The organism is Paenibacillus solisilvae, from assembly GCF_042656405.1.
Lineage (GTDB): Bacteria > Bacillota > Bacilli > Paenibacillales > Paenibacillaceae > Paenibacillus_Z > Paenibacillus_Z solisilvae.
Map to the genome: position 1 here is coordinate 24,829 of NZ_JBHSOW010000045.1, position 50,413 is coordinate 75,241.

The 50,413-nt window shown below is 47.9% G+C and carries 47 protein-coding genes; 42 read left to right on the forward strand and 5 right to left on the reverse strand.

The window, feature by feature from the left end; all coding sequences use genetic code 11:
• The 10 genes from ACFPYJ_RS13425 to yajC form a co-directional block, all read left to right on the forward strand.
• Positions 1-371 (forward strand): hypothetical protein (locus ACFPYJ_RS13425; RefSeq protein WP_379188658.1); only part of this gene is annotated, 371 nt, incomplete at its 5' end.
• A 181-nt stretch (positions 372-552) separates the two neighbouring features.
• A complete protein-coding gene (locus ACFPYJ_RS13430) occupies positions 553-1,215 on the forward strand; it encodes a BofC C-terminal domain-containing protein (RefSeq protein WP_379188659.1) in 663 nt (220 codons plus the stop codon).
• A gap of 169 nt (positions 1,216-1,384) precedes the next feature.
• On the forward strand, positions 1,385-1,888 hold the full coding sequence (gene ruvC / locus ACFPYJ_RS13435; RefSeq protein WP_379188660.1) for a crossover junction endodeoxyribonuclease RuvC: 504 nt from the start codon (positions 1,385-1,387) through the stop codon (positions 1,886-1,888).
• Positions 1,885-2,517, forward strand: a complete 633-nt coding sequence (gene ruvA / locus ACFPYJ_RS13440) for a Holliday junction branch migration protein RuvA (RefSeq protein WP_379188661.1) — start codon at positions 1,885-1,887, stop codon at positions 2,515-2,517. Before ruvC ends, ruvA begins: the two co-directional genes overlap by 4 nt.
• A gap of 20 nt (positions 2,518-2,537) precedes the next feature.
• A complete protein-coding gene (gene ruvB, locus ACFPYJ_RS13445; RefSeq protein ID WP_379188662.1) occupies positions 2,538-3,578 on the forward strand; it encodes a Holliday junction branch migration DNA helicase RuvB in 1,041 nt (346 codons plus the stop codon).
• A 5-nt stretch (positions 3,579-3,583) separates the two neighbouring features.
• The gene (locus ACFPYJ_RS13450; RefSeq protein WP_379188663.1) at positions 3,584-4,033 is read left to right on the forward strand and encodes a thiol-disulfide oxidoreductase DCC family protein; all 450 of its coding nucleotides are present in this window, start codon (positions 3,584-3,586) and stop codon (positions 4,031-4,033) included.
• A gap of 22 nt (positions 4,034-4,055) precedes the next feature.
• Positions 4,056-6,170, forward strand: a complete 2,115-nt coding sequence (locus tag ACFPYJ_RS13455; RefSeq protein WP_379188664.1) for a SpoIID/LytB domain-containing protein — start codon at positions 4,056-4,058, stop codon at positions 6,168-6,170.
• A gap of 8 nt (positions 6,171-6,178) precedes the next feature.
• Entirely contained in the window at positions 6,179-7,225 is a 1,047-nt protein-coding gene (gene queA, locus ACFPYJ_RS13460) for a tRNA preQ1(34) S-adenosylmethionine ribosyltransferase-isomerase QueA (protein ID WP_379188665.1), read from the forward strand.
• Between the two features lie 44 nt (positions 7,226-7,269).
• The gene (gene tgt / locus ACFPYJ_RS13465; protein WP_379188666.1) at positions 7,270-8,403 is read left to right on the forward strand and encodes a tRNA guanosine(34) transglycosylase Tgt; all 1,134 of its coding nucleotides are present in this window, start codon (positions 7,270-7,272) and stop codon (positions 8,401-8,403) included.
• A gap of 18 nt (positions 8,404-8,421) precedes the next feature.
• Complete coding sequence (yajC, locus tag ACFPYJ_RS13470; RefSeq protein ID WP_379188667.1) at positions 8,422-8,748, forward strand: preprotein translocase subunit YajC; 327 nt, start codon at positions 8,422-8,424, stop codon at positions 8,746-8,748.
• 138 nt (positions 8,749-8,886) lie between these two features.
• On the opposite strand, the gene ACFPYJ_RS13475 is transcribed toward yajC, so the two are convergent.
• Both ACFPYJ_RS13475 and ACFPYJ_RS13480 read right to left on the reverse strand, forming a co-directional pair.
• Positions 8,887-9,750, reverse strand: coding sequence for a phosphatase PAP2 family protein (locus ACFPYJ_RS13475; RefSeq protein WP_379188668.1), 864 nt, complete (start codon positions 9,748-9,750; stop codon positions 8,887-8,889).
• A 157-nt stretch (positions 9,751-9,907) separates the two neighbouring features.
• Complete coding sequence (locus ACFPYJ_RS13480) at positions 9,908-10,324, reverse strand: TIGR04086 family membrane protein (RefSeq protein WP_379188669.1); 417 nt, start codon at positions 10,322-10,324, stop codon at positions 9,908-9,910.
• A gap of 145 nt (positions 10,325-10,469) precedes the next feature.
• Here ACFPYJ_RS13480 and ACFPYJ_RS13485 point away from each other — a divergent pair, with 145 nt between their 5' ends.
• Together ACFPYJ_RS13485 and ACFPYJ_RS13490 are read left to right on the forward strand one after the other, a co-directional pair.
• Positions 10,470-11,795: an ArsB/NhaD family transporter gene (locus ACFPYJ_RS13485; protein WP_379188670.1), complete on the forward strand. Its 1,326-nt coding sequence runs from the start codon at positions 10,470-10,472 to the stop codon at positions 11,793-11,795.
• A gap of 139 nt (positions 11,796-11,934) precedes the next feature.
• Entirely contained in the window at positions 11,935-12,636 is a 702-nt protein-coding gene (locus tag ACFPYJ_RS13490; RefSeq protein WP_417629234.1) for a YetF domain-containing protein, read from the forward strand.
• 66 nt (positions 12,637-12,702) lie between these two features.
• On the opposite strand, the gene spoVB is transcribed toward ACFPYJ_RS13490, so the two are convergent.
• The gene (spoVB, locus tag ACFPYJ_RS13495) at positions 12,703-14,283 is read right to left on the reverse strand and encodes a stage V sporulation protein B (RefSeq protein ID WP_379188672.1); all 1,581 of its coding nucleotides are present in this window, start codon (positions 14,281-14,283) and stop codon (positions 12,703-12,705) included.
• Between the two features lie 172 nt (positions 14,284-14,455).
• Here spoVB and ACFPYJ_RS13500 point away from each other — a divergent pair, with 172 nt between their 5' ends.
• From ACFPYJ_RS13500 to ACFPYJ_RS13540, 9 genes are all read left to right on the forward strand, one after another.
• Positions 14,456-14,743: a post-transcriptional regulator gene (locus tag ACFPYJ_RS13500; RefSeq protein WP_379188673.1), complete on the forward strand. Its 288-nt coding sequence runs from the start codon at positions 14,456-14,458 to the stop codon at positions 14,741-14,743.
• A gap of 88 nt (positions 14,744-14,831) precedes the next feature.
• The gene (gene secD / locus ACFPYJ_RS13505; protein ID WP_379188674.1) at positions 14,832-16,109 is read left to right on the forward strand and encodes a protein translocase subunit SecD; all 1,278 of its coding nucleotides are present in this window, start codon (positions 14,832-14,834) and stop codon (positions 16,107-16,109) included.
• The gene (secF, locus tag ACFPYJ_RS13510; protein WP_379188675.1) at positions 16,099-17,031 is read left to right on the forward strand and encodes a protein translocase subunit SecF; all 933 of its coding nucleotides are present in this window, start codon (positions 16,099-16,101) and stop codon (positions 17,029-17,031) included. The genes secD and secF overlap by 11 nt, the downstream gene beginning before the upstream one ends.
• A 113-nt stretch (positions 17,032-17,144) precedes the next feature.
• Positions 17,145-18,056, forward strand: coding sequence for a cation diffusion facilitator family transporter (locus ACFPYJ_RS13515; protein WP_379188676.1), 912 nt, complete (start codon positions 17,145-17,147; stop codon positions 18,054-18,056).
• Between the two features lie 80 nt (positions 18,057-18,136).
• The gene (recJ, locus tag ACFPYJ_RS13520) at positions 18,137-20,635 is read left to right on the forward strand and encodes a single-stranded-DNA-specific exonuclease RecJ (RefSeq protein WP_379188677.1); all 2,499 of its coding nucleotides are present in this window, start codon (positions 18,137-18,139) and stop codon (positions 20,633-20,635) included.
• Positions 20,632-21,144: an adenine phosphoribosyltransferase gene (locus ACFPYJ_RS13525; RefSeq protein WP_379188678.1), complete on the forward strand. Its 513-nt coding sequence runs from the start codon at positions 20,632-20,634 to the stop codon at positions 21,142-21,144. Before recJ ends, ACFPYJ_RS13525 begins: the two co-directional genes overlap by 4 nt.
• A 324-nt stretch (positions 21,145-21,468) precedes the next feature.
• Positions 21,469-23,652 carry a RelA/SpoT family protein gene (locus ACFPYJ_RS13530; protein ID WP_379188705.1) on the forward strand — a complete coding sequence of 728 codons (2,184 nt, stop codon included), beginning with the start codon at positions 21,469-21,471 and terminating at the stop codon, positions 23,650-23,652.
• A 28-nt stretch (positions 23,653-23,680) separates the two neighbouring features.
• A complete protein-coding gene (dtd, locus tag ACFPYJ_RS13535) occupies positions 23,681-24,124 on the forward strand; it encodes a D-aminoacyl-tRNA deacylase (protein ID WP_379188679.1) in 444 nt (147 codons plus the stop codon).
• A 190-nt stretch (positions 24,125-24,314) separates the two neighbouring features.
• On the forward strand, positions 24,315-24,494 hold the full coding sequence (locus ACFPYJ_RS13540) for a hypothetical protein (protein ID WP_379188680.1): 180 nt from the start codon (positions 24,315-24,317) through the stop codon (positions 24,492-24,494).
• A 380-nt stretch (positions 24,495-24,874) separates the two neighbouring features.
• Here the strand turns inward: ACFPYJ_RS13540 and ACFPYJ_RS13545 are convergent, their stop codons facing one another.
• Positions 24,875-25,150, reverse strand: a complete 276-nt coding sequence (locus ACFPYJ_RS13545; protein WP_379188681.1) for a hypothetical protein — start codon at positions 25,148-25,150, stop codon at positions 24,875-24,877.
• A 504-nt stretch (positions 25,151-25,654) separates the two neighbouring features.
• Here ACFPYJ_RS13545 and hisS point away from each other — a divergent pair.
• From hisS to ACFPYJ_RS13580, 7 genes are all read left to right on the forward strand, one after another.
• Complete coding sequence (gene hisS, locus ACFPYJ_RS13550) at positions 25,655-26,908, forward strand: histidine--tRNA ligase (protein WP_379188682.1); 1,254 nt, start codon at positions 25,655-25,657, stop codon at positions 26,906-26,908.
• A 36-nt stretch (positions 26,909-26,944) separates the two neighbouring features.
• Positions 26,945-28,759: an aspartate--tRNA ligase gene (gene aspS / locus ACFPYJ_RS13555; protein WP_379188683.1), complete on the forward strand. Its 1,815-nt coding sequence runs from the start codon at positions 26,945-26,947 to the stop codon at positions 28,757-28,759.
• Between the two features lie 102 nt (positions 28,760-28,861).
• Positions 28,862-29,614, forward strand: a complete 753-nt coding sequence (locus ACFPYJ_RS13560) for a tRNA threonylcarbamoyladenosine dehydratase (RefSeq protein ID WP_379188684.1) — start codon at positions 28,862-28,864, stop codon at positions 29,612-29,614.
• Complete coding sequence (locus tag ACFPYJ_RS13565) at positions 29,614-30,276, forward strand: YdeI/OmpD-associated family protein (RefSeq protein WP_379188685.1); 663 nt, start codon at positions 29,614-29,616, stop codon at positions 30,274-30,276. The genes ACFPYJ_RS13560 and ACFPYJ_RS13565 overlap by 1 nt, the downstream gene beginning before the upstream one ends.
• Positions 30,277-30,503: 227 nt before the next feature.
• Positions 30,504-31,853, forward strand: coding sequence for an Nramp family divalent metal transporter (locus ACFPYJ_RS13570; protein ID WP_379188686.1), 1,350 nt, complete (start codon positions 30,504-30,506; stop codon positions 31,851-31,853).
• A gap of 123 nt (positions 31,854-31,976) precedes the next feature.
• Positions 31,977-33,287, forward strand: coding sequence for a replication-associated recombination protein A (locus tag ACFPYJ_RS13575; RefSeq protein ID WP_379188687.1), 1,311 nt, complete (start codon positions 31,977-31,979; stop codon positions 33,285-33,287).
• A gap of 269 nt (positions 33,288-33,556) precedes the next feature.
• Positions 33,557-34,876 carry a hemolysin family protein gene (locus ACFPYJ_RS13580; protein ID WP_379188706.1) on the forward strand — a complete coding sequence of 440 codons (1,320 nt, stop codon included), beginning with the start codon at positions 33,557-33,559 and terminating at the stop codon, positions 34,874-34,876.
• Between the two features lie 86 nt (positions 34,877-34,962).
• On the opposite strand, the gene mnmA is transcribed toward ACFPYJ_RS13580, so the two are convergent.
• Positions 34,963-36,063: a tRNA 2-thiouridine(34) synthase MnmA gene (gene mnmA / locus ACFPYJ_RS13585; RefSeq protein ID WP_379188688.1), complete on the reverse strand. Its 1,101-nt coding sequence runs from the start codon at positions 36,061-36,063 to the stop codon at positions 34,963-34,965.
• Between the two features lie 253 nt (positions 36,064-36,316).
• Here mnmA and cymR point away from each other — a divergent pair, with 253 nt between their 5' ends.
• The 14 genes from cymR to ACFPYJ_RS13655 all read left to right on the forward strand — a co-directional run bounded on the left by cymR (position 36,317) and on the right by ACFPYJ_RS13655 (position 50,326).
• Positions 36,317-36,736, forward strand: coding sequence for a cysteine metabolism transcriptional regulator CymR (cymR, locus tag ACFPYJ_RS13590; RefSeq protein WP_379188689.1), 420 nt, complete (start codon positions 36,317-36,319; stop codon positions 36,734-36,736).
• 47 nt (positions 36,737-36,783) lie between these two features.
• Positions 36,784-37,938 carry a cysteine desulfurase family protein gene (locus tag ACFPYJ_RS13595; RefSeq protein ID WP_379188690.1) on the forward strand — a complete coding sequence of 385 codons (1,155 nt, stop codon included), beginning with the start codon at positions 36,784-36,786 and terminating at the stop codon, positions 37,936-37,938.
• A 15-nt stretch (positions 37,939-37,953) separates the two neighbouring features.
• Positions 37,954-38,502, forward strand: a complete 549-nt coding sequence (locus ACFPYJ_RS13600) for a PRC-barrel domain-containing protein (RefSeq protein WP_379188691.1) — start codon at positions 37,954-37,956, stop codon at positions 38,500-38,502.
• Positions 38,502-38,696, forward strand: a complete 195-nt coding sequence (locus tag ACFPYJ_RS13605; RefSeq protein WP_379188692.1) for a hypothetical protein — start codon at positions 38,502-38,504, stop codon at positions 38,694-38,696. Before ACFPYJ_RS13600 ends, ACFPYJ_RS13605 begins: the two co-directional genes overlap by 1 nt.
• Positions 38,697-38,866: 170 nt before the next feature.
• Positions 38,867-39,937 carry an AI-2E family transporter gene (locus ACFPYJ_RS13610; RefSeq protein ID WP_379188693.1) on the forward strand — a complete coding sequence of 357 codons (1,071 nt, stop codon included), beginning with the start codon at positions 38,867-38,869 and terminating at the stop codon, positions 39,935-39,937.
• Between the two features lie 377 nt (positions 39,938-40,314).
• Positions 40,315-42,951: an alanine--tRNA ligase gene (alaS, locus tag ACFPYJ_RS13615; RefSeq protein WP_379188694.1), complete on the forward strand. Its 2,637-nt coding sequence runs from the start codon at positions 40,315-40,317 to the stop codon at positions 42,949-42,951.
• A 49-nt stretch (positions 42,952-43,000) separates the two neighbouring features.
• Positions 43,001-43,264: an IreB family regulatory phosphoprotein gene (locus ACFPYJ_RS13620; protein ID WP_379188695.1), complete on the forward strand. Its 264-nt coding sequence runs from the start codon at positions 43,001-43,003 to the stop codon at positions 43,262-43,264.
• Between the two features lie 29 nt (positions 43,265-43,293).
• Positions 43,294-43,710 carry a Holliday junction resolvase RuvX gene (gene ruvX / locus ACFPYJ_RS13625; protein WP_379188696.1) on the forward strand — a complete coding sequence of 139 codons (417 nt, stop codon included), beginning with the start codon at positions 43,294-43,296 and terminating at the stop codon, positions 43,708-43,710.
• 8 nt (positions 43,711-43,718) lie between these two features.
• Positions 43,719-44,033 (forward strand): DUF1292 domain-containing protein, encoded by a 315-nt coding sequence (locus ACFPYJ_RS13630; RefSeq protein ID WP_379188697.1) that lies wholly within the window; start codon positions 43,719-43,721, stop codon positions 44,031-44,033.
• A 35-nt stretch (positions 44,034-44,068) separates the two neighbouring features.
• Positions 44,069-44,368 (forward strand): DUF1292 domain-containing protein, encoded by a 300-nt coding sequence (locus ACFPYJ_RS13635; protein WP_379188698.1) that lies wholly within the window; start codon positions 44,069-44,071, stop codon positions 44,366-44,368.
• Between the two features lie 119 nt (positions 44,369-44,487).
• On the forward strand, positions 44,488-45,606 hold the full coding sequence (gene mltG, locus ACFPYJ_RS13640; RefSeq protein WP_379188699.1) for an endolytic transglycosylase MltG: 1,119 nt from the start codon (positions 44,488-44,490) through the stop codon (positions 45,604-45,606).
• A 13-nt stretch (positions 45,607-45,619) separates the two neighbouring features.
• Positions 45,620-46,585, forward strand: coding sequence for a peptidase U32 family protein (locus ACFPYJ_RS13645; RefSeq protein WP_379188700.1), 966 nt, complete (start codon positions 45,620-45,622; stop codon positions 46,583-46,585).
• A 48-nt stretch (positions 46,586-46,633) separates the two neighbouring features.
• Entirely contained in the window at positions 46,634-47,890 is a 1,257-nt protein-coding gene (locus ACFPYJ_RS13650) for a peptidase U32 family protein (RefSeq protein WP_379188701.1), read from the forward strand.
• A 288-nt stretch (positions 47,891-48,178) separates the two neighbouring features.
• On the forward strand, positions 48,179-50,326 hold the full coding sequence (locus ACFPYJ_RS13655; protein ID WP_379188702.1) for a methyl-accepting chemotaxis protein: 2,148 nt from the start codon (positions 48,179-48,181) through the stop codon (positions 50,324-50,326).
• Positions 50,327-50,413: the final 87 nt, after the last annotated feature.

Genomic DNA, 50,413 nt, shown 5'->3' on the forward strand with positions numbered 1-50,413 from the left:
ATGAGCAGCCGACAGCAGTATCACCTGCATCGATGGGTCCGCAAGGATATGGCTACGGCTATGAGCAGCCGACAGCGGTATCGCCTGCATCGATGGGTCCTATGGGAATGCCTTACCCTGGTTATACTTATGCTGGCTATGGCCAAATGGCGCCTGTTCAAGCAGCTGGGAAAAAACCTTGTGACTGCGGCTGTAAGGATAAACGTGATGAACATGAACCGTATGAAGCCGATCCTGACGATGAAAAGGTTGAACTGCTTAACAATATTAAGTCGGTCGCAACACGCAAGCCGGTAAAAAAAGCGGCCGTTCGCACATCACGCCCGTCAAAGCCGAAACGCCGCGGCAGCTCGCCTTGGCTGAATAATTAATCCTCACTCATCTGGATAGGATAAAGCTGACTACCCCGAAGCTTCAGCATGATCGGCATATGGCCGGTCCATGCTGGATTCGGGGTGTTTGCCATGCAAAAAACAAGGGAATTGGGCAGCATGCATATTTCCCCACCCGAGGAGGCAGGATAACAAAAAAGGAAAAAAGGGGATTTCCTATATGATGGAATTCAGCCTGTGGAAGCAGCTAAAGAAGAAGCTCCGCCGCAGTCGCCGACCGGTTTGGCAGCTTGGGTGCTGGTTTGGAGCAGCCATAGCTTTATTTGCATTATTTGCGCCTGCCAGGGCTATGGCTCAATCCGGTGAACGGAATATGGTTCTATTGGATGAAGAGCCATCGGTTCAAGCTCAGAGTGTCATTCGTACTTTAGAGGAGCATGAAGGTTTATTAACAGTAAAGCTGCACCGTATTTATATTTGCGGCGAGGAACAGACCGTTCTGGGTCAAATGGCAGCAGCAGACGTGCTTCATCTGCTCCAGCAGCATCCGGAATGGATGGCTGTCCAAGAGAAATCCGGAGCAATTGTGATGCAGCAGCAAATCGATGATATGTCAGAATCCTGCAAACGAAATGCGTTCATCGGTTTGGATAAGCACGGCAATCTATCCTTATTTGACGGAGCTCCAAAGAAGGAAAAGGTGCTTAAAACTTTCTTTCAGTTAGATGTTCGTTATATGGAGAGCAATCTGCCGAAGGAACAAGTGGAGGATTTGATGAATGGCATTCGCATTACGGACAAGGATGCTTATAACAGTGTGCTGTCCACATTCAGCGATTACGCCATGGAGAAAAGCGAGAAAGTAATGAAACGAACCTATTAAACACAAGTTTGACAAAAGGGCAGCCGTTAATGGCTGCCCTTTTCAATATGTCTGCATGGACTGCCATGCAGCAGCTTGAACAAAACGCGTGTTCTCATACCGTGCATCATTTGCTATAATGAGAGGAAGCCAATTTTGACCAAGGTATTGGCGTGAGGAGAGAAGAGGCTTGCGAGTACTAGGGATTGATCCGGGGATAGCAATTGTAGGATTCGGTTTCATTGACAAAATCGGGAGCAAACTCGTTCCCGTCCAATATGGCTGCATTCAAACGGAGGCCCATACGCCTCAGGAAGACCGCTTGATGCAGGTGTATGAATCGGCATGCGCGTTAATGGATAAATACCAGCCAGAAACGGTTGCGGTCGAGAAGCTGTTCTTTAATAAAAATGTAACGACAGCTTTTTCTGTAGGTCAGGCACGCGGCGTCATTATATTGGCTGCTGCTCAGCGAGGGCTGAAAGTATCCGAATATACGCCGCTTCAAGTGAAGCAGGCTGTCGTAGGCTATGGCAAAGCGGAGAAGCGGCAGGTTCAGGAGATGGTCCGCATGCTGCTCAAGCTGAGTGCGATTCCGAAGCCTGATGACGTAGCCGATGCGCTGGCTGTGGCGATTTGCCATGCCCATTCCTATGTTCTGACTCAGAAAGTGAACGGGGTGAACGGTCGATGATCGATTTTGTGAGGGGCCGGATTGCCCATTGGGATACGGAATATGTAGTCGTCGATGTAAGAGATGTCGGATATCGGTTATTTACTCCGAATCCTTATTCTTTCGCCAAGAGCGATGAGGTCGTAACGATTTATACCCATCATCATGTTCGGGAAGATGCGGCGCTGTTATTCGGCTTCGCAACCCGCGAGGAACAAGCCATGTTCAGGAAGCTGCTTGAAGTATCAGGGATTGGCCCAAGAGTTGCGCTCGGAATCTTGGCCGGGGGCAAGCCGGAGACGATTGCTGCGGCAATCCAGCAGGAGAACCTTGTATTCTTAACGAAGCTGCCGGGTATCGGGAAGAAGACAGCCCAGAGAATGGTCTTGGACTTGAAGGATAAGCTGGATGCGATACCAGGCGGCTTCAGCTTCGCTGCTGCCGGGCTGGAACTTGAAGGGGTTTTCGGGGCGGAATCGGATGGTCAAGGCTCTGAGATCTGGCGTGAAGCGCGTGAGGCTCTTGCTGCGCTTGGCTATACGGCAGCCGAGCTCGATCGTGCCTGGCAGGGACTAAAAGAAACAACGGTGCCAAACGAGACTGTTGATGCGCTGATGAAGCGGGCATTGCAGCAGTTGTTTAAAGGTTGAGTGGAGAGGGGCAAGTTCGAATGGACGACCGGATAATTTCCGCCAACCTGATGATGGAAGATCAAGCGGTGGAGCTTAGTTTGCGTCCGCGTTTTTTGTCCGAATATATCGGCCAGACGCAAGTGAAAGAGAATTTGAAGGTATTTATCGAAGCGGCCAAACTGCGTAAGGAAGCACTTGATCATGTGCTGCTCTATGGACCGCCGGGACTCGGGAAAACGACATTATCTAATATTATTGCCAATGAGCTTGGTGTAAGTCTCAGAACGACCAGCGGTCCTGCTATCGAGAGGCCTGGTGACTTGGCCGCGCTGCTTACGAATTTGCAGGAAGGCGATGTTCTGTTTATAGACGAGATTCACCGTCTTCACCGGACGGTGGAGGAAGTACTGTACCCTGCAATGGAAGACTTTGCGCTTGATATTATGATTGGCAAAGGACCCAGTGCGAGATCGGTAAGACTGGAGCTGCCGCCGTTTACGTTAATTGGTGCGACCACACGTGCAGGCTTGCTGTCTGCACCGCTGCGCGACCGATTTGGCGTGGTAAGCCGACTTGAATTTTATAATGTGGATGAACTGGCGTATATTGTCATGCGAAATTCTGAGATTCTCGGCGTGACCGTTATTGGCGAGGCTGCGGGTGAAATTGCTACGCGTTCCCGGGGAACGCCGCGTATTGCGAATCGTTTGCTGAAGAGAGTTCGTGATTTTGCCCAGGTGCGCGGCGATGGCATTGTTACACATGAGCTGGCCAGATATGCACTGGAGCTGATCCAGGTGGATCCGCTCGGTCTTGATCAAATTGATCATAAGATGCTGCGTGCAATGATTTCGATTTACCGCGGCGGACCGGTAGGGCTCGATACCATTGCTGCAACGATTGGCGAGGAAAGTCAGACCATTGAAGATGTATATGAACCTTATTTGATGCAGATTGGGTTTCTGCAGCGGACGCCGCGAGGGCGGATGGTAACCCCTCTTGCATACCGGCATTTAGGCCTACCTGTGCCGCAAGATCCAGGAAGCATGGACAGCGTATTGGATGAAGGAGGCGTATAGCCGCCATGGGCAGACGAAGCGGTACAAGCGCAAACCAGCAAGTGCGAGAGAAGCTGTATGTCATCTATGATGGCACCTGCAATCTGTGTCTAACCACTGTGCGGCGTTTGAAAGAACTGCGCTCTAATGCCGTATTACGGTTTGTATCTGTTCAATCTCTGGAGGATTCGTATGAAGAGATTCCTAACATAGAATCGATTCCTACTGAACGGCTGATGTCCAAAATGCATGTTGTGGAACAAAATGGTGCGATTTATGCTGGAGCAGACGGCGTCGTTCGAATATTGCATACGGTAAGAGGTTTTACGTGGCTGGGTTTGATGTATCGGATTCCTGGTATGAGGGGGATTGCGGATTTGTTGTACCGGTTTATTGCTGCCCGAAGATATGATTGGTTTGGTAAAACAGATGAAAGCTGTGAGAATGGGGCTTGCAACCTGCCGAGGCGTCATTAAGCATTAGGGGGATGAGCAGCGAATGAAAGTCGGAACACCAAAGATGATGCGGACCATTGCATTACCGCTGTCATTGTTATTGATTTTATCGATTTGGACATCATGGCCGTCGCGCGCGGCAGTACCAAAGCTGGATACGATAAGAGTCGGCATTTTCCTTGAGGTTCCGGGTAAATACAAGCTTAATACGTCAACTGCGACATTTAGCTCAGCTTCAGCCATACAGGTCGGACTGCGATTACCTTCTGCCGTACTTCCAGTGGGACAGTCAAAGGCAGGTGAGACAATTCGGTTCACATTAGATGATTACAAGCCGATTGTCGCGAAAACCGGCAACTTTCAGACCGCTCTCAGTGTTGTTAAACGGCTAAAAGCGCTTGGAGGTACGGGGATGCTAACCTCTTTGAATCAGAGCAGCGGACTTGTCTATCAGGTCATTGAAGGATCCTATGCAACCTCCGCCGAAGCGCGTACGGCAGCAGATCGTTGGGGGAAAGATGCGACAATCGCATCACTGACCGGCAAAGCGAAGATCGAACTGATGGGTCCATTACATATGCAGGCAGGAACTTTCGCCTCAAAGGCAGAGGCGTTTCAGGCGGCACAAGCCTATGGCAAAGCAGGTATTGATGCATTTCCGGCGATGAAGCAAACGGGGAAAGCTAATCCCGCCTACACCGTGCTAGTAGGCGCTTCTCCGGACGCTGGAGCTCTTGTATCTGTAAAGGAGCAGGCCGGCAAAGCCGTTCCTGAATTTGATTTGCAACCATTAGACGCTTCATCCGTATATATGGCGTTGCGCGATGATTATTCCGTAACAGAGTCAGCTCAGTCACCTGCTGCTTTGTATGCCGTACCTATGAATGGAGTGAAGATCTGGATCTCCTCAACGGCATCAACGGGAATTAAACTCGCAGAGCGTTATAACCGCACCTATCGGGGGCAATTCGAGATCAGCGGCTTTAGTAATCGGTTAGCTGTTATTAACGAGCTTCCATTTGAACAATATTTATACGCAGTCGTTGGTGCGGAGATGCCGGCGTCCTGGCATGCTGAAGCGCTCAAATCACAAGCAGTTGCAGCCCGTACTTATGCACTTTATCAGGGATTTGGATTCCAAGTTGCTCATGTAGTGGACACTACGCTGAGCCAAGCTTATGGTGGAATAGGCTCGGAGAAGCCGGCAACGATTAACGCTGTAGATGCAACAAAGGGTGAAGCAGCTACTTACAATGGTAAAGTCATTGAAACGGTTTTCTCCTCAAGTGCGGGAGGTGCAACTGCGGATGCAACTGAGATTTGGGGCAATAGCGTTCCTTATCTGAAGACGGTTACGAGTCCCGATGAATCTTCGGAAAAAGGGCTGTACCATTGGTATCGTGCCGTACTCACCAGCGGTGATGTTGGCTATATTCGTGAGGATTTGCTTGAAGAGACCGGTCAACAAACGGAAATAGGACAAGCCATCATGCGGGTGAAGAGCGACGGCGTGAAAGTTCGTCCTATCCCGCTGGTACAAGAAAATGTCCCGGCTGTAGGCCAAGTTAATAAGGGCTCACTTGTTGTAATCCTGGAGAAGGTAACGCAGTCCAATGAAATGTCGTGGGTTCGCGGTCCTTACACAGCAGATGCTTTATTGGCGCTTACGGTTGGTAAAGTGCGTACAGCGGTAAAAGGACCTATTCGGACATTGGAAGTGAGTCAGACTGGACCATCCGGCCGTCCTGTTGCCCTTTCTGTAAACGGTCAGAAGTTCGACGTGAAAAACCCTGACGGCTTACGGGCTGCGCTGGGCGGATTGCCAAGTACACGCTTTGAAATTGATGAAACCGCGCGAATGACGATTTTAGGATCGGATGATCGGGTTCAGGAGCGTCCTTCATCCAACAGTACGCTTGTGGTGTTGGGCGGAGACGGACAGCCGAAGGATCTAATCGATCCGAATCTGTTTATTCTCAGCGGCGATGGAACGGTGCGTGCCGCAACGAAGGATCCGACGTTTCGATTTGTCGGTAACGGAAACGGCCATGGTGTGGGGTTATCTCAATACGGTGCACGCGGTCTGGCAGAATTAGGGTATGACTACAAATATATTTTGCAATACTACTATAAAGACATAAAGATCGTTAAGGAATGAAATAGCTGATGAATGTTGATGATTTTGATTTTGAATTACCGGAAGCGTTAATCGCTCAGACTCCCTTGGCCGATCGAACAGCCTCGAGGCTGCTCACGCTCAGCCGTCAGACAGGTGCTGTCGAGCATCACCGATTTACGGAGCTTGCTTCTATGCTGCATAAGGGCGATACCTTAGTCCTAAATGATACAAGAGTTCTGCCGGCCAGACTTGTAGGCGTTAAAGCCGATACGGGGGCAAGGGCAGAGCTCCTGCTGCTGAAGCAGCTGAACGGTGACCGCTGGGAGACGCTGGCCAAACCGGGAAAACGTCTTAAGGTCGGCGCGGAGATCGCGTTTGGCGATGATGGTGAGGGCAGACCGCTCTTGACTGCAACAGTTGTCAGTGAAGGTGAAATGGGCGGCCGCGAAGTGGAATTTCACTACACGGGAATATTCCAAGAGCTGCTTGACCGGCTTGGGGATATGCCGCTTCCCCCTTACATTAAGGAGCGGCTGGATGATCGTGAGCGCTATCAAACGGTCTATGCCAAGCATGAGGGATCGGCAGCAGCTCCTACAGCGGGGCTTCATTTCACCCAAGATTTCTTGGAGCAATTACGCCGTAAAGGCGTCGATATTGCTTATGTGACACTTCATGTAGGTCTGGGTACATTCCGGCCGATGTCAGTCGAGCGGATCGAAGAGCACACGATGCACTCGGAGTATTACGAAATGAATGAGCAGACGGCTGCATTGCTTCAAGCAACACGGGAGCGGGGCGGACGAATTGTTGCCGTAGGAACTACTTCAGCAAGAACATTAGAGACGGCCGCTTCCCGGTTGTTGAATGGGCAAGTTCAGGCTTGCAGCGGCTGGACGGATATTTTTATCTATCCGGGCTATGAATTTAAGCTCGTCGACGCCTTGTTGACGAATTTTCATCTGCCCAAATCAACGCTTGTCATGCTGGTCAGCGCGCTGACCGGGCGAACAGCCGTAATGAATGCGTATCAAGAAGCAATCGAGAAGGAATACCGGTTCTTCAGCTTTGGCGATGCAATGTTTATTTACTAGGAGGCAAATGGATTCATTTGCTATAGAGATAGGAAGCGTGTAAAGTGGCGATTACTTACGAGCATATTAAGACCTGTAAACAATCAGGAGCACGGCTGGGACGTGTTCATACTCCGCATGGCGTTATTGAAACACCTGCATTCATGCCGGTTGGTACGCAAGCAACCGTGAAGACCATGAGCCCGGAAGAGCTTAAAGCGATGGATGCTCATATTATTCTTAGCAATACGTATCATTTGTTTATCCGTCCCGGACATGAAATTGTTCGTCAAGCCGGCGGACTGCACAAGTTTATGAATTGGGACCGCCCGATTCTGACAGACAGCGGCGGATTCCAGGTATTTAGCTTAAGCAACATGCGCAAGATCTCGGAGGAGGGCGTTGAATTCCGTAATCACTTGAATGGGGACAAACTGTTCTTGTCACCGGAAAAGGCGATGGAAATTCAAAATGCCCTCGGCTCTGATATTATGATGGCGTTTGATGAATGTGCTCCTTATCCGGCCGACTATGATTATGTGAAGAAATCTCTTGAGCGGACAACGCGTTGGGCTGAGCGGTGCCTTGCTTCACACACCCGTTCTCATGATCAAGCCTTGTTCGCAATCGTCCAAGGCGGGATGTATGAGGATCTTAGGCGCCAGAGTGCGCTTGAGTTGACTTCCATGGATTTCCCGGGGTATGCTATTGGAGGATTGAGCGTCGGAGAACCGAAGGATATGATGTATAAGGTCCTCGAATGTACGGTTCCGCTGCTTCCTGCCCATAAACCCCGCTATTTAATGGGTGTCGGTTCACCGGACGCTCTAATAGACGGATCTATCCGCGGCATTGATATGTTTGATTGTGTTTTACCGACCCGTATCGCTCGCAATGGTACAACGATGACAAGTGCGGGGCGCTTAAATATTAAGAATGCCAAATTTGCTGAAGACTTTGGTCCTCTTGATCCTGCTTGCAGCTGCTATACATGCAGCAACTACACAAGAGCCTACATTCGCCATCTCATTAAGGCGGATGAAACATTTGGTCTACGGTTAACAACCATCCACAATTTGCATTTCTTATTGCAGCTCATGAGAGATGTACGCCAAGCGATTATGGAAGACCGGCTGCTCGATTTCCGGGAAGCTTTCTTTACAAAGTACGGACTGTTTGAGAATGATAAAGGATTTTAAGGAAAGGGGTGAATATACATGTCAGGAGCAGCATCGATACTTCCATTTATTCTCATGTTCGCGGTATTCTATTTCCTTTTGATCCGTCCGCAGCAGCGTAAATCGAAACAGCGCAACGCTATGTTGGGCCAGCTGAAGAAGGGCGACAAGATCGTCACAATCGGCGGTATGCACGGAACCATTATGGAAATTTCGGATGACATCGTTGTCCTTCGTGTCAACGACGCAACGAAGATTACATTTGACCGCAGTGCGATCAATAATGTAACAACGAGCGCAGCAGTAACTGCGTCAACACCTTCCCTTGAGAAAAAAGAAGAGAAGGCAGGAGACATTAAAGCGTAATTCACTTAACAACGAACAACCGGAACAGAAGGGGCAGCCCCTATGTTCCGGTTTTTTTGTATGTCCAAAAAAAATACCATCTCCGCATCCGATGTTTCTTGGATGAAGAGAAGGCATTTAGAAGGATAATGAATATTTTTATTTCGCATCTTCGCGGGCATAACTGATATTTGCTCGGCTGATTGAACGCTGGCTTCGGCGAAGCGAGAATTGTGAGGCGCATAAACGCATCGCAATCGTGGATGCCGCTGCACCTAGGATAACGCCACCGCACATATCAATAAGCCAGTGGATACCGAGATAGAAGATGGAGAAGATGACGATTGCGGCGCTAATACAGCAGAACCATGCCCATCTTTTGTTGCCTGATCGTACAGCAAGGATAGAGAGGGCGACCGATATCGCGGTATGCAAGCTTGGGAAGCAGTTATCTATTCCCGATAGTGCTCGATACTGAGTCTCAAAGCTTGGGAACACATGATCAGTGACCATTAAAAATTGGACAGTCGGATCGTAAGCCCAAACCTCATTAACCGGCATAAAGAGATAAAAGGGAATAGCTGCCAGATAGATGATCATAATCGCATAACAGACGGCGTAGAACATCTTTCTATCTTCCCTTTGTCTGGTGTAAATGCCAATGGATGCAATAAGCAAGGCTTGAAAAACGACCACATACATGAATCCGAGAAAGGTGGTAAGATACTTGTTATGAAACGCATGCTGAAGGTTTTTGACAAAATCGCCTTCAATGGATTGGAAGAAAGCCGCGTAATCATAAGTCATGGTCATATTATTCTCGATCTGAAGCTCCAGCTTGTTACAGAAAAGGATAAGCATCAATGCAACGAAGTGAAGCATATATTTGCGGTTCATAACCATTTCTCTTAAGAATAAGCCGCCGGTTCGAAACGGGTTCGTCTTTGTTCCGTACCAAATCAGAAGTGTGACTGTGATCGCGGAATAAATAGCGACTGTCCTCATGCTGTCAAACAAAGTCATTGTATTGTCTTTCCCCCTAGAATGTTGCATAGCAAAATGGCCTCACTTCTTAATAAAGAAGCACATTTTTTATCCGAAAGAATCGGGCTCGATCTAGTATAGCATACTTTAGAGGGGGGATTACAATTCCAATCCTGATCACAAACGGCATTCACTTTCAGGAACGTTTTGCATTAACCCCTATCATACCTCCGAATGCGCCGCACAGAAAGCTCTCGCCAATCATAGCCATAGTTCTTCCGCTTATCCCGATGTTCGAGGCTAGGAAGCTGATGAGAAGAACAAGCAAACCATACAGCACTCCAAGCATGCCGCCATAATACCAGCCGCGGGAGCCGGACCTTTTACCAGCGATAAATCCTCCGGCAAGGGCGGATAAGCCATGGACTAACAAGCTGTATAAGGGAAGTTGATTTTCCTGCATACTGCCAAAACGGAGCAGAGCAGAGAGTAGAAGCGCTCCGACTGCAAGCCAAATAGCTGCGTAAAGGATCCCGGAGAACATAGGCGATGTGATTTGTACTTTCGAAGATGTATTTTTGCTGGTGGAGTGAGCAGAATTAATCGGCTTCATAAGGATCACCCTTTCTTTCATAGTGGACGGGTTCTGTTATTACAACATATGGTCAAGCTGCAGCAAATAGTACAAGATAGACGTTCTCGGACAGGTTCTTGTATAATGTGGGATAAATCATCAGCTGAAAGGTAGTGAGTGAGTCATGAAGCACGAGTTAACCAGCGATCCCGCTTTTTGGCAGGTTGCAGCGGCGGTAATAATCTTTCTCCTTACCTATTCCATCATCATTACAGAAAAAATAAACAGGGCGGTTATTGCGCTCTCCGGCGCAGTTGTCATGCTCCTGCTTGGCATTGTGGATATGCATGTTGCGTTTACCGATTATTTGGAATGGGGAACCATCTTTTTGTTTATTGGGATGATGATCCTAGTGGGAATAATCAACAAAACGGGGATATTTCAGTACGCAGCGGTTAAAGCAGCACAGAAGGCGGGTGGCGATCCGGTTAAGCTACTCGTTATGCTTACGCTGCTAACCGCAGTGGGGTCCGCATTTCTGGATAATGTAACGACGGTATTATTGGTGGTTCCCATTACATTCTCGATAACGAATATTTTGAAGGTATCGCCCATGCCCTATCTGATTTCTGAAATCTTAGCTTCGAATATCGGCGGCATAGCGACACTTATTGGGGATCCGCCCAATATTATGATCGGATCAGCTAATCCCCACCTAGACTTCAATGCTTTTCTGATCCACCTTGCGCCTGCATCTATTGTCATTATGCTTATAACGATGGCATTGCTGGTATGGATATATCGTCGTAAGCTGTCGGTCTCGGAGGCATCAAAGAACGAAGTAAAGACTTTATCGGCTGAAACCTATATTCGTGATCCTAAGCGGATGCGCAAGTCGGTCTTTGTGCTGCTGCTGACGATCTTGGGATTCTTGCTGCATTCCCTTCTGCATGTTGAAGCAGCCGTAATCGCTCTTGCCGGCGCGACCCTGCTGATGCTGATCGGGGTAGGCAAACATGAGGCCGAGGAAGTGTTCGAATACATAGAGTGGGAGACGATTTTCTTCTTTGTTGGCCTGTTCGTACTTGTGGGCGGCTTAATTGAAATGGGCGTAATCAACAAATTAGCTACAATGACACTTCAGATTACATCAGGTCATATGGCGTACACCTCTATGCTTATTCTGTGGGTATCGGGAATGGCATCTGCAACGATTGACAACATCCCCTTCGTTGCAACTATGATCCCGCTTATCCAAAATCTTGGAGCAGAGATGAATTTTGACAGCCCTGAAGCATTAAATCCTCTATGGTGGTCATTAGCATTGGGTGCGGGTTTAGGAGGAAATGGAACGCTTATCGGTTCCTCGGCAAACGTGATTGCAGCAGGTCTAGCCGTGCGGGAAGGCAAGAATTTAAGTTATATGGAGTTTCTCAAGATCGGGGCTCCACTCACTCTAATATCGCTTATTATTTCCACCGTTTACGTGTATTTGTTCCTGCTGCCATAATTTCGATGGTTCTGCTCCTGTATGAGCGGACTGCCTAAAGGTGACAATACCTGCATGATCGGTTAGGAGGGCGGTTCCATTGGAATTGTGGAGTCTGTTGATCCGTACGGTATTGATCTATTTTATCGTGTTCTTGGTCATGCGATTTATGGGAAAGCGGGAAATTGGCAAGCTCTCAGTGTTCGATATGGTCATTTCCGTAATGATTGCAGAAATCGCGGTTATTGTGATCGAAGATACGAAACGGCCGCTGATGGCCGGCTTGCTGCCGATGGTGCTTCTAATGGTGATTCAGATCGGTCTTGCGTATGCCTCTTTGAAGAGCCGCAAGCTGCGGTTATTGTTCGACGGTAAGCCAACGGTAATTATTGAACGTGGAAAGCTAAACAGTGAGGCCATGAGAAAGCAGCGCTACAATCTGGATGACCTGATGGTACAGCTGCGGGAGAATCAAATGCCAACCGTGGCCGATGTAGAATTTGCCATTTTGGAGACGAGCGGTAAATTGTCGATCATTCCTAAAGATAAATCAGACAAAAATGATTTATCTACTGATCGGGTGGACCTGCCTCCCTCAGATCATATCGGAAACCAGCAGTCATCCCGGACTTCTGAGCCGGTAAGGCCTTTTCCAAAGAACTACAGGTTTGAGTCTTTGCCGGTGCCGCTTATCATGGATGGTAAAGTGACTGAAAATCTGGAGCTGCTGGGTAAAGATCGGTTCTGGCTGAACAACCAGCTGAAGCAAAACGGCATTCACGATATGAAGCAAGTATTCCTCTGCACAATTGATCATAAGGGGAAGCTCTTTATCGACTCGCGGCGGAGTCCCAGGCGATAGGCATTGAATGATAAACGGGAGGAGAGCACAGCATGTGCCCTTCTCCCGTTTCTCATTTAAGCCTGCTCAGCGGAACCATCTTCCAATGATCGGTATGCGGGCAATATCGTAACGATCAATAATTCGCATGTAAACCATGAGGATCAGATAAACGATAACGCCGGCTAAGCAGGCGGTAATTGTATTTTGCCACAGCGCCGGAAGTGCCTGTCGGTTCATTACCCACAAGGAGGCTGCTCCCATAATGACCATGGCAGCTCCTACTTTAACAAAATCGAGCATCTGCATCCGAAATCCAACGAAACGGACAATGCTTATCCAATGCAGCAAAGTAACTAATACGATATTAACATTGATTGCGATTAAAGCACCATAAATACCCAGTGAGGGATCGGACGCCAATTTCACGATGAGGATTAATTTGACCGCAGCTCCGATGAACGTATTCATGAGTGCAGTTCCGGGCTTGTCTAATGCCTGCAGCGCAGCCTGAAGCGGTGCTTGCAGGTAGATGAATAATCCGATGGGAGCCATCCACTTCAGCATGGGGGCAATCTCAACATGGTTGTATAAAATACGGCAGATCGGTTCAGCGAATAAAGTCATGACGACAATGAAGGGGGCGCCGGTTACAAGCGCAAGCCTCATGGACTGATGCAGTCTTTTATGGATGGTCACGCGGTCTCCCTTGGCCGCAGCCTCTGACAGAGAAGGGACGAGGGAGACAGCCAGCGAGTAGGTCAGTGCAGTTGGCAGCAGCAGAATAGGAATGATCATGCCTTGAAGAGCGCCGTATTGAGCGGTAGCTATCCCAGTTGCGATTCCCGCAACTGCTAGAGCACGGGCGGTTAGGATGGATTCGAGCAGGTAAGACAAGGAACCGATCATCCGGCTCGCTGTAACGGGAAGAGACAGATTGATTAGTTTGCGCATGACAGGCTCTCGATCATCTGACTGCTCATTGGGTCCGATTGCTGCTTTATCCAGCATAGAAGCGAGCGAGTTCGATTGTCGGCGTCGCTCCTTGACATACTGCCAGAGCAAGACAGCGAAACCTGCAATTTCACCAACTACGACGCCCATCATCGCGCCTGCAGCAGCCCAAGCAAGGCCGAAAGGAAGCATCCACTGGGCACACAGCAGAGCAAAGATAATCCGGAATATCGTCTCTATGGTTTGCGATAGCGCGGTGGGGATCATATTATGCTTCCCTTGAAAGTAACCGCGATAGACAGACGAAACACCAATGATAAGAAGAAGCGGGCTCATAACGAGGAATGTCTGGTATACCCGTTTTTCGGTCATCAGATGCTCAATAATCCAAGGGGTGAACAGCAGAAGTATGGCGGTCATAACTGCAGCGATTCCAACCGTCAGACCCATCGCAGTCCGGAAAATATGCTTAACCCGCATTGGATCGCCTTTGGATTCCGCTTCGGCAATCCACTTTGCGACCGCAAGCGGAATACCTCCGGTGATAACGGTCAGCATCACAATTAGAAATGGATAGACGAGCTGGTAAATGCCTACGCCTTCTGGGCCGATAATACGAGGCAACGCGATGCGCGGCACGAAGGCGAGTATGCGGTTGATGATCCCCGCGGTAAGCAGAATTAGCGCTCCTTTAATAAACGTTTGCTTCGTCACGATCGCTCCCTCTTTCCAAGAAAACATGTCCTATCTTCATACTTATGCGCGGCATGTCCATTTCCATGCAGTCATTTTTTTTGAAGAGTTCAATGCGGCGGGCAGGAATCAAGAGGTGGTTTATCGAATGTATTAAGGAGACAGAGGCTGCTTAGAGAAGGAGGATATGCCGATGACGATCGAAGATCATCCCGAAACAGAAGCAGGTAATGAAGAGCTGATGACCGAGAACGAATGGGTATCGACCATTGAGTCGTTATGCAATAGCAAGGCTGAAGAATTCAGAATGATCGGCTATGAGCATGTTCAGGGCAACGATATCTGGCAGTGCGTCAATGATAAATATGTGAAAAAAGGCCAACCTGCGATGCATCAAGTGGTGAACGACATTTTATCGTTAAAGGTCGTTAATTTCATGAATTTTATGACACTCAGCGCCTACAAAGGAACCCATTTCTAAGCAGGGTTTCTTTTTTTTTGACTCGTTTTTCTGTCATCGCTATAATAGGAATATTGAGAAGCGAACTTAAGGGGGAACTAAGAGTATTATGAATCGTCTGTTAGCATTCGTGCTCATCGTCGTCATTTCCATTGGCGTCGTCGCGGCAACAAGTCCAAGCCTTGTAAATCAGGTCAAGCTAGGCCTCGATCTCAAAGGTGGATTTGAAATTTTGTATGAAGCACAGCCTATTGAAAAGGGCGGGAAAATAACCAAGGAATCATTAATTGAAACTGCCAAAAGTTTGGAGGCTCGTGCCAATGGAACCGGCGTAGCTGAGCCGGACGTAACGACGGAAGGAACTAATCGTATTCGCGTCAAAATCGCTGGTATTAAAGATGAGGCCATGGTACGGGATATCCTTAAGAAACCGGCTGAACTGACTTTCCGCTCCACGCGCGGATGTCCGGCAAGCACGGATCCAACGAAAACGAACTATTGTAAGGTGGAGCTTTACGGTAATGATTTCAAGGAAAACGGTGCAGAAGTCCATCAAACCAACCTTAATGCTTATGAAATCGCAATCAAGATGAAGAGTGCAAGCAAGTTCGCAGAAATTACCCGCGAGATTGCCAAGATTCCTCAAACCAATCAGCTCGCCATCTATTTAGATGACACCCTGCTTTCAGCACCAAATGTATCGAGCGAAATTAACAGCACGGATGCTGTTATTACAGGCGATTATACGCGTGATGAAGCTACTGATATCAAAAACACGATCAACTTGGGTGCTCTTCCGCTTAAGCTGACGGAGAAATATACACAAAGTGTCGGAGCTACACTTGGTAAGCTCTCCCTGCAGGAAACGCTGTTTGCCGGCGGAATCGGAACGGTGCTTATTCTCATCTTCATGATGTTGTTCTACCGTATGCCGGGCACAATTGCCAGCTTCTCAATTATTGTTTATATCTGGCTCTTATTGCTTGGATTTAATCTGATCAACGCAACGCTCACCTTGCCGGGGATCGCGGCGTTCATCCTTGGAGTCGGGATGGCGGTTGACGCCAATATTATTATGGCTGAGCGGATTAAAGAAGAACTGCGCAGCGGCAAGAGCCTGCTGTCCTCCCAGAAAGCGGGATCGAAGAATTCATTCCGCACGATAATCGATGCGCATGTTACGACGCTTATCGCCGGTCTGGTTTTGTTCTTCATCGGAGTCGGCTCGGTCAAAGGATTTGCTGTCATCTTGATTCTCAGCATTATCATTAGTATTTTAACGAATGTTTTCTTCTCGCGTTTGCTCCTTTCCTTACTCATTCGAAGCAACGTAGTGAAAAAGAAATCCTACTTCGGAGTGAAGGAGAGTGAGATCCGTGCGCTTTAGTACAGCTTATACAGAAGACAGCAATAAGTTTAACTTTGTAAAGAAGGCTCGTTACTTCTTTATTTTCTCCATCATCATCACGGTGCTCGGCGTAATAACGCTTGGAATTTTCGGTCTGAATTACGGCGTTGATTTCCGCGCTGGATCAAGCGTGGATATTGCCGTAAAGAAAGATCTCAGCGGCCAGAAGGACGAAATTGAGAAGTTTCTAGCCGATAATGATTTCGGTAAGCCTGGGCTGACTGTCGGCTCTTCACGTGTAACCTTGCGTTTCGACGATGAACTTTCGCCGGATCAGGAGAAGGCATTGAAACAGAAGTTTGCGGATAAGTTCGACAAAAACGCTTCTGCAGAAGTCAACACGGTCGATGTCGAGATCGCAAAAGAATTACAGTGGAATGCGCTCAAGGCTATCCTGGTAGCGAGTATCGGTATCGTGATCTATGTCAGCATTCGATTTGAATGGCGGTTTGCGGTATCAGCGATCGTCGCCTTGCTGCATGATGCGTTCATCGTCATCAGTTTGTTCTCGATCTTCCGCTTGGAAGTCAATCTGCCTTTTATCGTTGCGGTTCTGACCATTATCGGTTATTCCATCAATGATACGATCGTTATCTTCGACCGCGTGCGTGAGAACCTGCGGTTTGCCAAAATCAAAACTCCAGCTGATACCGCACGGGTCGTTAACGAGAGTATCTGGCAGACGCTTACCCGTTCAGTCAATACCGTTATGACTGTTGTTGTAGCTGCAATCTGTCTGTTAATTTTCGGAAGCGAATCAATTAAGCTGTTCTCGCTGGCGATTCTGTTTGGTCTAATCAGCGGAGCTTATTCGTCCATCTTCATCGCAAGCCCGCTGTGGCTCGTACTGAAAAATAAACAAAAACCAAAAACTCCAGTCAAGTCTTCTGCTGCGTCGTAGTATAGTAATTTAGCAGAGGCAGCATGAAGGTCGTACTTACATTTTTGCTCCGCAAAACTAAAGATCATGCTTACGAAGTCAGTTTTGCTCCGCAAAACTTTTAGGAGGCGTCCATGACAGCGAACCAACGTTACGCGAAAGCGGAGTCCGCAGCGTGGACCGGACTCATCGGCAACGCCTGTATCGCTGCTTTAAAGGGTGGTATTGGTCTTCAATCAGGCAGTAAAACGCTGCTTACTGATGCTTGTCGTTCTGCCTCGGATGCTGCCGCATCGTTCATTTCTTTAACTGGTGTCCGCAGATGCCGGAAGCTTGGCGCGCCAGATGCGCCTGTTCCGGCAATGCGGGGAAAGACAGAGGCTGCCACGGGTGTGATGGCCGCTCTTTTTCTCATGATAGTAGGATTGGAAATCGGCATTTCAGCTATTAAATCCATAGCAGACGGTGTTGATGAAGCTCCAAGCTGGACGGCATCTGTTGTCGTCGTACTTGCCTTTGCGGCAAAAGAATTGTTGTTTCCGGTAAAAGAACGCCGGACGGACTTATATGCTTCACTAGCTGCTATCGTAGGTACAGGTGGAGCCGCTTTGGGTGATGTGGTGGATCTGCCGCTGCTCTACTATTTTGATCCTGCCGCTTCCCTTATCATTGTGGTCATCGTTTTTACTACGGGCTACCGCGTTGCCTCAGATGCTGTTAAGAGGAGCAGATCCTTTGAAGTTGAACCGGCGGATATGAGTGAAATCATGATTGTCGTGCAGCGAATGGAAGGTGTAATAGCTGTTCAGGAACTTCGTGCACGTGAGCATGGACATTATGTGGTCGCCGATGTTGTGATCAGCGTCAATCCCCGTATAACGGTTCTGGAAGGTAACGAGATCGCAAAGCGGGTCAAATATTTTTTGATGAAAAGGTTTAGCCACATGACCGAGGTAACCGTTCATGTAGAACCGTATGATCCGGGTTTCCCCTACAAAACGAATCATGATCCAAATCAGGAGCAGATGCCGACGCTGCTGCAATAGCAGCAGCGTCTTTTTTTATGCTATCCTTAGTAGCCGCGGTATTTCTTCTTAAAACTTTGAACCTATAGGAGGTGCCCGTCTTGATACGTTCCAAAACACGTTGGACGGTAGCTTCGCTTGATTCGGACGGTGAGGCAAGGGCTGAGGCACTGGCAAGCTCACTTGGGCTGCCGCCGCTTGTCGCCAAGCTGCTCGTCCAGCGCGGATTCGATGAACTGGGATCTGCCAGTCAGTTTCTTTATGGCGGCTTGGAATGCCTGCATGATCCCTTTCAGCTTAAAGGAATGGCTGAAGCGGTTGAACGGATAAAGCTTGCTCAGTCTCGCAATGAAAGAGTCCGGATCTATGGGGATTATGATTGCGATGGCGTTTCCTCCACGACGCTCATGACTTACTTATTCCAGCGTCTTGAACTAAACTTCGATTCTTATATCCCGCACCGAATGCTGGAAGGATACGGATTAAACAATCAAGCGATTGACCGTGCAGCCCAATTAGGCGTTACGTTAATTGTTACTGTCGATACAGGGATTAGTGCTGCCTTGGAAATTGCGTATGCAGCAAGCCTTGGCATCGACGTGATTGTAACCGATCATCACGAGCCGCCGCATGAATTACCGGCTGCACTCGCTATCATAAATCCAAAGCAGGAAGACTGCGCCTATCCCTTTAAAGGCTTAGCCGGCGTAGGGGTTGCTTTCAAGCTGGCACAAGCGTTGCTCGGCTCACCGCCGTTGGAATGGACGGATGTCGCAGCACTCGGAACGATTGCCGATCTCATGCCGTTAACGGATGAGAACCGCATCCTAGTTAAGCTGGGTTTAGAGCAGCTTAGAACAACTGAAAAACCGGGCTTCCAGGCACTTGCCGAGGTCGCTGGCATACAGCTTTCCACGGTTAATGCAACTGATATTGCTTTCGGTATGGCGCCGCGAATCAATGCGGCAGGGCGCCTTGAGCATGCGGAGGGTGCTGTTAGATTGCTCGCTGCAGCTAATCATGAAAGTGCCGCTGCTGCAGCTCTGACACTAGACCGATTGAACAAAGAGAGGCAGCTCATCGTAGAGAACATTCTGCAAGAAGCCCAATTACAGTGGTCGGAGAAATGCGAGGCTGCTAAGCGGAGCGGACGGCCTGCTCCACCCGTAATAGTGCTTGCTGCTGAAGGCTGGAATCCCGGTGTGGTGGGGATTGTTGCTTCAAAGTTTGTTGAGAAAGAATATAAGCCTACGCTGATTCTCGGAATCGATGCGGACAGCGGAATGTGCAAAGGCTCAGCCAGGTCGATCGCAGGATTTGATCTTCATGCGGCTTTGACCGAGTGCGATGAGTTTCTTGATCATTACGGCGGTCATCAGGCGGCGGCAGGAATGAGCCTGCATAGGGATCAACTCGCAGTCTTTGAGGAGCGGCTGGGTCATCTTGCGGATGATTGGCTGGAAGCTGATGATTGGATACCCAAAACAATCGTAGATCTAGCCTGCCGAATGGATGAAGCCACCCTTCATGTTAGGGAACAATTAGCCCAGCTCGAGCCATTTGGGGTTGGGAACGCTTCTCCTAAGCTGCTGCTGCAGGGCGCAGCAGTTGCCGACAGGAGGACGATGGGCAAGGAGAATAAACATCTGAAGCTCTCGCTTAGCGGCGAAGGAAAACTGCTCGATGCTGTTGGCTTTGGTTTCGGATCGCTTGCGGATCGCTTGTCAGGAGGGGCCCCTGTAGAGCTGGTTGGAGAGCTGGCCATTAATGAGTGGAATGGACAGCGGAAAGCGCAATTCCTTATGCAGGACATCCGAGTAGCCCAGGTGCAGCTCTTTGATCATCGTTTTGGGGTAGATGGCGACCTGTTCGCTTCTCTTCGTAAGCTTATCGAGGAGGCCGGTATGATGGATGGGGCTTTGCTTGTCCCGACACCTGCATGGCAGGAGGCGGCCGCCGAGCTCGGGAAACTTCCGCTTCCAAAGCAGCTGCGGATCTATACGTATGAACAGTTTGCACGCGAGAATATCGTATGCTGTCCAAACCTGGTTCTGTTTGGAAAACCGCCTAATTCAGTCAAGCTGGGTGATGCCTTAAGGAATGCTCCCGGTTTAGAAGCAGTCTACGCTTTATATGGCGCCCCTAAACAGGCTGCAGCCTCAATGAACCGGAAAGGAACTGCATCGCGTTCCTCCCAAGGCAGAGAACAGCCTGCTGCAGGAAATGAGGAACCGGCCTTTCCAAGCCGCGAGAAATTTGGGCAGCTGTATCAGACACTGCGCAGAGTATGTCCAATTGCTGAGGATGGACACAAAGAGCGTTTGTCTATCATGATGGGCTGGCCTTTAGAAAAAATTCATTTCATGCTTCGTGTGTTTGAGGAGCTTGAGCTCGTGAACCTTCAAGAACAGCGGCTTCAGCTTGTGGCAAACCCTGTCAAGAGAGAACTCACGCACTCCTCCGTTTACCGTGACGAGCTGAGACAATCGGAAGCTGAGCAAATTTTATTCGCGGCTGAGGGCGAATTATTAGCTTGGATCACCAAGCAGCAGAAAGACTCATCTATTAACTCAATGAAAAAAGGAGCTGTCGTTTCATGAATTTCAAAGACTATATTCGCGTTATCCCTGATTATCCAAACCCGGGTATCCGATTTAAAGATATTACAACACTCATTAACAACGGACCCGTTTATGCAGCGGCTATTGATGCACTTAAACAAGCCGTAGCTGATAAGCAGATCGATTTAATTGCCGGCCCTGAAGCCAGGGGCTTTATCGTGGGCGCACCTCTGGCTGTGGCGCTTGGCGTCGGATTTGTGCCTATCCGCAAGAGCGGCAAACTGCCGGGCGAGGTTGTAGAAGCAAGCTATGACCTTGAATACGGAAGTGATAAGCTAGCTATTCATAAAGATGCAATCAAGCCGGGACAACGTATATTGATTGCCGACGACCTGCTTGCAACAGGCGGAACGATTGCTACGACGATTAATTTGATCCGTCAATTGGGAGGAGAAGTAGTCGGAGCCGCGTTCTTAATCGAGCTGGGTTACTTAGATGGCCGCACTAAACTGGATGGGATTGTTCCTTTCTCGCTCGTTACTTATTAATCGAATACTTGATCGACAGCCGCCGGGATCCAGGAAAAGCCATCAGATCCGGCGGTTAATTTTTTATTTGCTGGTCCAAGCGGGCTATCACCATCATTCGACACACCCTGCGGGATCACCCGGCCCCAATACCTATTGATCCGTTGAAGCAACAGGTTGACGGAAAGCCTTAAAAACAGGCATAATAGTATGAAAACGACGAGATTAAAACTTGCGGCCGCATTTGCGGTTGTTTTTTGTTATAGCTTCAAATTATTAGGCGAAAGTTGTTGGAAAGTGAAAGTGAAACGCGCGTACGATGCGCTTTTCCGGAAAGGGACATTCATGGGCATAGACCATTTACTCGATAAAGCATCAACCTACATGAAAGAACAAGATTTGAAGCGGATTAGTGAAGCCTATGAATTTGCCGACCAGGCCCATCACGGGCAGGTGCGTAAGTCGGGAGAGCCATATATTCTTCACCCTGTAGCTGTTGCGGAAATTCTCGTTAACATGCAGATGGATGTGCTGTCGATAATTGCTGCACTGCTCCATGATGTGGTTGAAGACACCACTGTCCCTCTGGAAGAGGTAAGAGCCCGTTTCGGAGAGCCGTGCGCAGCAGTTGTTGACGGACTAACCAAGCTTGAGAAAATTCAATTCCGTTCCAAAGAAGAGCAGCAAAATGAGAATTATCGCAAAATGTTTGTCGCGATGGCGCAGGACATTCGGGTTATTCTCATTAAGCTGGCTGATCGTCTGCATAATATGCGCACGCTGAAGTATCAATCCGAGGAAGCTCAGCGCCGTATCGCATATGAGACGCTGGAGATTTTTTGCCCAATCGCTCATCGGCTCGGGATATCCGCGATCAAGTGGGAAATGGAAGATATTGCGCTTCGGTATTTGAATCCGCAGCAGTATTACCGCATTGCCAACCTCATGAAGAAAAAACGTGTGGAGCGGGAGCAGTATATTAAAGATGTCATCAACCGGATTACAGAAAAAATGGAAGAAATGAACATTGAAGGCGACATCTCCGGCAGACCCAAACATATTTACAGCATCTATAAGAAAATGACGGCACGAAGCAAGCAGTTCAACGAAATCTATGATTTGCTTGCGATTCGGATCATCGTGGACAATATTAAAGATTGCTACGCGACACTAGGTATCATTCATACGCTGTGGAAACCGATGCCGGGACGGTTCAAGGATTATATCGCGATGCCTAAAGCGAACATGTATCAATCTCTGCATACGACCGTCATTGGACCTACAGGCGAGCCAACCGAAGTTCAAATCCGTACCTGGGATATGCACAGAACCTCTGAGTTCGGGATTGCCGCTCATTGGGCGTACAAGGAAGGTACTGTCGTACCGGGCGGATATTTTGAGGATAAAATGACCTTGTTCCGCGAAATTATCGAGCTTCAGCATGAAGCCAGCGATGCGTCGGAATTTGTGGAATCATTGAAAATGGATTTCTTCTCTGATCTCGTTTTTGTGTTTACGCCAAAAGGAGAAGTGTTCGAGCTACCGGCTGGTTCTGTCCCGCTTGACTTTGCTTATCGCGTGCATACGGAGGTCGGTAACCGGACAATCGGATCGAAGGTTAATGGTCGAATCGTGCCGCTGGATTACAAGCTCAAAACCGGGGATATTGTTGAAATTCTCACTTCCAAGCATTCCTATGGCCCAAGCCAGGACTGGGTAAAAATTGCGCAATCGTCGCATGCCCGCAGTAAAATCAAACAGTGGTTTAAGAAAGAGAAGCGGGAAGAAAACGTCGCCAAGGGCCGCGATTTGCTCGAGCGCGAGCTGAAGCGTCTGGCACTTGAACCATCCGCCTGGTTATCGGATGCCCAGCTGCAGGAAGCGGCTTACAAGTTTAATTTTAATGACATTGATGATATGCTCTCGGCCATCGGCTTCGGCGGTATTACAGCTGCGCAGATTTGCACCAAGCTGACAGAGAAAATGCGCAAAGAAGCGGAAGAAGCCAATCAGATTGAACTATCCAAAGAAATGAAGGAAGTTAAGACAGCGCCTGCTCTGCGGAAGACACGTCCGACTCACGGTGTTTCGGTTAAGGGTGTTGACAATCTGCTCGTTCGCTTCGCACGATGCTGTAATCCCGTTCCAGGGGATGAGATTATCGGTTACATTACGCGCGGACGCGGCGTGTCGGTCCACCGACTCGATTGCCAGAACCTGAGCGCAAGCACAGACGGTGATGAAGCCGCACGTGTCATAGAGGTCGAGTGGGAACAATCGGTGGAAGCGAATTACAGCGTCGATATTGAGATTACTGGCCATGATCGTCCTGGTTTATTGAATGAAGTGCTCCATGTCGTCTCGGAGAGCAAGACGAATATTTCAGCCGTATCGGCGCGTTCCGATAAGAATAAGGTTGCGATGATTCATATGGCGGTGCTCATTCGGAATATTGAACATTTACAAGCGGTTGTAGAAAAGATAAAACGTGTGAAAGACGTCTATACGGTCACCCGTATTATGCAATAACGTCGTCATCTAGAGAGGGTTCAAGAAGATGAGGGTAGTTGTCCAACGGAGCAAAGAAGCAGCCGTGACTGTTGACGGTCAATTAGTCGGTTCGATCGATAAAGGACTGGTTCTGTTAGTAGGAATAACACATGAGGATACAGAGGCAGATGTCCGATATATGGCTGACAAAATTGCAGGCTTACGGATATTTGAAGACGAGTCCGGCAAAATGAATCATTCGGTTGCCCAGGTAGGCGGGGCGATTCTATCCGTCTCCCAGTTCACCTTGTACGGAGACTGCCGGAAAGGCAGGCGCCCGAATTTCATGGCAGCGGCAAGGCCGGAACAAGCGGAGAGTCTATACGTGTTATTCAACGAAACACTTAGCAAGGCAGGACTTCACGTAGCGACCGGTCAATTTGGGGCGATGATGGATGTAACGCTCGTTAATTGGGGACCGGTGACATTAATTATTGATAGTAAAACCTAAGCTGTTCGGTCAAGAATCGGTTCTTACGTACCCGTTTGGCAAAATTGTACAGTGCAGGTGTTAGAATAGAGCGGACAGGCAACACTAGAAACCGTAGAGATTTATTCGAAGGCATAGCCGATACTCCGATGGCAGCATCGCAGCATCGGCAGGTAGCCAGCGAAACATCGGTGGAGGGAGCTTGCTTGTCATGCATCAATCACGCAAAGAGCAAGGGGTAGAGCGTTCATCACGCAGATTGATGAGCCCTGACCGCAGAGAAGCAGTCATCTTCTCGCAGCTTGAAGAAGACATAGAAGCCGCCGCAGAATGGTCCGGCGGCGGCCAAACCTCTAGAGGCCAAAGCCCAAGAGGACAAAGAAGCCTATAAACAGAGGGCGGCATATGCCGCCTTCTGTTTTATTTCGAAGGTTTTGGCAGTAGAGCGAATTTGTGCAACGCACAAGAAAGAATGCCAAAACCGGAATCTGGGCTGGGCTTAGTCTTCGCGCACAGCGAGGGCTTTTAGCTGAGCGCGCAGCGCGTTGCCCTACCTGCAGCGCAGGTTTTGAGCATTGGAACGACTTTTGTACGAAGTACAACGGGAGTACCAATGCCAAAACCGGAGTAACCGCTTTATTTTTTGTAATCTAACTGTAACTTATTTTCAATCTTCTTATAACATGCTCAGTCTATACTAGAACTCGACCCCCTTTTTTGAATATATTATTGATGGACCTACAACTTGTTTGTAGGTTTTTTTCTGTCTCCTTAGCTCACACTAAGGCTGATGAATGCAGATTGAAAGGGATTCGCCAATGAGAAAATACGGGGTGTTAGCAGCGGTGCCGGATGCTTTATCAGCAGTTTACGCACCACAATATCAGGGCTTGGTCCTAATTCCCGGAGTATTTCATCAATGCGGCAGTCCAATGACTTGTTAAGAGGATGTTGGATTTCTCGGTTTTCTGTATCTAAACTTGAGGACCATAGCTGATTAGAGGCTGCGCGATTATCTGTAGAATTGGATGATTGCTCTGTATTCATGTCGGAGATCCACTCCAATCCAAAGAGAATGATTGCACGTAATGTCTCCTTTAGTTATTTGTTATGCGGGTGTAAGAGCCCTTGACAGTTGAATGGCAGATCGATACAATGGATCTTATATTGTGTCGATCCATAGATGGGACCGTGTCGTTCAAAGGCACCCACACAGAGAGGGATTCCATGGGCTGTAAGAATCCTTGACGTGCATGAACGAACAGACTTCCCGGAGGACAGGCAGTGAACGGCATTCCGGTGTTACCTTATGCTGAGTAGCTGATCTGCGTAGTCAGGGCGTTAACCGATTAAGCGAATGAATACGGCTTTTTTGGGTATGTATGCATTCGAAATGTGGGTGGTACCACGGCAGCTTCGCATCGCGCAGCTCTCGTCCCTTTTGCCTTGGATAAGGCGGAGGACGGGAGCTTTTTTGATTTTATATCGCGTGTAAGGCTTTAAATGAGCAGAAACATTGGGTGATGCAAATAACTTTGAGGAGGGTTTTAGATGGGCTTTCAAAAGCCTCCGGGCACGCAGGATTTTCTGCCGGGCGCGGTAGAGAAGTGGCAGTTCGTCGAAAGCAAGGCGCGCGATATTTGCCGCCGGTTTAATTTTCGTGAAATCCGGACGCCAATGTTTGAATCGACCGACTTGTACAGACGGGGCGTTGGCGAAACAACCGATATTGTCGAGAAGGAGATGTACACTTTCACGGATCGCGGTAACCGCAGCCTCACACTCCGTCCGGAAGGAACGGCAGGGGCGGTTCGTGCATTTGTGGAGAATAAGCTTTACGGCGAGCCGGATCTGACAAAGCTGTATTACATCGGACCGATGTTCCGCTATGAACGCCAGCAGGCCGGACGTTATCGTCAATTTCATCAATTCGGTGTTGAAGCGTTCGGTGCCGTCGACGCTGCTCTGGATGCAGAGGTAATCGCATTGGGCTATACCTTCTATACGGAGGTAGGCTTGAAGGGCGTCCGCGTCGAAATCAATTCCGTCGGTACGCCTGAGGTTCGGGCAGTCTACCGGGACCGGTTACTTGCCTTCTTGGAGCCGAAGCGGGAAATGCTGTGCAAGGATTGTCAGTCACGTATGGATCGTAATCCGCTTCGGGTGCTCGATTGCAAGGTTGATCAGCATCATTTCGAGGGAGCTCCATCCATATTGGAAAGTTTGGATGAGGAATGCCGAACACATTTTGAAGCACTGCAAGTTCATCTCACAAGCATGAACATTCCGTATACGATTAATCCGAGGCTGGTACGGGGTCTTGATTATTATACGCATACTGCCTTTGAGTACAAGTCAGAAGGCATTGGCGCAATCGACACGATCGGCGGCGGCGGACGATATAACGGCCTTGTAGCTGATATCGGCGGACCTGATCAGCCTGGAGTCGGACTTGGTCTAGGGCTTGAGCGTACCGTTATGCTGCTTGAAAGCCAAGAGGTCCAGCTTGATGATTTGCATCGTGTAGATGTCTACTTGGTGGCTCTTGGTGAAGCCGCGGAGCGGGAGCTGACAGCCGTGCTGTATCAGCTTCGGTTGAAAGGCATTGCCGCTGAACGCGACTACCAGAGCCGCAAAATGAAAGCACAGATGAAATCAGCCGATCGACTGCAAGTGCGTTATACCGCTATTCTCGGTGATGACGAGCTCGCTCGCGGTGAGATTGCACTTAAGGATATGAAGTCAGGCGAGCAGCGGTTTGTACTGCTTGATAAGCTGGCTGAAGCCATCAACCAAGAACGATAAGATACAAACTATATCATAGAGGAGTCGACTTATATCATGATGTTAAAAACGCATTCTTGTGGAACGCTTACTAAAGCAGAGGTAGGCCAGACTGTAACGTTGAACGGCTGGGTCCAGCGCCGCCGTGACCTTGGCGGAGTCTTGTTCATTGATCTTCGCGACCGCACAGGCATTATGCAAATCGTATTCAACCCGGATTTCTCCGGTGATGCACTTGCAATCGCAGACCGTGCTCGTAATGAATACGTGCTCGCTGTCCGCGGTCAAGTCGTTGAGCGCGATGCAGAAACGGTTAACGCTAACATCGCTACCGGTGAAATCGAAATTCGCGTCACAGAGATTGAAATTATGAACGCGGCCAAAACACCGCCGTTCCCGATTGAAGACGGTGTGGAAGTGGATGAGTCGATCCGTCTCAAATACCGTTATCTGGATCTGCGCCGTCCGGAAATGCAAAAAACACTGCAGCTTCGTTCGAAGGCAGCGAAAATTTTCCGTGACTTCCTTGACGGTGAAGGATTCATCGATATTGAAACGCCAATTCTTACGAAAAGCACGCCAGAGGGCGCCCGCGATTATCTCGTGCCAAGCCGTGTTCACCCTGGCGAGTTCTTTGCACTGCCGCAATCCCCGCAAATCTTCAAACAGCTGCTGATGGTCAGCGGTCTGGAGCGCTACTATCAAATCGCACGCTGCTTCCGTGACGAGGATCTTCGTGCAGACCGTCAACCAGAATTCACACAGGTGGATATTGAGACATCCTTCCTTTCACAAGACCAATTGCTCGAGCTGCTTGAGCAGTTAGTAGCGAAACTTCTTCGCGAAACGGTTGGCGTTGAGCTTGAAACTCCGTTCCAGCGCATTACCTATGCAGATGCAATGAACAAATACGGTTCTGACAAGCCGGATCTGCGTTTTGGAATGGAAATGGAAGATATCACGGACATTGTATCAACAAGTGATGTGAAGGTATTCGCTTCCGTGTCCGCAAGCGGCGGAGTGGTAAAAGCGCTCAACGCAAAGGGCTGTGCGAGCTGGAGCCGCAAAGAGCTGGATGATCTTCAACCGTTCGCTGCACGTTATGGCGGCAAGGGCCTTGCATGGGTAACCGTTAAGGAAGGCGAATGGCGCGGTCCGATCGTGAAATTCTTCAAGCCGGCAGAAATCGAGGCATTGACTGAGCGTCTTGGCGTCCAAGAAGGCGACTTACTGCTGTTCTCCGCCGATAAGAAGAAGGTCGTAGCAGACGTTCTTGGCAACCTGCGCCTCAAGATCGGTAAGCAGCTTGGTTTGATCGACGAGTCCAAATTCAAATTCGAATGGGTCGTGGACTTCCCGCTTCTTGGGTATGATGAAGAAGCGAAGCGTTATGTGGCTGAGCATCATCCGTTCACACGTCCAAATGATGATGACATCGCTTTGTTCGGGACGGATCCGGGGCAAATCAGAGCGCAAGCTTATGACCTTGTACTGAACGGCTACGAAGTTGGCGGCGGCTCCATGCGGATATACAAACGTGAAGTGCAGGAGCTTATGTTCAAGGCACTCGGCTTCTCGGCTGAAGAAGCGCATGAGAAGTTCGGTTTCTTGCTGGATGCCTTCGATTATGGAACGCCTCCGCATGGCGGATTTGCTTTCGGTTTCGACCGTCTGGTTATGCTGCTTACGGGACGTACGAATCTGCGCGAGACCATTGCGTTCCCGAAAACAGCAAGTGCAACTGACCTGCTGTCCGACGCTCCTTCTGAGGTGGATATCTCCCAGCTTCAACAGCTGCATATCCGTACGCTTCCAAAGCCGGTCAAACAAACAGAGGCTGCCGCAGCTGCCGCAGCACCTCAAGGCAGCTAATTTATATCTATAAGACTTTCTAATAAATATGAAAAAGACCGGATGACAGAACAGACATCGCTGCTTGCGATGTCTGCTCTTTCTAGGAAGGAGGAATTGAACGTGCTGCATCAATTTTCGCGAACAGAACTTGCAATTGGTCCGGAAGGCCTGGAAATCATGAAACAAAGCACGGTTGCTGTTCTTGGTATTGGCGGAGTCGGCGGAATTGCCGCTGAAGCACTGGCGCGTACCGGTATTGGACGCATTATTCTGATTGATAAGGATGTCGTGGACATTACGAATGTCAATCGTCAAATTCATGCACTTACAACGACAGTAGGGCAGCCCAAGGCTGATCTGATGCGCGACCGCATTAAACTTATCAATCCGGATTGTGACGTAATATCGCTGCGGATGTTTTATACGGAAGAGACGTATGAGAAGCTCTTCGAATACCCGCTCGATTATGTGGTCGATGCTTCAGACACTATTATGTACAAGATTCATTTGATCAAGCAGTGTTTGGAACGCAAGATTCCAATCATCTCCAGCATGGGGGCTGCTAATAAGATGGATCCGACAAGATTCCAGGTTGCGGATATTTCCAAAACTTCTATGGATCCAATAGCAAGAGTCGTGCGCCAGAAGCTTCGTAAAGAAGGAATCAAGAAGGGCGTTAAAGTCGTTTTCTCAACAGAGGAGCCGCAAAAACCGCGTGAAGATGTCACACAGCGTATCGTTCCTGAGAACGCGCCGGAAATTCGCAAGGCCAAACAGCCTCCTGCAAGCAATGCGTTTGTTCCTCCGGTCGCAGGATTAATTATGGTGAGCGTGGTCGTTCGCGATCTGCTCGCATCGGGAGGACAAGATTGATGAATGCTGCATTAGTGAATAAATTAGGACTGACCCTGGACATGCGCATACTCGTCCTTGAGGCTCCAGACTCCTCCTACGAGGAAGATCTGGGTGTAAGTAAAGAGAATACCCGGTATGATTCGGCTAAAGACGGCACCTATGATTTCGTGCTGCTCTTCGCTTCAGATATCGCAAGTCTCAAAGAGCATGCTCCAGAAGCATTGAAGGCTGTGAAGAAAGAAGGTCTGCTGTGGATATGTTATCCGGAAGAATCTTCCAAAATTCGTACAGACATCAACCGTTTAAGAGGTTGGAGAGTGGTTACGGACGAGGGCTATGAGACGATTTCCATGATATCCGTTGACGAGACCTGGACGGCAAAACGTTTCCGCCTGGAAGGAACAGGAGCTCCTAAGGCAGCAGTGCGTTCCAATCGTACACCGATTACAGTAAACCGCAGCCTGCCGCCTCAGGAATTGACAGTTCCGGATGAATTGATTGCGGCGCTTACGCTTGAGCCTGCTGCGGATGCATTCTTCGTCGCACTGGCTCCGCTTGATCGCAGAGAATACGTGGACTGGATCAATGAAGCGAAGGATGAGGAAGCAAGAAACGAACGTATTACCGCCACTGTGGCGAAGCTGCTTCAGAAGCTTAAACGTCCTTCGGACAAAGCGTAATAAGATCCAATAGAGAAAACCTTGAGAGATCCGTGTAGAGAAGAGCATGAGTCGTGCCTTCGTCTAAACGGATCTTATTTTGCATATAGTTGACCTAACGAATAAAAGTTGCCTTTGACAAACTTTTTTGGTGGTGTACAATGAATATAGGAAACAATGGTCTAGGCGCTGCATACATGTAGGGAATAGATCATGTAGATAATGAAGTTAACTAGAGGTGATTGATGATGAGTGAGGAAACAGCTCCATTAGTGAAAGAACCAACAGGATGGCGCAGCGAAAGATCCCAATCCACCCTTCCTGAAGTATACAGATCGATGAAAATCCCAAAGACCGGCTCCTGGATTCGTAAATTTATTGCTTTTGCCGGTCCGGGCTATCTGGTTGCAGTGGGCTACATGGATCCAGGAAACTGGGCGACAGATTTAGCCGGTGGTTCGATGTTCGGCTATACGCTCTTATCGGTCATATTGCTCTCCAACCTGATGGCCATTCTGCTTCAGGCCTTAGCAGGCAAGCTTGGAATCGTCACAGGGCGTGACTTGGCGCAGGCATGCCGCGATCATTACAGCAAACCGGTTTCCATGATGTTATGGGGACTTTGTGAATTAGCAATTGCTGCATGCGACCTAGCGGAGGTTATCGGAGCTGCAATAGCGCTGAATTTATTGTTCAATATCCCGTTAATTGCGGGTGTTATAATAACCGTACTAGATGTTCTAATCCTTCTCTTGCTGCAAAACAAAGGATTCCGCTACATTGAAGCGTTAGTGATTATGCTGATCGTAACGATTGGCGGCTGCTTCCTGCTGGAGATGTTCTGGGCGAAACCCGAAGTGGCCGAGGTTATGAAAGGCTTTGTCCCAAGCGGTGAAATTGTTACAAATCCAGCTATGCTGTATATTGCTATCGGTATTCTTGGAGCTACAGTTATGCCGCATAATTTATATTTGCACTCTTCCATCGTTCAAACGCGGCAGTACGATCAGACGGAACTCGGCAAACGCCAAGCGATCAAATATGCCACTTGGGATTCTACCATTGCATTGTTCTTCGCATTATTCATCAATGCAGCGATTCTTATTATTGCAGCAGCGACGTTCCATACAAAGGGCTTGACGGATGTAGCTGAAATACAAGAAGCTTATCATCTGCTCGCTCCAATGCTGGGCACAACGGCTGCAAGTGTATTGTTCGGAGTAGCGCTGCTTGCTGCGGGGCAGAACTCAACACTGACCGGTACCTTGGCAGGCCAGATCGTCATGGAAGGTTTCCTTAACATCCGTCTCCCGGCGTGGCTCAGACGACTTGCTACACGTTTAATCGCCATTATACCGGCAGTTATTGTCACGGCCATCTATGGGCCGAGCGGAACCATGGATTTACTTATTCTAAGTCAGGTCATTCTTTCCTTACAGCTTTCCTTTGCTGTTATTCCGCTTGTTAAATTTACGAGTGATAAAGTGAAGATGGGGAAATTTGCTAATCCGCTGTGGATGAAATTACTGGCATGGTTCGTTGCTATTATTATTGCAGGGTTGAACATCATACTGCTTATTCAGACCTTTACCCAATAGTCGTTTCAAGTCAAAACCCCTTTCCTTCTCTTCAAGGAAAGGGGTTTTGTTGTCAGATTGGGGGCGGTTGTGGTGAAGGCGCATCCCGATGTGGTATGATACTATAAAAAAGGTAGTGCATAAATGGATTTATTTTCTTATCAGGAGGCTTCCGAAGCACCAAGAGCAAAGCTGCTTGCCGACCGTATGCGTCCAGAGACAATTGATGAGTATATTGGACAGGATGCGATCGTGGGTCCTGGTAAACTGCTCAGACGGGCGATAGAAGCAGATCAGGTTTCCTCGATTTTGCTGTACGGTCCGCCTGGCTGCGGTAAAACGACGCTTGCACATATTATATCCAAACGGACACAAGGTGAATTCGTTAAGCTTAATGCTGTTGAAGCCTCAGTGAAAGATGTACGCGCGGTCATCGATCAAGCAAGAATGAACAAGTCGATGTACGGGCGTAAAACCATCTTGTTTCTGGACGAGGTGCACCGCTTTAATTCTTCCCGTCAAGATGCGCTTTTGCCAGCTGTTGAGCAGGGGATCATCATATTCATTGGAGCGACAACTGAGAATCCGTTCCACTATGTGAATGGCGCGCTATTATCCCGTTCTACCTTGTTCCAGCTTGAAGCCCTTACTCGCATTGATGCGCTTGAAGCGATGCGCCGGGCGCTTGCAAATAAGGAACGAGGGCTTGGCTTCATGGACCTTCATATCGAGGACGATGCGCTTGCGCATATCGCAAGTATGGCTGGCGGCGATATAAGAAGAGCGCTTAATGCTCTGGAGCTCGCTGCGGTTACTACGCCATCCAAGCCTGATGGTTCGGTTCATATCACGCTTGAGATTGCGGAGGAGTCGATCCGAAAGCCGACGATTCGAGCGGATGAGTCAACGCAGTACGATGTGCTGTCTGCCTTTCACAAGAGCGTCCGTGGATCAAGTGATGCTGCTCTCTTCTGGTTCCTGTATGCCGTAGAGAAGCTCGGGATGGACCCGATGACCTTTGTACGAAGACTCATTGTCGCATGCAGCGAGGATATCGGTCTTGCCAATCCGCAGGCTATGGTGCAGGCTGTGACGGCTATGGATGCTTATCATAAGATTGGCTGGCCGGAAGCGAAGTATAATATCGCACAAGCAATCCTGTTCGCGGTCGAAAGTCCGAAATCTAATGCGGCGGCGGCAGCAATCGGCAATGTGAGGGGCACAATTGAAGCCATAGGCTCTGCTGAAGTGCCGCTGCACCTTCGGGATACTCATTACAGCGGAGCAGAGAAGCTGGGACATGTGGGGTATAAATATCCTCATGACTATCCTGAGCATTATGTGAAGCAGGTTTATTTGCCTGACACAATCGCGCATAAGTCGTTTTATAAGGCTACACAGCAGGGGATGGAGGATAAGATAAGGCAAAATCAAGAGCGAAGAAAAAACAAATAATACAGAGAACGATACAAAAACAGCCGCAGGAGTAAGCAAATAGCGCATAAAGGGCTGCCTTAACCGAATAAACATAATTAAAGACCAAAAACAGCGTAATGCAAGGATCCGCTCGTTTGACGTAAAGATCGGCTTCGACTAATGTAGTAATATAAACATTTTTTATAATTTTCAGTTCCAGAAGGAGGTGCACCTGTCGTCGTTGTGGTCGTCATAAACGGTGAACGGCAGACAGGGAATCGTTGAATAGTGACCCGTTACCCATATTGATGAATGGTATTTTAATTTTGCTGCTCGTCTTTCTAAACGGCTTTTTCGTTGCCGCGGAGTTTGCTATGGTGAAAGTAAGAAGCAGTCGTATTGACTTGCTCGTCTCAGACGGTAATGCTCGTGCCCGTTTTGCCTTAATGCTGACCAATAACCTGGATGCCTATTTATCAGCTTGTCAGCTCGGGATTACACTTGCTTCCCTTGGCCTTGGTTGGATTGGGGAACCGGCTATTAAAGACTTGATTGAGCCTTGGCTGCTCAAGCTTGGTTCGAATGAAGCAGTCATTGAAACGATTTCCTTCATAATTGCATTCTCGATCATTACACTCCTTCACATCGTACTTGGGGAGTTGGCACCGAAAACAATCGCAATACGAAAGTCAGAAGAGGTCACGATGTGGACAGCAATTCCGCTTATCGTGTTCCGCAAAATAATGTACCCATTCATCTGGTTCTTAAATGGCACGGCAAATTGGCTGCTGAAACTGATTGGGATTGAACCAGCCTCCGAGCATGATTCTGCCCACACGGATGAAGAAATTCGGATTCTCATGAAAGAAAGTCACAAGTCCGGCCTAATCGATAATACGGAATTAACGTTGATGGACAATATATTTGATTTTGCAGAAACCCATGCACGCGAGATCATGATCCCCCGGACCGAAATGATCTGTTTGTATGTGAATCTTTCCTTCGAAGAGAACAAAGCCATTGCGCTTAAGGAAATGCATACACGATATCCTGTCTGTGCGGGAGATAAAGATAATATTATCGGCTTCGTCCATATCAAAGATATGTTGAAGGTAACCGGCCTTGCCTCGGCGGATCTTCGCCAAATCATGCGTCCGATAACGACCGTTCCTGATTCCATGCAAATCAGCTCGCTCCTTAAGCTGCTGCAGAAGAAAAAGACTCAAATCGCACTGCTTATTGATGAGTACGGCGGGACCTCAGGTTTGGTAACGCTTGAGGACATCATGGAGGAAATTGTCGGGGAAATTCAAGATGAATTTGACGAGGAGCGTCCGGACATTGAAGTAAGAGACGATGACTCGCACTCCATTAATGGACTTATGCTTATTCAAGAAGTGAACAGTTATTTCGGAACCGATATCGAAAGTGATGACTATGACACGATTGGCGGTTGGATGTATGCTCAGATTGAGATTACGCCGACACGGGATCAGAAGGTTTATCATCCTGGAGGATTTGAATTTATCGTAGAAGAAACGGATAATCTGCGTATTTCTCGCATTTTACTGAGAAAACGTGAAGCGGACGAGAACAGAGAAGAAGAGTATCAAGCCGAAACCGGCTAAATGCTTATTCATAGAATCGTGAACCACAATGATAAAGCCTCCTTCATCCAATATGGACGAAGGAGGCTTTATTGTGGAAGCAACCGCTATGCTTGATGTACAATATCGATTGTACCTCCTCCAAGGCAGACATCGCCATCGTAGAAGACGACAGCCTGACCTGGAGTAATCGCCTTTTGCGGCTTATCGAACACAACTTCTGCTGTTGTGCCATCTTCTTTGAAAGTTAAAGTAACGCCTTGATCAGGCTGGCGGTAACGAAATTTAGCCGTAACCTGAATCGAGCCTTCCGGACGCTTGGGTGAAATCCAATTAACGCCGGTTGCCGTTAAGCTGATGGAATACATACTCGGGTGCTGGTCGCCCTGCACCACATACAGAATGTTTTCCTTTAAATCCTTGGCAGCAACGAACCACGGCTCACCGTTACCGGATCCGCCAATGCCAAGACCTTGACGCTGTCCAAGTGTATAATACATGAGTCCGTCGTGGCGGCCTTTGGTTTCGCCGGTTTCGATGTCAATCATAGCACCGGGCTGTGCAGGCAGATAACCGCTAAGAAACTGTTTGAAATTGCGCTCGCCTATAAAACAAACGCCTGTGCTGTCTTTCTTCTTCGCCGTAGCAAGTCCGAACTGCTCCGCAATCCTTCTGACTTCCGGTTTGGGAAGATGACCGATTGGGAACATAGCCTTGCGGAGCTGGTCCTGATTCAGAGCGCTCAGGAAGTAGGTTTGATCCTTATTCGAATCTTCACCGCGCAGCAGTTTGGTCTCGCCGCCGGGCAATCGTTCCAAGCGGGCATAATGGCCTGTTGCCAAATAATCTGCACCGAGATCTACAGCCTTGCGCAGGAAATCACCGAATTTAATTTCACGGTTGCACATAACATCCGGATTCGGAGTACGCCCCAAGCGATATTCGTCCAGGAAATACGTAAATACTTTCTCGAAATAAGCTTTCTCAAAATTAACCGTATAGTAGGGGATACCGATCTGGTCACAGACGCGGCGCACATCCTCCGCATCCTCTTCAGCCGTGCATTGACCGAATTCATCAGTATCATCCCAGTTCTTCATAAAGATGCCGATTACATCATAGCCCTGCTGCTTGAGAAGCAGCGCGGTTACAGATGAATCCACTCCGCCGGACATACCGACAACAACACGAGTGTTTGCATTACTCATTATTTGTTCACCACCTTGATTAATCCAACAATAAGCCGTCAATAATCCTGATCGATCGAATTTTGCGCTTAATTTCTCTATTGTAGCATAATCTGAACAACTTTTTCATGGAAAGGACAAGCTTTTTTCACCAAAACCGTCTGCAGTATGTTAACATATATATGTTATGGGAATACAGTGATTTAGAAGCATGTACATAGCAGCAGCATCCTAAATAGCGAGATACAGTTTCTTTGGAGAAGAGGTGTCACAGTTGAAAATATCAACGAAAGGCCGTTACGGCTTAACAATTATGATGGAATTATCAGTGAAATTCGGCGAGGGACCTACGTCCCTAAAGAGTATAGCAGAGCGTAATCAATTATCCGAACATTATCTGGAGCAGCTGATCGCACCGCTTCGCAATGCAGGGCTTGTTAAGAGCATCCGCGGCGCTTACGGAGGCTACGTTCTTTCTCAAGATCCGGAAACCATCACTGCCGGTGATGTCATTCGTATTCTTGAAGGGCCGATATCGCCTGTTGACTTTACGGAAGAGGACGACCCGGCAAAGCGTAACCTTTGGCTGAGAATTCGAGACAGCATTGCGGGCGTACTTGACTCCACAACACTTGCAGATCTTGTGAATTACAAAGAAGAAGGTCAATCAGACTCCTACATGTTCTATATCTAAGCGTTATAACGTATTAGTGGACGTACGAGTAAGTAAGGATGATTACAATGAAACGATACTACTTTGATCATGCAGCTTCAACACCGATGCATCCGGAAGTTGCGCGCGTGATGCTGGATATATTAACGACAACGGTCGGAAATGCTTCGAGCATTCACAGGTTCGGACGCGAAGCCCGTCAATTGCTAAACCAAGCTCGAGATAAGATTGCAGCCGGAATCGGCTGCTCTCCTTCCGAGCTTATATTTACTTCGGGGGGTACGGAGAGCGATAATACGGCGATTGTCGGTATTGCCAGAGCGGGCCGCAAACGAGGCAAATCTCATATCATCACATCTGCGGTTGAACATCACGCCGTTCTCCATACCTGTGAGGCACTCGAACGGGAAGGGTTCCGGATAACCGTTCTTCCAGTAGATGAATACGGGCAGGTTTCCACAGCAGATGTGGAAGCTGCTGTAGAACCTGACACTGCATTAATCACCATCATGTACGCCAACAACGAGACCGGAACGATACAGCCGATTGAAGAGATCGGCCGTATCGCCCGGTCTAATGGTGTTATATTTCACGTTGATGCTGTACAGGCAATGGGGCTTCTGCCGATTAATCTGCGCTCACTGCCTGTTGATCTGATGAGCTTCTCTGCTCACAAGATTAATGGTCCTCAAGGGGTTGGTGCTTTGTATGTCGGCAGGCAAATTCTATTGGATCCGCTGCTTAGCGGCGGGACACAAGAACGCAAGCGGCGCGCTGGTACTGAAAACGTTGCCGGAATTGTCGGATTTGCCAAAGCGTTTGAACTTTCTGTGAATTTAATGTCAGAGAGGAAACTTTTCTTAGACAAGCTTCGTTATACATGGATAGAGAGGCTGCAAGAGCTAGTGGATCAAGAACGAATCGTGCTAAACGGTCATCCTTCGGATCGGCTGCCTCATATTGTGAATCTCAGTTTTATTGGCGTCGATACGGAGACGCTGCTTATGAATTTAGATCTCGAGGGTATTGCTGCATCCAGCGGATCGGCCTGCACGGCAGGTGCACTGGAGCCTTCTCATGTATTGCGTGCGATGAGAATATCACAAGAACGATTATCTTCTGCAGTGCGATTCAGTTTTGGTTTGGGGAATACTACCGATGAGCTCGAACAAGCGGCAAAAAAAGTTGCAACTTTTGTAAACCGTGTTCGTAATAATTCCTAGGAGGACCTCCTACCGGTGATACGACTTCAGCATGTGATTGGACTTCCTGTTATTGAGATGGGTGCCGGCAAACTTGTCGGACATGTGAAGGATGCTTGGTTTGATGAGCATTGGCGGTTAGACGGTATCGTTTTAGATGCTGGCAGAAGGTTTCTGACGGCTATGAAAGCAGTTCTTTGGAGCGACGTACTAATATGCGGGGAAGATGCGGTTCTCATCCTGAATGAAGCCTCGATCCGCAAGACGAAGATAGCCGAAGTTCAGCGTTCTTTTCATACCGGCACCATACGTTTGAAAGATTTACCCGTTGTAACGGAACACGGTGAACAACTTGGCCGAGTGTCAGATGTTTATTTTGACGATTTACAGGGTACACAAATAGTAGGTTATGAATTGACAGACGGTTTTGTGGCGGATTTGATGGAAGGGCGCAGATGGCTCCCGGCTCCGCTGAGCTCCGATGATGTCATGCTTGGGGAAGATGTGATTATTGTTCCGGCCGGCAGTGAAGCTAGTCTGGAGCAGGTCACTGCTTCTGATTCGGATATAGGGAGAAATGTGTAATGAAATGCCCAAATTGTAACTCGAAAGATATCGGTAAAATTGGATCGCACCAGTACTATTGTTGGGGCTGTTTCATTGAATTGACTGTGAACGGGGAGAAAATGTCCGTTTATCAAGTCGAAGAAGATGGTACGCTCAGCTCGCTTGATGATTTGTTCTTTGAAGATGAAATGCCGCAAGTCCACGCAAACTAATAGAATGAACGAAAAGCGGTGTTATTCCTTTCGGGATAACACCGTTCTTTGTTATTTCCTGCTAATTGCCACGGCTCTTCAAAGCTGGCTCCAAATCATTCCGGGATGATTTGTCCTAGGTTTACATATACTGAAACAAATGGACAATCATTAAATGAGGGGGGAGAGCCGTGGATAGATTTACGAATAACCGACTGTTTGCATGGTTGGTTTATATCATTCTAGGACTAGTTTCGCTTTATTTGCTGTTGCTGCTCAAGCCGGTAATTACACATATCTATATCTTTCTGCGCGCGGTATTAGCCCCTTTTCTCATCGCGATGATTATTTCATATGTACTTAACCCTATTGTGAGCCTGCTCAACGAGCGTAAGGTACCTCGTACCATCGCGGTGCTGCTTATATATGCGGTATTCTGCGCATCATTGACCGTCGTGCTGGTCAATGCGATTCCGATATTTCTTGAGCAGCTGCAGGAGCTTAACCGACATATGCCCGACCTGACAATGAGGGCGCAAAACATCGTGAATGATTTGAATAACTCTTCGTTTCTGCCGGAGAGTATCCGCGGAGGGATCAACAACTCTCTGTACAAGCTGGAAAAGCAAGCTTCGGATTCGATATTTAGTTTTGTGAACAATATTGGTGCGATGATTAATGTTCTTTTTATTGCTTTTATCATTCCTTTCCTCGCGTTTTATATTTTGAAGGATTTTGAGGTCTTTGAACGAACGCTGCTCACTTATGTGCCGAAGTCCCATCGAAAGCATGCCGTTCGGCTGCTGAAAGATATTGATAATGCGCTTGGCAGTTATATCCGGGGCCAATTTCTTGTATGTCTAATCGTAGGCATATTGGCTTACATCGGATATTTAATTGTTGGAATGCCGTATTCGCTTCTCCTGGCAAGCGTTGTCGCGGTCACGAACATCATTCCTTACCTCGGACCTTTCTTCGGTGCAGCGCCGGCTCTTGTTGTGGCATCCACCGTTTCATTCAAAATGATGCTGATGGTTGTTATCGTGAATACGGCCTGCCAGATCCTTGAAGGCAATGTTATTTCTCCTCAGGTGGTTGGGCGGACACTTCATATGCACCCGCTGTCGATCATCTTCGCGCTGCTCGTGGGAGGGGAGTTAGCCGGGATTGTCGGGATGATTTTGGCAGTTCCGATATTCGCAGCAATCAAAGTTATCCTTCAGCATATGTTTGCGTATTATGTTAGAAGAAAGACTATTTGACATTATCCTGTCTGTCTCGATATACTAATGATAATTACGCCAATTGCATGATATGAAATCGAGGATGAAACTTAAGTACAGCCATAGCCCGCCAATCAGAGAAAGAATTTCTTCGTGACTGCCTGCAGTTCACGTCGGCTGTGAAAATTCTTATGGTGAAGAATGGCCGGAAGCTGGTTTCGGAGTGTGAATGAAATTCACCGGATGGGTCCGTTAACGCCTGCATGAGGAGATTGCCGATGGAAGTTAAGCTGCGGAAGAAGCAGTGACGACTGGCTGGGCAATAACCAGGGTGGTACCGCGAATCATTCGTCCCTGTTTTTTGGGGGCGTTTTTTTTATTTCTGCATTTATCGACTAATGGGGGTTTGAATCACTATGAAAGCAAGTGAAATCCGTTCCAAGTGGCTCGCTTTTTTCGAAAGCAAAGGCCACAAAATCGAGCCGAGTGCTTCATTGGTTCCGCATAATGATCCTTCGCTGCTCTGGATCAATGCAGGCATGGCACCGCTAAAAGCTTACTTTGACGGGCGGGTGAAGCCGGAAAATCCGCGTATTGCCAATTCACAGAAATGTATCCGGACTAATGATATCGAGAATGTCGGCAAAACCCGCCGGCATCACACCTTTTTTGAAATGCTCGGTAACTTCTCGATTGGTGATTATTTTAAAGAGGAAGTCATTACATGGGCATGGGAATTCATGACGGATCCAAAGTGGATCGGCTTTGACCCGAACCGCTTGTCTGTAACTGTATTTCCTGAGGACGAGGAAGCGTTCCGTTTCTGGAATGAAAAAATCGGTCTGCCTGCAGAGCGTATCTATAAGCTGGAAGAGAACTTCTGGGATATTGGTGAGGGCCCATGCGGTCCATGTACGGAAATTTTTTATGACCGCGGCGAGAAATATGGCGACTTGAACGATCCGGAATGCTGGCCCGGCGGTGAAAATGAAAGGTTCCTTGAAGTATGGAACCTCGTGTTTTCGCAATATAATCATAATAAAGATGGAAGCTACACACCGCTGCCAAATAAAAATATCGATACAGGTGCCGGACTTGAACGGTTTGCTTCGATTTTGCAGGATGTGGATTCGAACTTTGACACCGATCTGTTCCAGCCTATCATTCAGCGCACCAGTGAAATCACAGGCTTCAAGTACAATGTGAATGAAGAGCATGATATTGCTTTCAAGGTAATTGCGGATCATATCCGTACGGTAGCCTTCGCCGTTGGTGATGGCGTCATGCCATCTAATGAAGGAAGAGGTTATGTCATTCGTCGCCTCCTAAGACGCGCCGTCCGTTATGGGAAAACATTAGGTGTCGACCGTCCGTTCCTTCATGTGCTAGTAAAGATTGTTGGCGATATTATGGGCGTTTACTATCCGGAAGTCGTCGAAAAACGCGAATTCATTGAGAAGGTCATTCGTACAGAGGAAGAACGTTTCCATGAGACACTCTCTGACGGCCTTGCACTTCTTGCTGAACTTGTAGCTGGTGCCCGTTCTGCCGGGGAGCAGCAAATCAGCGGTCAAGATGCATTCAAGCTGTATGACACCTTCGGATTCCCGTTCGATTTGACTGAAGACTATGCTTCCGAGCAAGGTATGACCGTAGACCGTGAAGGCTTTGATGCTGCAATGGACGAACAGCGCGTGCGTGCCCGGGCTGCCCGCCAGGATACAGGAAGTATGAACGTACAGGGCGGACCTTTGGCTGAATTCACTGCGAAATCTGAGTTTATCGGCTATAATGATCTCGTTACTGAGGGAGCTTCGATCCTTGCTATTGTTGAAGGCGATGCTTTAGTCGAATCTGCAGCTGTTGGCAGTCAAGTGCTAGTACTGCTGGACCGTACCCCTTTTTATGCAGAAAGCGGAGGCCAGATTGGTGACAATGGCGTTATAGCAGGCAGCGGATTCACATTAACAGTTGAGGATGTAACGAAAGCGCCTCACGGCCAGCCTGTTCATCATGCGTTTGTAACAAACGGAACCGTCCGTGTAGGTGATTCCGTTCAAGCGGCAGTAACTGCACAGACAAGGGAAGATATCATTAAGAACCACACCGCGACACATTTGCTTCACCGCGCGCTTAAGGATGTTCTCGGCGAGCATGTTAATCAAGCGGGATCTTTAGTGAATGCAGACCGATTGCGGTTCGATTTTTCTCACTTTGGCAGTATTACCCCTGAAGAGCTGGTTGATATCGAGCGTCGTGTGAATGAGCAAATCTGGCGCGGAACGCAGCTTTCAATTGGGTATAAGTCGCTTGCAGAAGCAAAGGCGATGGGTGCTATGGCGCTTTTCGGTGAGAAATACGGCGATGTTGTACGTGTCGTTCAAGTTGGCGATTACAGTCTTGAATTATGCGGCGGCTGTCATGTCACAAATACGGCCCAGATTGGGCTGTTCAAGCTGATTGGAGAGAGCGGAATAGGCTCTGGCGTTCGCCGGATAGAAGCTGTTACAGGTCGTCATGCCTATCTCTTCATGGATGGACAGCTGGAGCTTCTCAAACAATCGGCAGCACTGCTAAAATCAAATGTAAACGACGTGCCAAAACGCATAGAGGCGCTTAACCAACAGGTGAAGGACCTTGGCCGTGATAACGAATCCCTTCAAAGCAAGCTTAGCCGAATTGAGGCAGGGTCGCTTGAGACTCAAGCGAAAACAGTCAACGGAATTACTGTATTGGCCGCAGAGGTTCAAGCACCCAATATGGATGCGCTTCGCGGTATTGTTGATGAGCTGAAAGCAAAACTTTCAGAGGCCATTATCGTCTTAGGAGCAGTTACGGAGGACAAAGTTAATCTTGTCGTTGCTGTTTCGCCTGCACTTGTGAAGCAGGGCTATAACGCCGGTAAAATTATTAAAGAAGCGGCTGCAGCTTGCGGCGGAGGAGGCGGGGGCCGTCCGGATATGGCTCAAGCAGGAGGCAAGGATCCTTCAAAATTAAAGGATGCACTCCAAATTGCTGAAGAACTGGTTCTAAAGCAGGCAAATGTGATATGATACAGGTATAAAAAGGCTGTTAATTGACTTGGAAAGTGAGGTGCTGGCGATGAATTCCATGGATAAGACAATGAAATTCGACGTGAAGGCGGAAGGAGTAGAGGCTTCTTCGAGAGAAATAATGTTATCGGTATACGATGCGCTGCTCGAGAAGGATTACAACCCTATCAACCAGATTGTTGGTTATTTATTGTCAGGAGATCCCGCATACATTCCACGGCATAACAACGCCAGAAGTTTAATCCGCAGAAAGGAACGAGACGAGCTGATTGAAGAACTCGTACGCTCCTATTTAAGTCAGCACCGCAACTAAACCTTTGATGAAATGAGGCCGCCTTATTCATGCGTCTTATGGGATTGGATTATGGCGACCGAAGAATCGGTGTAGCCGTCAGCGACGCATTTGGCTGGACCGCGCAAGGGCTTGGAATCGTGGAGAAAAGACGCGATAACGGCGAGGTTGAAGCGATTGAGAAGCTGGTTAAGGAACATGAAGTGAGTGAAATTGTAGTCGGTTTACCTAAAAACATGAATGGCACCATCGGTCCGCGTGGCGAAATTTGCATCGCATTCGCTCAACATTTACAGCAAAAACTAAATGTACCCGTACACCTTTGGGACGAACGGCTAACGACCGTTGCTGCAGAGCGAACCCTGCTTGAGGCTGACGTTAGCCGTAAGAAGCGAAAGTTAGTGGTGGACAAAATGGCGGCAGCGCTCATTTTGCAAAATTATCTCGATTCTAAAACGAAAAGGTGAGGGTAACGATGACAAAGGACGACGTGCAGTACGAAGAGCCAGAAATCATCTACATTCCGGATGAAGACGGTAATGAAGAAGAATTCGAGGTTGTCATGAAGTTTGAAGTAGACGGCTCCGATCAGAAATATATGATGGTCGTTCCGCTGAATACCGATTCCTCCGATGAAGAAGAGGACGAGGAAGCAGATGAAGTCTACGCTTTCCGTTATGAGGAAGACGGCGATGATTTGAAGTTGTACACGATTGAAGATGAAGAAGAGTGGAATATGGTTGAAGAGACATTCAATACTCTCCTTGCCGAAATCGACGACAACGACTAAGCAAACCGCTACTCAGCGAGAGGAGTATTCATTACATGTCAGAAGTTGAGCGCATTTCCATATTGAAGCCCGTTTACGGCCATGAGGTCGAGCTAATCGGGGATGAAGGAGAGTCAGAACCCTTCCATATTGTTGCGGAGTATCGGATTGGTGACCAAGCATACGCAGGGTTGCAGTCTGAGGCTATGCGCAAACAGGATGAAGTTGCTTTCTTTCGTGTACTATTGGTTGAGAATGCTGAACCGGAGCTTGAATCCATTGAAGATGAAGATGAATGGGAAGCTGCTGCTGAAGCGTTCGATGATCTGATGTTTGAAGGCGACGATCAACCTTAAGACGGCAGCATAATTGAGCTGCATAGGCTGATCTAGACTTATGAAACGTATATGGGAACGGAAGGGGCGGTGCAGACCGCCCTTTTTCCGCGCTAACTTAGAAATGGAGGATGCGTTGTTTGGAACAGTCTGAACACCAGTCAACTGATGATAAACCGGCATATAAAGCTCAACCTGCTGCGCCGAGGCGCGGCCGTATTACTTTATGGGTGATCATAACCCTGCTTGTACTTTTTGTAGTTGCAGCAGGAAGCCTATCCCTCTATATTTGGAACGGATTACGTCCGACATCTTCGGGGGAGACGAAACAGGTCGAACTGAAGAAAGGCATGTCCCCGTTTAATTTTGCTGAGGAGCTTGAGAATCAGGGGATCATCCGAAATGCCTTTATTTTCAAATATTACCTTCGTTATAAAAATGAAGGACCTCGTTTTCAGGCAGGTGTTTACGACCTTCAGCCGGGTATGGAAAAGGACGCGATTATCGCCAAGCTGAATGCCGGGGAGACGCTGAAATCGGAAACTATTCGGTTCACCATCCCGGAAGGGTATACGGTTGAGCAGATTGCGGACAAGCTTGCTAAAGAGGGATATGCAGACAAAGCGTCTTTCTTGAAGCTTGCGGATACAGACCGGGTATGGAATGATGTGGAATCTGCACGTCAAATACCGAAGAATGCTGCGCTTCGTCATCGATTGGAAGGCTATTTATTCCCGGATACCTATGAAATGGAGGAGAACAGTAAGCCTGAGGACATTCTGACTAGAATGCTTCAAGAGCTTGACCATAAACTGGACACTCTCCCCGAGGGCTGGGAGGATGCCATGGCAGAGCGTAAACTGGATTTGAATGCCGTCATGACGATTGCCTCGCTTGTAGAACGCGAAGTTGTTGTCGATGAAGAGCGTCCGGTTGTTGCAGGGATTATCTATAATCGGCTGGAAAAGGGGATGCCCTTGCAAATTGACGCAACGGTGCAGTACTCACTGGATAAACCGAAGGAGCGCCTATTCGAGAATGATTTGAAGGTGGACAGCCCTTACAACACTTACAAAATTAAGGGACTCCCGCCTGGACCGATAGCATCACCGAGTCTCAAATCGATTGAGGCTGCTTTATTTCCACAAAAAACCGATTATTTCTACTACGTAACCAAGAAGGATGGCAGTCATAAGCATTTGTTTGCCAAAACATTGAAAGAGCATAATCGCAATATCGACTTAAGTAATGAAAATTAAGGAGGCGAGAGCGGTGGCAATCAAGCCGGAGTTACTTGCCAGTGCAGCTACAATAGAAGAAATCGAACGTTTAATGGCAGCGGGTGCGGATGCATTCGTAATTGGGGAAGCGCGTTTTGGCATGCGTCTGCCTGGAGATATGGATACCAAGCAGATCGCCCAAGCAGTCAAGCTTGCTAAGCCCCATGGAGTGAAAATCTACGCTGCATTGAATAATGTAATGGATAACGATACGGTTGAATTACTTCCTTACTATATCCGGGCTATAACGGATGCGGGTGTGAATGGAATTGTATTCGGTGATCCAGCGGTTCTAATGACCGTAAAACGCATTGCGCCTGAGCTAAGCATGCATTGGAACGCCGAGATGACCTCGACAAACTACGAAACGGCGAACTATTGGGGACGCCGGGGTGCGACAAGATTTGTTCTTGCGCGTGAATTGAATATGGAGCAGGTTCTTGAAGCAAGGAATCATACGTCGCTGGAGCTTCAAGTGCAGGTCCATGGCTTGACGAATATATATCACTCCAAGAGACCGCTCGTGCATAACTACTTGGATCATCATGAGAAATCCGAACGCAGACCGGTCAAGAATGAAGGTGCCTCAGAGAATCTTTCAAAAGGAAAGCTTGATGATGGCCTTTATTTAATTGAAACGGAACGTCCGGATGAGCGTTATCCGATCTATGAGGATGCGAACGGAACGCATATTATGAGCTCTGATGATGTGTGTATGCTTGAGAATTTGCATGAGTTAATGGAAGCAGGTATCCATAGCTTTAAGATCGAAACACTGCTAAAATCGATTGTATACAATGAGACAGTTATTCGTGCATATCGAGCTGCCATTGATGCTTATTATGCAGATCCAGACGGGTATGCTTTTCAAGAAGAATGGCTCGAATCAATCGTTGCTCTGCAGGATCCGGCGAGGGAGCTTTCGTATGGATTCTTTTATAAGGAACAGGTTTATTAAGATAACGGGTTTATTTCGATTAATCGGTTTTACTGGAGGTGGATCATCATGACTACGAAAACTTCTCCGAAGTTTACGGGTAAACGTCATCGGCTTGATAAGCCGGAATTACTTGCGCCAGCAGGGAATTTGGAGAAATTAAAATTTGCTGTCCATTATGGTGCAGATGCAGTATATATTGGCGGTCAGAAATACGGGCTGCGCTCCAACGCGGATAACTTCAGCTTTGAGGAAATGAAGGAAGGCGTGGAATTTGCCAAGCGTTATGGTGCAAAAGTATTTGTTGCGACTAATATCTATGCTCATAATGAAGATATTGCAGGTCTAGAGGAATATCTGGTTAATCTGCAGGATGCCGGCATTGCGGCCATTATCGCTGCTGATCCTGTTATTATTGAGACGGCGCAGCGTGTTGCGCCGAAGCTGGAAGTGCATCTGAGCACACAGCAGTCGACATTGAATTGGCAGGCGGTTCAGTTCTGGAAAGAAGAGCAAATTCCTCGCGTGGTTCTTGCACGTGAAGCGAGTCTCGAGGAAATTGCCGAAATTAAAGCTCATGTCGATATCGAAATCGAAGCGTTTATTCATGGCGCGATGTGCTCCTCATTCTCAGGGCGCTGCGTGTTATCCAATCATTTTACAGATCGTGATTCCAATCGCGGCGGCTGCTCACAGTCCTGCCGCTGGAAATACGATATTTTTGAGGAAGATGCGCCGATGTTTAATCCTGAGGACGATAAGTTTACGATGGGATCCAAGGATTTGTGCATGCTTGAGAATATTCCTGATTTGATTGAAGTGGGCGTGGACTCCTTCAAGATTGAAGGACGCATGAAGAGTCTCCATTATGTAGCTACGGTTGTCAATGCTTATCGGCAAGCCATAGACTCGTATATGGCAGACCCGGATAACTATGTACTCAAGCAAGAGTGGCTGGATGATATTCAAAAAGCAGCGAATCGTCCGTTGAATACCGGCTTCTTTTACGATACACCAGGAGCTGAAGATCATATTTATGAGCCGGAGGAAAAGGCGGCGCCGTTTGATTTTGCCGGTGTTGTTATTTCTTACGATGAGTCGACTCAGCAAGCTGTCGTTCAGCAGCGGAACCATTTCAAGCCCGGCCAAGAAGTGGAGTTCTTTGGTCCGGATGGAACGTTCTTTAAGCAAGTTGTAGGAGAACTCACTGATTTGGAAGGCAATACCCTAGATGCGGCTCGTCATCCTTTACAGCACATCGTAATCAAGACGGATTTCCCCGTTAAACCGATGGATATGATGCGTAAATGGGTTCGTCTCAAATAGATAAATCACAAATAAGCAATGACTCCTAGAGCTTCCTGATTGATTCGTCGATTAGGAAGTTTTTTTATGTTCATTACCCGCTTACCTAACAAAACTGAATTCTTTTACCGATATATAGGATGATGTACATAAATGTTTTGTGAAGAAAGTTATGGGGGCAAGGGATGATGTAGGGTAGAGCGGCTGCAGCGTTACATCTAACTATTCTACAGTATAAACGAATTGACACGTACCCGCGCACTAACTAGCCGCAAGAGAAATCAACTTCAAAACAGGTGGTGTCTTAAAATGAACTCCAACAAGAAGACGGAAGAAAAAATGAAAGCAGCATCCGGACAAAATTCAAAAAATGTAAAATCTTTATACTCCTCATCAGTGAATACGATAGGAGGTGTAAAATTTCAAAACCCGATAAAATCTGTCGGATTGAAACTTTTTCTCATCATTTTCTCGGCCATTTTGGTCTGTGTGCTTGTCGTAGGTTTATTCTCGTATTCAACTTCAAAGTCAATCATCAAGGAAAAGGTATCACAGTCGGATACGGTTGCGATTTCGCAATCTCAGGGTAAACTTGATTTGATGTTTGCTAATTACGAAGCGCTTACTATGCAAATATTACTGGATAAGAATGTTCAAGAAAATCTTCAAAAGTATCAACAAATAACAGATGATTACGGAAAATTCGATACGCTTAAGAAGCTAAGCGACACAATTCAAACGTACATACTTGGAAATTCAAGCATCGTTGGCGCAGCTGTTATCCCGATCAGCGGAAGTGATAACAGTGTATCTGTGGGTGTTACCTCCATTTACACACTAGACGCCCAAAAGAGCGATTGGATGAAAACGATTGTTAGCGGGGAAGGACGTGTTGCATGGCTGCCTTCAAAAACAAAAGGTTACAGCGGAAATGCAGCAGAGGCAACAGTTGCTTTGGGGCGTGTTATGAAAAACACTGCCACGAATGAAGGGAACTTTATCATCCTCATCGAAGTGAATTTGAAGGAAATCGGCAAACAACTGTCAGATCTTAATCTGGGCACGGGCAGCGATTTGTCCATCGTTGATGACAAAAACAAAATTATCTTTTCGACTACTCCGGATATGACGGACAAGGATTCGTTCATCAAGCTGTCGGCGGATAAAAAGGCACCGAAGAAGGATTCATTTGAAACCGAGAAAAAAGACGGCAATCAAATTTTGGCTATGTACAGTCAATTTAACTCCATGAACTGGAAGCTGCTCGGAACAGTGCCTGTTAATGAATTGGTGAAAGATGCGGCGCCGATTCGAAATATAACATGGATCTTCTCCGCAATCGCTGCATTGCTGGCTATTGGTATTGGTCTTCTGGTTATCCGTATGGTTGCGATACCGTTAATCAGTCTGCGTAACCTGATGAATGAAGGACAACAAGGTAATCTGTCTGTAAGATCGTCAGTGAACAAGAAGGACGAAATCGGTCAATTATCGCAAAGCTTTAACCAAATGATGGCCCAGATTACAGCCCTTGTTACTCAGACGAATCAATCCGCGCAAGATGTGTTGAACACTGCCGGCGAATTATCCGAAGCATCGAAGAAAACGGCTATATCCGCTAAAGAAATTGCTGTAGCTACGGAAGAGATCGCAAGTGGCGCTTCCAGTCTGGCTGTCGAAGCGGATAAAGGCAGCGATTTGACTTCTGAGATCGGACATCAGATGCAGCAAGTCATGTCAGCGAATCAAGAGATGGGTGATGCAGCTTCCGAAGTTGAACGTGCAAGTTTGCAGGGAACTGCGTACATGAACAGTCTGATTGAAAAAACAGGCCTAACTGAAGAAATGACTCGTTCTATGGTTGAGAAGGTTGATCGCTTAAAAGAGAGCACGCGCTCCATCCGTAAAATTCTCGATGTACTGAACAACATGACGAAGCAAACGAATATTTTATCCCTGAATGCAACGATTGAAGCAGCACGTGCCGGAGCTGCAGGTAAAGGGTTTATGGTTGTTGCGGATGAAATACGTAAATTAGCCGATCAATCCCGTCAATCCATTGATGTAGTTGGTCAAATTACGGATACTATTCAAAAAGAAATCGATGAAACCGTTAATGTTCTGTCCAATGCTTATCCGATCTTCCAAGAGCAAATCTCTTCCGTAAAAGAAGCTAACCAGATCTTCTTGACGGTGCAAAGTCAAATGGGTGATTTTGTCGGACGACTCAGTACAGTTACGAACTCAATTTCTGGACTTGAGCGTTCGCAGGTTGTATTGTCTGAAGCGATGAGCAACGTAAGTGCGGTTGCAGAGGAATCATCCGCAACTTCAGAGGAAGTTGCATCCTTGAGCAATGAACAGACAAGTATTAGCGAAGGACTTGTTAGACTTTCCGACAAGCTGGAGAGCGTATCAAACGGTCTTAAAGAGACACTGTCCAGATTCCGTACGTAAAAGAAGGCCGGCACCTAGGGAGGCCACTGAAAAAGTCCTTCTGAATAAAAAGGCACATCCCCTCATTTTTTTGAGGGGATGTGCCTT

What these genes read in the sequence shown, in the direction of transcription:
- ACFPYJ_RS13515 (WP_379188676.1), top strand. Translation starts at nt 17,145, where the DNA reads ATGACAGCGAACCAACGTTACGCGAAAGCGGAGTCCGCAGCGTGGACC.
- ACFPYJ_RS13630 (WP_379188697.1), top strand. Translation starts at nt 43,719, where the DNA reads ATGACAAAGGACGACGTGCAGTACGAAGAGCCAGAAATCATCTACATT.
- ACFPYJ_RS13570 (WP_379188686.1), top strand. Translation starts at nt 30,504, where the DNA reads ATGAGTGAGGAAACAGCTCCATTAGTGAAAGAACCAACAGGATGGCGC.
- ACFPYJ_RS13575 (WP_379188687.1), top strand. Translation starts at nt 31,977, where the DNA reads ATGGATTTATTTTCTTATCAGGAGGCTTCCGAAGCACCAAGAGCAAAG.
- ACFPYJ_RS13530 (WP_379188705.1), top strand. Translation starts at nt 21,469, where the DNA reads ATGGGCATAGACCATTTACTCGATAAAGCATCAACCTACATGAAAGAA.
- ACFPYJ_RS13655 (WP_379188702.1), top strand. Translation starts at nt 48,179, where the DNA reads ATGAACTCCAACAAGAAGACGGAAGAAAAAATGAAAGCAGCATCCGGA.
- ACFPYJ_RS13545 (WP_379188681.1), bottom strand. Translation starts at nt 25,150, where the DNA reads ATGAATACAGAGCAATCATCCAATTCTACAGATAATCGCGCAGCCTCT.
- ACFPYJ_RS13650 (WP_379188701.1), top strand. Translation starts at nt 46,634, where the DNA reads ATGACTACGAAAACTTCTCCGAAGTTTACGGGTAAACGTCATCGGCTT.
- yajC (WP_379188667.1), top strand. Translation starts at nt 8,422, where the DNA reads ATGTCAGGAGCAGCATCGATACTTCCATTTATTCTCATGTTCGCGGTA.
- mnmA (WP_379188688.1), bottom strand. Translation starts at nt 36,063, where the DNA reads ATGAGTAATGCAAACACTCGTGTTGTTGTCGGTATGTCCGGCGGAGTG.
- ruvB (WP_379188662.1), top strand. Translation starts at nt 2,538, where the DNA reads ATGGACGACCGGATAATTTCCGCCAACCTGATGATGGAAGATCAAGCG.
- ACFPYJ_RS13525 (WP_379188678.1), top strand. Translation starts at nt 20,632, where the DNA reads ATGAATTTCAAAGACTATATTCGCGTTATCCCTGATTATCCAAACCCG.
- ACFPYJ_RS13450 (WP_379188663.1), top strand. Translation starts at nt 3,584, where the DNA reads ATGGGCAGACGAAGCGGTACAAGCGCAAACCAGCAAGTGCGAGAGAAG.
- ACFPYJ_RS13595 (WP_379188690.1), top strand. Translation starts at nt 36,784, where the DNA reads ATGAAACGATACTACTTTGATCATGCAGCTTCAACACCGATGCATCCG.
- ACFPYJ_RS13480 (WP_379188669.1), bottom strand. Translation starts at nt 10,324, where the DNA reads ATGAAGCCGATTAATTCTGCTCACTCCACCAGCAAAAATACATCTTCG.
- ACFPYJ_RS13455 (WP_379188664.1), top strand. Translation starts at nt 4,056, where the DNA reads ATGAAAGTCGGAACACCAAAGATGATGCGGACCATTGCATTACCGCTG.
- ACFPYJ_RS13430 (WP_379188659.1), top strand. Translation starts at nt 553, where the DNA reads ATGATGGAATTCAGCCTGTGGAAGCAGCTAAAGAAGAAGCTCCGCCGC.
- secD (WP_379188674.1), top strand. Translation starts at nt 14,832, where the DNA reads ATGAATCGTCTGTTAGCATTCGTGCTCATCGTCGTCATTTCCATTGGC.
- ACFPYJ_RS13605 (WP_379188692.1), top strand. Translation starts at nt 38,502, where the DNA reads ATGAAATGCCCAAATTGTAACTCGAAAGATATCGGTAAAATTGGATCG.
- dtd (WP_379188679.1), top strand. Translation starts at nt 23,681, where the DNA reads ATGAGGGTAGTTGTCCAACGGAGCAAAGAAGCAGCCGTGACTGTTGAC.
- ACFPYJ_RS13500 (WP_379188673.1), top strand. Translation starts at nt 14,456, where the DNA reads ATGACGATCGAAGATCATCCCGAAACAGAAGCAGGTAATGAAGAGCTG.
- hisS (WP_379188682.1), top strand. Translation starts at nt 25,655, where the DNA reads ATGGGCTTTCAAAAGCCTCCGGGCACGCAGGATTTTCTGCCGGGCGCG.
- ACFPYJ_RS13540 (WP_379188680.1), top strand. Translation starts at nt 24,315, where the DNA reads ATGCATCAATCACGCAAAGAGCAAGGGGTAGAGCGTTCATCACGCAGA.
- ruvX (WP_379188696.1), top strand. Translation starts at nt 43,294, where the DNA reads ATGCGTCTTATGGGATTGGATTATGGCGACCGAAGAATCGGTGTAGCC.
- ACFPYJ_RS13635 (WP_379188698.1), top strand. Translation starts at nt 44,069, where the DNA reads ATGTCAGAAGTTGAGCGCATTTCCATATTGAAGCCCGTTTACGGCCAT.
- alaS (WP_379188694.1), top strand. Translation starts at nt 40,315, where the DNA reads ATGAAAGCAAGTGAAATCCGTTCCAAGTGGCTCGCTTTTTTCGAAAGC.
- ACFPYJ_RS13620 (WP_379188695.1), top strand. Translation starts at nt 43,001, where the DNA reads ATGAATTCCATGGATAAGACAATGAAATTCGACGTGAAGGCGGAAGGA.
- ruvA (WP_379188661.1), top strand. Translation starts at nt 1,885, where the DNA reads ATGATCGATTTTGTGAGGGGCCGGATTGCCCATTGGGATACGGAATAT.
- aspS (WP_379188683.1), top strand. Translation starts at nt 26,945, where the DNA reads ATGATGTTAAAAACGCATTCTTGTGGAACGCTTACTAAAGCAGAGGTA.
- ACFPYJ_RS13490 (WP_417629234.1), top strand. Translation starts at nt 11,935, where the DNA reads ATGCGATTTATGGGAAAGCGGGAAATTGGCAAGCTCTCAGTGTTCGAT.
- ACFPYJ_RS13580 (WP_379188706.1), top strand. Translation starts at nt 33,557, where the DNA reads ATGAATGGTATTTTAATTTTGCTGCTCGTCTTTCTAAACGGCTTTTTC.
- queA (WP_379188665.1), top strand. Translation starts at nt 6,179, where the DNA reads ATGAATGTTGATGATTTTGATTTTGAATTACCGGAAGCGTTAATCGCT.
- ACFPYJ_RS13485 (WP_379188670.1), top strand. Translation starts at nt 10,470, where the DNA reads ATGAAGCACGAGTTAACCAGCGATCCCGCTTTTTGGCAGGTTGCAGCG.
- ACFPYJ_RS13565 (WP_379188685.1), top strand. Translation starts at nt 29,614, where the DNA reads ATGAATGCTGCATTAGTGAATAAATTAGGACTGACCCTGGACATGCGC.
- ACFPYJ_RS13475 (WP_379188668.1), bottom strand. Translation starts at nt 9,750, where the DNA reads ATGACTTTGTTTGACAGCATGAGGACAGTCGCTATTTATTCCGCGATC.